At 62.7% G+C, this 46,050-nt stretch carries 43 protein-coding genes; 40 read left to right on the top strand and 3 right to left on the bottom strand.

The genetic code is table 11. The features are described 5' to 3' along the window. Positions 1-431 precede the first annotated feature (431 nt). Genes PQG80_RS26710 through PQG80_RS26730 form a run of 5 tightly spaced genes read left to right on the top strand, consistent with a single transcriptional unit; the run spans position 432 to position 3,092 of the window. The gene (locus PQG80_RS26710; RefSeq protein WP_271754797.1) at positions 432-1,088 is read left to right on the top strand and encodes a TetR/AcrR family transcriptional regulator; all 657 of its coding nucleotides are present in this window, start codon (positions 432-434) and stop codon (positions 1,086-1,088) included. A gap of 25 nt (positions 1,089-1,113) precedes the next feature. Continuing rightward, positions 1,114-1,494 carry a DUF4180 domain-containing protein gene (locus PQG80_RS26715; RefSeq protein ID WP_271754799.1) on the top strand — a complete coding sequence of 127 codons (381 nt, stop codon included), beginning with the start codon at positions 1,114-1,116 and terminating at the stop codon, positions 1,492-1,494. Between the two features lie 14 nt (positions 1,495-1,508). After that, the gene (locus tag PQG80_RS26720; protein WP_271754801.1) at positions 1,509-2,192 is read left to right on the top strand and encodes a formylglycine-generating enzyme family protein; all 684 of its coding nucleotides are present in this window, start codon (positions 1,509-1,511) and stop codon (positions 2,190-2,192) included. A 27-nt stretch (positions 2,193-2,219) separates the two neighbouring features. After that, the gene (locus tag PQG80_RS26725; RefSeq protein ID WP_271754803.1) at positions 2,220-2,645 is read left to right on the top strand and encodes a VOC family protein; all 426 of its coding nucleotides are present in this window, start codon (positions 2,220-2,222) and stop codon (positions 2,643-2,645) included. 51 nt (positions 2,646-2,696) lie between these two features. Next, on the top strand, positions 2,697-3,092 hold the full coding sequence (locus PQG80_RS26730; RefSeq protein ID WP_271754805.1) for an RrF2 family transcriptional regulator: 396 nt from the start codon (positions 2,697-2,699) through the stop codon (positions 3,090-3,092). A 72-nt stretch (positions 3,093-3,164) separates the two neighbouring features. Here PQG80_RS26730 and PQG80_RS26735 read toward each other — a convergent pair whose 3' ends face one another. Both PQG80_RS26735 and PQG80_RS26740 read right to left on the bottom strand, forming a co-directional pair. After that, positions 3,165-6,629 carry a glucuronyl esterase domain-containing protein gene (locus PQG80_RS26735; RefSeq protein ID WP_271754807.1) on the bottom strand — a complete coding sequence of 1,155 codons (3,465 nt, stop codon included), beginning with the start codon at positions 6,627-6,629 and terminating at the stop codon, positions 3,165-3,167. Positions 6,630-6,934: 305 nt separating this feature from the next. Beyond that, positions 6,935-7,072: a hypothetical protein gene (locus PQG80_RS26740; RefSeq protein WP_271754809.1), complete on the bottom strand. Its 138-nt coding sequence runs from the start codon at positions 7,070-7,072 to the stop codon at positions 6,935-6,937. Positions 7,073-7,222: 150 nt separating this feature from the next. Here PQG80_RS26740 and PQG80_RS26745 point away from each other — a divergent pair, with 150 nt between their 5' ends. Further along, entirely contained in the window at positions 7,223-8,257 is a 1,035-nt protein-coding gene (locus PQG80_RS26745) for an ATP-binding cassette domain-containing protein (protein WP_271754811.1), read from the top strand. Then, the gene (locus PQG80_RS26750) at positions 8,254-9,066 is read left to right on the top strand and encodes an ABC transporter permease (protein WP_271754813.1); all 813 of its coding nucleotides are present in this window, start codon (positions 8,254-8,256) and stop codon (positions 9,064-9,066) included. The genes PQG80_RS26745 and PQG80_RS26750 overlap by 4 nt, the downstream gene beginning before the upstream one ends. Before the next feature lie 1,112 nt (positions 9,067-10,178). On the opposite strand, the gene guaD is transcribed toward PQG80_RS26750, so the two are convergent. Continuing rightward, on the bottom strand, positions 10,179-11,546 hold the full coding sequence (guaD, locus tag PQG80_RS26755; protein ID WP_271754815.1) for a guanine deaminase: 1,368 nt from the start codon (positions 11,544-11,546) through the stop codon (positions 10,179-10,181). A 156-nt stretch (positions 11,547-11,702) separates the two neighbouring features. Here guaD and PQG80_RS26760 point away from each other — a divergent pair, with 156 nt between their 5' ends. From PQG80_RS26760 to PQG80_RS26920, 33 genes are all read left to right on the top strand, one after another. Next, positions 11,703-12,239 carry a hypothetical protein gene (locus tag PQG80_RS26760; RefSeq protein WP_271754817.1) on the top strand — a complete coding sequence of 179 codons (537 nt, stop codon included), beginning with the start codon at positions 11,703-11,705 and terminating at the stop codon, positions 12,237-12,239. Positions 12,240-12,355: 116 nt separating this feature from the next. Then, positions 12,356-13,033, top strand: a complete 678-nt coding sequence (locus PQG80_RS26765; protein WP_271754820.1) for an SOS response-associated peptidase — start codon at positions 12,356-12,358, stop codon at positions 13,031-13,033. Between the two features lie 587 nt (positions 13,034-13,620). Beyond that, positions 13,621-14,280 carry a sensor histidine kinase gene (locus PQG80_RS26770; protein WP_271754822.1) on the top strand — a complete coding sequence of 220 codons (660 nt, stop codon included), beginning with the start codon at positions 13,621-13,623 and terminating at the stop codon, positions 14,278-14,280. Between the two features lie 56 nt (positions 14,281-14,336). Next, positions 14,337-15,008 carry a response regulator gene (locus tag PQG80_RS26775; protein ID WP_271754824.1) on the top strand — a complete coding sequence of 224 codons (672 nt, stop codon included), beginning with the start codon at positions 14,337-14,339 and terminating at the stop codon, positions 15,006-15,008. Between the two features lie 210 nt (positions 15,009-15,218). Next, entirely contained in the window at positions 15,219-15,974 is a 756-nt protein-coding gene (locus PQG80_RS26780) for a YveK family protein (protein WP_271754826.1), read from the top strand. Then, a complete protein-coding gene (locus PQG80_RS26785) occupies positions 15,955-16,599 on the top strand; it encodes a CpsD/CapB family tyrosine-protein kinase (protein ID WP_271754828.1) in 645 nt (214 codons plus the stop codon). Before PQG80_RS26780 ends, PQG80_RS26785 begins: the two co-directional genes overlap by 20 nt. A gap of 218 nt (positions 16,600-16,817) precedes the next feature. Then, positions 16,818-17,717, top strand: a complete 900-nt coding sequence (gene galU, locus PQG80_RS26790) for a UTP--glucose-1-phosphate uridylyltransferase GalU (protein ID WP_271754830.1) — start codon at positions 16,818-16,820, stop codon at positions 17,715-17,717. Next, positions 17,701-18,393, top strand: coding sequence for a sugar transferase (locus PQG80_RS26795; protein WP_271754832.1), 693 nt, complete (start codon positions 17,701-17,703; stop codon positions 18,391-18,393). Before galU ends, PQG80_RS26795 begins: the two co-directional genes overlap by 17 nt. Before the next feature lie 12 nt (positions 18,394-18,405). Next, positions 18,406-19,665 (top strand): glycosyltransferase, encoded by a 1,260-nt coding sequence (locus tag PQG80_RS26800; protein ID WP_271754834.1) that lies wholly within the window; start codon positions 18,406-18,408, stop codon positions 19,663-19,665. Positions 19,666-19,721: 56 nt separating this feature from the next. Then, positions 19,722-21,002 carry an O-antigen ligase family protein gene (locus PQG80_RS26805; RefSeq protein ID WP_271754835.1) on the top strand — a complete coding sequence of 427 codons (1,281 nt, stop codon included), beginning with the start codon at positions 19,722-19,724 and terminating at the stop codon, positions 21,000-21,002. Further along, entirely contained in the window at positions 20,999-22,222 is a 1,224-nt protein-coding gene (locus PQG80_RS26810) for a glycosyltransferase family 4 protein (RefSeq protein WP_271754837.1), read from the top strand. Before PQG80_RS26805 ends, PQG80_RS26810 begins: the two co-directional genes overlap by 4 nt. Beyond that, a complete protein-coding gene (locus PQG80_RS26815) occupies positions 22,223-23,278 on the top strand; it encodes a glycosyltransferase (protein WP_271754839.1) in 1,056 nt (351 codons plus the stop codon). After that, entirely contained in the window at positions 23,275-24,159 is an 885-nt protein-coding gene (locus PQG80_RS26820; RefSeq protein ID WP_271754841.1) for a glycosyltransferase, read from the top strand. Before PQG80_RS26815 ends, PQG80_RS26820 begins: the two co-directional genes overlap by 4 nt. After that, the gene (locus PQG80_RS26825; RefSeq protein ID WP_271754843.1) at positions 24,156-25,580 is read left to right on the top strand and encodes a lipopolysaccharide biosynthesis protein; all 1,425 of its coding nucleotides are present in this window, start codon (positions 24,156-24,158) and stop codon (positions 25,578-25,580) included. The genes PQG80_RS26820 and PQG80_RS26825 overlap by 4 nt, the downstream gene beginning before the upstream one ends. A 36-nt stretch (positions 25,581-25,616) precedes the next feature. After that, positions 25,617-26,177 carry an acyltransferase gene (locus tag PQG80_RS26830; protein ID WP_271754845.1) on the top strand — a complete coding sequence of 187 codons (561 nt, stop codon included), beginning with the start codon at positions 25,617-25,619 and terminating at the stop codon, positions 26,175-26,177. A gap of 40 nt (positions 26,178-26,217) precedes the next feature. Then, the gene (locus tag PQG80_RS26835; RefSeq protein ID WP_271754847.1) at positions 26,218-27,198 is read left to right on the top strand and encodes a polysaccharide pyruvyl transferase family protein; all 981 of its coding nucleotides are present in this window, start codon (positions 26,218-26,220) and stop codon (positions 27,196-27,198) included. After that, positions 27,195-28,589: a sugar phosphate nucleotidyltransferase gene (locus tag PQG80_RS26840; RefSeq protein ID WP_271754849.1), complete on the top strand. Its 1,395-nt coding sequence runs from the start codon at positions 27,195-27,197 to the stop codon at positions 28,587-28,589. Before PQG80_RS26835 ends, PQG80_RS26840 begins: the two co-directional genes overlap by 4 nt. Next, the gene (locus PQG80_RS26845) at positions 28,586-29,926 is read left to right on the top strand and encodes a UDP-glucose dehydrogenase family protein (protein WP_271754851.1); all 1,341 of its coding nucleotides are present in this window, start codon (positions 28,586-28,588) and stop codon (positions 29,924-29,926) included. Before PQG80_RS26840 ends, PQG80_RS26845 begins: the two co-directional genes overlap by 4 nt. A gap of 27 nt (positions 29,927-29,953) precedes the next feature. Further along, the gene (locus tag PQG80_RS26850; RefSeq protein WP_271754852.1) at positions 29,954-32,872 is read left to right on the top strand and encodes a chitobiase/beta-hexosaminidase C-terminal domain-containing protein; all 2,919 of its coding nucleotides are present in this window, start codon (positions 29,954-29,956) and stop codon (positions 32,870-32,872) included. Between the two features lie 93 nt (positions 32,873-32,965). Beyond that, positions 32,966-34,243, top strand: a complete 1,278-nt coding sequence (locus tag PQG80_RS26855; protein WP_271754854.1) for a sulfotransferase family protein — start codon at positions 32,966-32,968, stop codon at positions 34,241-34,243. After that, positions 34,240-36,222 carry an asparagine synthase-related protein gene (locus PQG80_RS26860; protein ID WP_271754856.1) on the top strand — a complete coding sequence of 661 codons (1,983 nt, stop codon included), beginning with the start codon at positions 34,240-34,242 and terminating at the stop codon, positions 36,220-36,222. Before PQG80_RS26855 ends, PQG80_RS26860 begins: the two co-directional genes overlap by 4 nt. A gap of 33 nt (positions 36,223-36,255) precedes the next feature. Further along, entirely contained in the window at positions 36,256-36,384 is a 129-nt protein-coding gene (locus tag PQG80_RS26865) for a paeninodin family lasso peptide (RefSeq protein ID WP_110468926.1), read from the top strand. Between the two features lie 220 nt (positions 36,385-36,604). Then, on the top strand, positions 36,605-37,564 hold the full coding sequence (locus tag PQG80_RS26870) for an HPr kinase/phosphorylase (RefSeq protein ID WP_271754859.1): 960 nt from the start codon (positions 36,605-36,607) through the stop codon (positions 37,562-37,564). After that, entirely contained in the window at positions 37,561-37,866 is a 306-nt protein-coding gene (locus tag PQG80_RS26875; protein WP_271754860.1) for a lasso peptide biosynthesis PqqD family chaperone, read from the top strand. The genes PQG80_RS26870 and PQG80_RS26875 overlap by 4 nt, the downstream gene beginning before the upstream one ends. 50 nt (positions 37,867-37,916) lie before the next feature. Beyond that, positions 37,917-38,354: a lasso peptide biosynthesis B2 protein gene (locus PQG80_RS26880; RefSeq protein ID WP_271754862.1), complete on the top strand. Its 438-nt coding sequence runs from the start codon at positions 37,917-37,919 to the stop codon at positions 38,352-38,354. Continuing rightward, a complete protein-coding gene (locus tag PQG80_RS26885) occupies positions 38,332-39,510 on the top strand; it encodes a nucleotidyltransferase domain-containing protein (RefSeq protein WP_271754863.1) in 1,179 nt (392 codons plus the stop codon). Before PQG80_RS26880 ends, PQG80_RS26885 begins: the two co-directional genes overlap by 23 nt. Before the next feature lie 15 nt (positions 39,511-39,525). Beyond that, the gene (locus PQG80_RS26890) at positions 39,526-41,424 is read left to right on the top strand and encodes an ABC transporter ATP-binding protein (RefSeq protein ID WP_271754865.1); all 1,899 of its coding nucleotides are present in this window, start codon (positions 39,526-39,528) and stop codon (positions 41,422-41,424) included. 164 nt (positions 41,425-41,588) lie between these two features. Continuing rightward, positions 41,589-42,197, top strand: a complete 609-nt coding sequence (gene cysC, locus PQG80_RS26895) for an adenylyl-sulfate kinase (protein WP_271754876.1) — start codon at positions 41,589-41,591, stop codon at positions 42,195-42,197. Positions 42,198-42,218: 21 nt separating this feature from the next. Continuing rightward, positions 42,219-42,737 carry a VanZ family protein gene (locus PQG80_RS26900; RefSeq protein ID WP_271754867.1) on the top strand — a complete coding sequence of 173 codons (519 nt, stop codon included), beginning with the start codon at positions 42,219-42,221 and terminating at the stop codon, positions 42,735-42,737. A 166-nt stretch (positions 42,738-42,903) separates the two neighbouring features. After that, complete coding sequence (locus PQG80_RS26905) at positions 42,904-43,473, top strand: hypothetical protein (RefSeq protein ID WP_271754869.1); 570 nt, start codon at positions 42,904-42,906, stop codon at positions 43,471-43,473. Positions 43,474-43,613: 140 nt separating this feature from the next. Then, positions 43,614-43,904, top strand: coding sequence for a hypothetical protein (locus PQG80_RS26910; protein WP_271754871.1), 291 nt, complete (start codon positions 43,614-43,616; stop codon positions 43,902-43,904). Positions 43,905-44,000: 96 nt separating this feature from the next. Next, positions 44,001-44,684 (top strand): tyrosine-type recombinase/integrase, encoded by a 684-nt coding sequence (locus tag PQG80_RS26915; RefSeq protein ID WP_271754873.1) that lies wholly within the window; start codon positions 44,001-44,003, stop codon positions 44,682-44,684. Positions 44,685-45,387: 703 nt separating this feature from the next. Further along, a complete protein-coding gene (locus PQG80_RS26920; protein ID WP_271754874.1) occupies positions 45,388-45,870 on the top strand; it encodes a hypothetical protein in 483 nt (160 codons plus the stop codon). The last annotated feature ends 180 nt before the right edge of the window (positions 45,871-46,050 follow it).

The following is a 46,050-nucleotide window of genomic DNA, read 5'->3' on the forward strand; positions in this document are numbered from 1 at the left end:
CGACAGCACTTGGGCCGCGAGCCGCACCTGGCGCCGGATGTGCTGTCGTACGACAGCACTTGGGCCGCGAGCCGCCACCTGGCGCCGGATGTGATGTCCTACGACGGCACTTGAGCCCGCGGGCCGCCACCTGGCGCCGGAAGTGCTGTCGTACGACAGCACTTGGGCCGCGAGCCGCCACCTGGCGCCGGATGTGATGTCCTACGACAGCACTTGAGCCCGCGGGCCGCCACCTGGCGCCGGATGTGCTGTCGTACGACAGCACTTGAGCCCGCGGGCCGCCACCTGGCGCCGGATGTGCTGTCGTACGACAGCACTTAAACCGCGAGCTACGCCCGGCGTCCAAGGAAGGAATTGACGGCGGCGGGATCCGTGGCGTACAATTTGTTTTATTCCGACTGATCAGTATAAATAAAAACGGAGGCGGTTCAGTGCCAAAGGTCGGAGCGGAGCCCAAACGCCGGGCCGACGTCGTCAACGCGACGCTTACCTGCATCAGCAAGTACGGCATCGACGGCATGACGCTGGACAAGGTCGCCGCGCAGGCGGGCTGCTCGAAGGGCGTCGTTACCTACTACTACAAGAACAAGGACGAGTTGACCGTCGAGGCGTTCAAGTCGTTCATGGCGTATTATGGCGTCAAGATCGAAGCCGAGATCGAGGGCGGCATGCCGGCGGGCGCGATGCTCGAGGTCGCGCTGAAGCATCTGCTGCCGCCGTATGGCGAGGACGCGGGCACGAGCATCAACGTCTCGCAGTTGGACGGCATCGCGGAGATGCGCATCCCGCTCGATGACCAGGCGAGGCTGTTCGTGCAGTTTTTCTCGCGGGCGGCCGTGGATCCCAAGCTCCGGGAGATCATGTCCCTCAGCTACGCGGCGAACCTCGCGGGCATCGCACGGATCTTCGAGCACGGCGACCGGACGGGGGAGCTGACGGCGCCGGATGCGCATGGCGCGGCTTACGGGCTGCTCGCCATGGTCGTGGGCCTGAGCTTCTTCCGGGTGGCGAACGTGGCGCCTGCGGCCGGCGGAGACAACAGATCCATTTGCGAGGACTATGCGAAAAGCTTCATGAAACGGCCATGACCGCGAATAAAGGAGGGCGAAGAAAATGTGGAAAATCGAGAAAGTCGCGGCGGACGGCCGCGAGCCGGTGGCCGTGGTGAGCCTAGGCGAGGGCGGGGAAGTCATCGGGGACGTACAGTCCGCGCTGGATATGATGGCGACCGTGCGGTACGAGACGGATTGCGACCGGATCGCGATCGACAAGACGCTGCTTGACGAGCGTTTCTTCGATCTGAAGACGGGCCTTGCCGGCGAGATCGTGCAGAAGTTCGTCAATTATCACGTGAAGTTCGCGATCGTCGGAGACTTCTCGGGTTACGAGAGCCGGAGTCTGCGGGACTTTATCTACGAATGCAACCAGGGCAGCGATCTGTTCTTCTTGCCGACGGAGCGGCAGGCGGTAGAAAAGCTGGGCGCGACGCGATAGTGCGCAAGGTGGGAATGGATATCGCGTATCCGATGGCCGAGATCCCAGGGGGACGCGTCCATCTCCGGGACGACCGGAAAAAGACGGAATGGACGGTCGAGGTCCGTCCGTTTCTGCTGGCGCCGGTGCCGGTGACGCGCGCGCTGTACGACGCGATCGTGCCGCGGCAGGCCGATGACGCAGCGGAGAGCGGATCGCGGCAATGTCCGGTTACTGAAGTATCCTGGCTGGATGCGATTAGCTTCTGCAATCGGCTGTCGCGCGAGTCGGGATTAACCGAGTGCTACGCCATAGGAGCGGACGGCGAGACGGTCGCTTGGGACGACCGGGCCGGCGGTTACCGTCTGCCGACGGAGGCCGAATGGCAGCATGCATGCCGCGCCGGCACGGAGGGCTACCGGTACGGGGAGCTGGACCTGATCGCTTGGTACAGGGACAATGAGGGAGGCGCCGCGCAGATCGTGGGCGGGAAGCTTCCGAATCCCTGGGGGCTTTACGACATGCTCGGCAACGTGTGGGAATGGTGCTGGGACGTGTACGACGCGCAGGCGTACGGCGCTTACCGGATCTTCCGCGGCGGCAGCTGGGCCGAGGAGGCGAGAGGGTGCGGCGCCACGGTCCGCCGACGCAGCCATCCGACGTTTCGCATCGACGATCTGGGGTTCAGGCTGGCCAGATCGGTCGCGCACGACCATTAGGTTAGCCATGTGAAGGGGGAAGAGACCATGAAGCCGCGCATCACGGTATTGACGCTGGGCGTCGACGATCTGGAGAGATCTTTGGCCTTTTACCGGGACGGACTGGGCCTGCCGACGGAAGGGATCGTCGGGACGGAATTCGAGCACGGCGCGGTCGCTTTCTTTGATCTGCAGGCGGGCCTGAGGCTCGCCATCTGGCGTCGCAGGGATCTCGCGCACGAGGCCAAGGTGGCGCAAGCGCCGCCCAGTCCGACGGAGATGACGATCGGACATAACGTGGGGAGCAAGGAGGAGGTCGATCGGGTCATGGAACAGGCGCGCCTGGCGGGAGCCACCGTCACCGATCCCGCGCACGATACGTTCTGGGGCGGTTATTCGGGTCACTTCATGGATCCCGACGGCCATTTGTGGGAGGTCGTGTGGAATCCGGCCTGGGGCGCCGACTTGCCTTAACGCCGATCCGCGGCTATCATGGGCTTACAAAGTCCATCATCGAGGTGTCCCATGAAGTTTTCGCAGGCGACGGATTACGCGCTCCACGTCATGACCTATCTGATGAGCCACGCGCCGGACAAGCCGGTAGGCGTGCAGACGTTGGCCGACAGGCTGGGCGTGTCCCAGACTTATCTGTCCAAGATGCTAAGCAAGCTGGTGAAGGCGGGGCTCATCGGCTCCGTGTCCGGCGCGAACGGCGGGTACCGGCTCAAGGCGAATTACGATCGCATTTCCTTTCTGGACGTGATCCATGCGATCGAGGGGACGGCTTCGATCTTCGAGTGCGGCCTGAACCACGGCGAGGGATGCGCGATCCAGCAGGTCGTGATGGACGCGGAGCGGCAGATGGAGCAGTACCTGAGCGACAAAAAAATCGCCGATGTCGCGCGGCAGCATACGTCTTGAACGCAAAAAGAGGCCGTGGAGGCCTCTTTTTGTATCGCGCGGCGTATTCGAGCAGCCGCTTGCGGTTGCTTCTTAATTTTTAAGCAAAGCGTAGAACAGCAGGGCGGCGTCGCCCCGGTCGACGATCGCTCTCGGCGTGATCGCGTTCTCATGCAGCGCCGCGCCGGCGCCGACGAAGGCGTCGGTCGCCTCGAGCGCCCAGGCCGGAATGTCGGCATAATCCGGGTACGTCGCGAGCGCGGGCGCCTTGGGATCCTTGGCAGGCAGCTCGCTGCGCAGCGCGTTGTACAGGAACTGGTAGAACTCGGACACGGTCACGGTCCGTCCGCCGCCGAAGGCGGTGCCGGCCGGGTTCGTGCCCTTGGAGATGCCGAGCCGCTTGGCGGCTGCCAGATAGCCGGCCGCATAATCATTGCCGGCGTCCGCGAAGTTGTCCGTCCAGGCCGCGTCCGGCGCGACGTTCAGGATGCGCATGAGGAAGACGAGCGCTTCCTTGCGCGTGAGAGAGACTTCCGGGCTGAACTGTCCGCCCCCGGAACCGTCCGTAATGCCGCGCGCAGCCAGGAATTGTACGGCGTCATACAGCTCGCTAGAGGCCGGCACGTCGGAGAATTTCACCTCTCGATAGGCGATGACCATGTCCGCAGGAAGTACGGTCTTGAAGATCATCCGCTTCGTTCCCGGATCGTAATAACCGCGCAGGATCGTCCCATCGTTCTTTTTCTTCGCGATGACCGCATCCGCATGTCGGTCGTCCGCCAGCATATACGGCACGCTCACCGTGACGGGCTCGTTCGCGGGGATCGCGATCGGCTGACCGTCCGCGGCGGCCAGGGCCAGCGTGACCGAGACATCGCCTTTGTCGTCGGGGGCGGCTGCCGTCAGGCTCAGCGTTACGTCTTTGCCGCCCGCTTGCTTGGCGAGCTCGGCGACGAGGCCCTTGGTGAACGTAACGGAGCCGCCGGGGAGCTCGGCGATGACGGATCCTTTGGATGGGCTGCTCGCGGCAGCGACCAGTACAGTGCCGGGGATCGTCAGCGTCGAGCCGGCGCCTTTAACCGTTGTCGTACCGTCGGCGTTCTCGGTGGCGCTGCCGGAGCCCGTATTCGGCGTCGAAGGCGTGTAAGGCGGATTGACAGGCTCGGAAGCGAACGCGTAGTCCTTCCATGGCGCGATCGTCTCGAATCCGCCGTAATAGCGGTTGTACGCGTTCTCCGCTCTCGCCCCTTCGTCGTCGAACGGATCGTCGTTCAGGAAGTCGGCGGTCTCGGCCGTCATGTCTTTGTCGTAAAAATAGTGGTCCAAATACTCGGCCGTCCGCTGCCGCTGCGGCGTGTCCTCCGAATGTCCGTCTCCGGGTGCCGGCGGCCTGACATTGAACTTCACCAGGTCGTCGGCGTCGTAACCGAGCGCATCGTATACGAACTTCGCCGCCTGCAAGCCGAGCGGATCGCTCTCCGCGCCGTCGCCGTAATCGTTCACCGTATTGTGCAGGACGATGGCTCTCGGCGCCAGGGTCGCGATCAGCTCGTGCTGGTCGAACGGCAGGCGGTCGCCATAACCCCAGGCGCCGTCGAGACGCTCATAGAAGCGGCCCGGCGTGAGGAAGCCGCGGAACAGCTCGATGGTGCGCCCCGGATTGTGACGGATCGTATCGCCCATCATCTCGGTGCCTGCCGCTTTTCCCCAGCTGTATTCATGGCCGATATAAACGTAGCGGTAAGGGGAGGGACCCGTAGCCCCCGCGGCGCTCGGAATGGTGACGTCGATGCGATCGTCGAACACGGCGGATACGAAGGCGTATTTGCCGTTGATGGAATGCCCCGTGACCGCCAGCTTGCCGGGATCGACCAGCGCGCCGACGCCAGCGCCGTACGCGTCTCCCGACGCGGCCAGCAGCTCCAGCGCGTCGATGGCGCGGGAGGCGCCCCATGCCGCGCCCATCTCGTTGCTGATCTCGTTCGTATCGCCGTCCCTGGTGTATGGGAAAAACGTGCGGAACGTGCCGCTTCGCGTCCCCCAAGGATTGTTGCGGTCGTCCGTCGTAACGCTGGTTGGAATGGCAAGCACCGCGTATCCGTCGTCGCCGTACTCGCCGATATACCCGCCGAAGCTCATGACCACCGGCACGGGGCCTTCATGTCCGGAAGCCTGGCGCGCCGCATCGGTAGGCGGATATAAGGTGAAGGTGATCGGAGCGGCGGTCGTCCCGTACGCGATATCCGCGGTGATCGCGAACCCCGCGGGAGAAGGGGCGGGGAACCATCCGAATCCGGGATAGAACGTGCCCGGATTGGCGGGGACCGTCTTCACTTCCTTGATCGTCATCCGGTCCGGCGCCGCCGGCTTGTAGCCGTACTCGTAGAATTGGGCCATGTCCAGAATCTCCTCGCGGCGGCCGCCTGACCCGAACCAGTCGTCTGCGTTCTTGACCTTGGTACCGTCGAAGAACGTCCAGGGATCCGGCAGCGTGAAGAGCGAAGGCAGGTCCTTCGGATCCGGATATCTGGCGTCGGCCCACCGGAGCGCCGCGATCGCGTCCTTCAGACGCTTGGTCACGGAGTTCACCATCGACTGATTGGTCGCACCGACGATTCCCTTGGCCGCGGCGAGCGCGGCGTACAATTCGTTCTCCGATGCCTCGGTCCATACGCCCTTCACCAGCGAGGCGGATTCGACCCAGCGGATCGTGTCTCTGAGCGGCCAGTCGCTGAACTTGAAAGGTGATCTGCCGTCCCAGCCGGCCAGCGTGACCGTGCCCCAGTCGACGGAGTGATCCTGGCTCAGCGCCGCGTAGGCATCGTCCTCATGGCTCCAGAATACGTAGCCGGTCCGCGATGCGCCCTCAGCGGGCGAGTCGCTGATCGCGACCTCGACGCCGAACGAGGTGCCGTTCGCAAGCGCCGCGCCTTCGATCTGCAGCGCCAGCTCGACCCTGTAGCCGTCCGCGGTCTCCGAGGCGGCATAGCTCTTGATCCGGTTCGAATACTCGCGATTCTGCGGGTACGCGTGGACCGAGGAGTGATTGTTGACGCCGGCGTTCAATAGGTACGTCAGATTGCCGTTGGCGCTAATGGTGAACAGCCCGTCGTCATCCTGGAACTTGTCCACCTTGTCGTTCCAGAAGTCGAGTCCGAATACGACGCTGTCCCGGAGCGCGGGATTGTTGGTGGCATTCTGCTGAAGCCCGGTATCCGTCGAGGCGCTTCGGGATTTGGTCGCATCATGCACGTCGACGAGCAGGTAGAGCACCGGACCGTCCCAGACGGCGCGCAGCTCCCCGTAGGTAGCCGACGTCACGGATGCCGTCGCCGTCGCGTTTTTCGCATGCTCGATCCTGGAGGGCTCGGCCGTATGGTAAGCTGCGTCCTGCATGCCGTCGACGGCGATGTTGGCGGACGTAAATGAAGCGCTGAGCGACTTGGACGGCATCGGACCTGCCGGATCCGGCGCGAAGTTAGAGGCCGCGGACGCGGAACCGATCGACCCGAACAGCATGAACGCGGCGATTGCCGCAGCGATTGCCTTTTTACGCATCTCATATCCTCCCTGTAGGCGAAGAGCGCCGCATGCGCGCCTTCGCATGATGACAATACAATTGAATGAAGCGCTTGCACAAAGCCTTTCGAGTCACCACCTGACCATGAGGAGTACTGCGTTTCGCAGCCGGTTGTATGAGCCATCCTGGGTACCTGTGCCATCTCTCGGTTGTCGTATATCCATCATAATCAGGCTGCGCCATGGGTAAAATTTGATTTCTTCGGTACTTCGTTATCAATTTTTACGGATGGCGCCCGAAAGAAAAAACAAAAAAGAGAGGTCCCGGGGACCTCTCTTTTCGATTATTCGTCGTCTTTCTTTTCGTAGGCGATGAGCGTGACGGCATGTCCGCTGGCTGCGGTCAGCTCCTGCTCCATTCGCTTCAGTTCATCCACCTGTTCGTCCTTCAATGCGGCGAACGCGTACTGGGAATCGTCCAAGACCAAGCCTCCTCGCTAGAATGCTGCGCTCCTTATTGTGGGCATTACGCCAGGCGTTTATGAGCGAAGCGCTTCTCTTGCGCCGGTTCATATTCAATTCACAATCCGGCCTTAGTATCCGTAGTAATCAGTCGCACAGGAGGAATGATCATGAACGCGATTAGCAAAGAAAAAGCGGCAAACGGCGGCGAATGGGCGGTCGAGGCGACCGGACTCGTCAAAGCCTTCGGAGCCAACCGCGCGGTGGACGGGGTAAGCCTGAACGTGCGGGCCGGCTCGATCTACGGGGTACTCGGCCCTAACGGCGCGGGCAAGACCACGACGATCCGGATGCTGGCGACGCTGCTCCGTCCGGATGCTGGCTCGGCGCGAATCTTCGGGCACGACGTGACCAAGGAGTCGCAGATCGTCAGGCAGCTAATCGGCGTGACCGGACAGTATGCTTCGGTAGACGAGTCGCTCAGCGCGACGGAGAATCTCATTATCTTTTCCCGGCTGCTCGGCCTGGGGAGAGCGGAGTCGAGGCGCAAGGCGTCGGAGCTGCTGGAGGAATTCGGCCTGACGGAGGCGGCCAAGCGGCCGCTCAAAAACTTCTCGGGCGGCATGCGGCGCCGGCTGGACCTGGCCGCGAGCCTGATCGCGCAGCCGCCGCTCATCTTCCTCGACGAGCCGACGACGGGTCTCGACCCGCGGACGCGCGCCCAGATGTGGGAGACGATCCGCCGCCTGGTGAAGACGGGCTCGACCGTGTTGCTCACGACGCAGTACCTGGACGAGGCGGATCAGCTGGCCGACCGGATCGCGGTCATCGACCGGGGCACCGTGGTAGCTGAGGGGACAGTGGATGAACTGAAGGCTTCGGTCGGCACTTCATCGCTTCACTTGAGAATCCAGGACCAACCGGATATTGGAGAAGCGAGGCGAATCGTCGAGCGGGTGCTCCGGGTTGCGTCGAGCGTCAGCTCGGAGGCTGGGAAGATTACCGCGCCGATGGCGGATGCCGACCGCGTCACCGATCTGCTCGTCGCGCTGCGCGAGTCGGGCATCCGCCTGTCCGAGATCAGCGTGCAGAAGCCGACGCTGGACGAAGTGTTCCTGACGATCACCGGCCATGACGCGCAAGGAGAGGCGGCGCCGGCCGCGCAGGCATCCGATCGCGATCGCAAAGAGGAGGTCATCCGATGAAAAGCACGACCACCGTCCACCCTGGCGCCCGGCTCAAGAATCGCACGAGCTTCGGCCAGTCCGTCCGCCACTCGCTAACCATGGCCTACCGCGGCCTGCTCAAAATCCGCCGTACCCCCGAGCAGCTGTTCGACGTTACGCTGCAGCCGATCATTTTCACCCTGATGTTCACCTATATCTTCGGCGGGGCAATCTCCGGGGACGTGGCCAGCTATCTGCCCGTCATTATCCCCGGCATCCTCGTGCAGACCGTCATCACGACCTCGATCGTGACCGGCGTGCAGCTGCGAGAGGATATGGACAAAGGCGTGTTCGACCGGTTCAAGTCGCTGCCTATCGCCCGGATCGCCCCGCTCGCGGGAGCGCTTCTCGCGGATACGATACGCTACACGATCGCCACCGTGCTCACCTTCGGCATGGGGTACGTCATGGGTTACCGCCCGGACGGCGGGCTTGGCCATGTCGCGATCGCGGCCGTCCTCGTGATCTTCTGCTCCTGGGCGATCAGCTGGATCTTCGCCTTCTTCGGCGTCATCGCGCGCACCGCGTCGAGCGTGCAGGGCATCTCGATGATCGTATTGTTCCCGCTCACGTTTCTCTCCAATGCGTTCGTGCCGACGGATACGATGCCGAATTGGCTGCAGTGGTTCACCGACATCAACCCCATCTCGCACTTGGTCACCGCCGTCCGCGATCTCGCCAACTCGGGCACCGTCGGCTGGGATCTCGGCATCTCGCTAATCGGCGCGGGCGTCATCGTCGCGATCTTCGCGCCGATCACGGTCCGGGCGTACATGCGTCGGACGTAAAGTCGGCGAGGAGATGGCAAGGGCATTGCGATTGATCGGCAGACGGAGACCTGATGCACATTTTACGTGCAACACCGTCGCCGCTGTCGCCGATTGGTCGTGACACGCGGGCACCATGCACATTTTCTGTGCACCATCATTGCCGCTGTCTTCGATTGGTCGTCGTACGCACGCACCATGCACATTTTCTGTGCACCATCATCGCCGCTGTCGCCGATAGGTCGTGACACGCGGGCACCATGCACATTTTCTGTGCACCATCATCGCTGCTGTCGCCGATTGGTCGTCGTACGCACGCACCATGCACATTTTCTGTGCACCATCATTGTCGCTGTCTCCGATTGGTCGTCGCTCTTGTGCACCGGGCATACTGTCTATCGCTTTAGGAAAAAGACCGCCAATTGGCGGTCTTTTGCGTAAGCGCGACAGCGGCGCTTGGGCGTACACTGCGTACTTTATGGATGATAAGAGAAGCCTCAAACGAGACTAAAGGAGAGTTTGTTCCTAACCGAGACTTCTTGCGGCGGTTCCGCCATGAGTGTGGTTGGTTTGTTCTTATCCGAGACTTCTTGCGCGGAACGGCCACGAGTGTCGTTGGTTTGTTCTTAACCGAGACTACCTGCAGGGACTCGTCCGCGAGTAGGGCGGGTTGTTCCTACCCGAGACTACCTGAAGGAGCCCGGCCGCGAGTATGTCTGGGTTTGTTCCTACCCGAGACTACTTGCGGCGGTACGTCCACGAGTATGGCGGGTTTGTTCCTATCCGAGACTTCTTGCGGCGGAACGGCCACGAGTGTCGTTGGTTTGTTCTTAACCGAGACTACCTGCAGGGACTCGACCACGAGTAGGGCGGGTTTGTTCTTATCCGAGACTTCTTGCGGAGGTACGGCCACGCGTATGGATGGCATGTTCCTATCCGAGACTACCTGCAGGGACTCGGCCACGAGTGTAGTTGGTTTGTTCCTATCCGAGACTACCTGCAGGGACTCAGCCACGAGTAAGTTCGGTTTGTTCTTATCCGAGACTACCCACAAGGACTCGGCCACGAGCATGCCAGTTTTGTTCCTATCCGAGTCCGACCTTCGGCTCGCCGGCTCGGGTAAACTTTGCGAATCAAGCGCGGGCATGAACCCGCTCTCCCTGCACCCACACCTCGCGGATGTTCTCGGGGCGGACGAGATACATGATCTTTTGGAAGATCTCGTGCAGCGGTTCGCCCTCGCCGAACACGGGCAGGCGAGCGCCGGCGAGCGCGATGTCGACGATCTGCGCATCCCAGGCGTAGCCCTCCGCCAGGCGGCCGATCGGCAGGCTCAGGGCTTCGCCGCCGCCGGCCGTGGCGAGATAGAACGCCTCGTCGATCGTGATGCGGGAGGCCGGCACGCCGCGCGCGTCCGCGGGGAGGGAGGGGTCCACGCCGTCCTCCAGCATGCGCGACGAGATGACCGCCTGCCGCGCGTTGTCGTACAGGCTCGGCGAATAGCCGCCGGAGACGTCCGAGCCGAGGCCGACTTCCACTCCCTTGTCAATCCAGCGGGCGATCGGAATGACGCTGCCCGCGAAGTAAGCGTTGGAGATCGGGCAGTGGCCGATCGCCGTCCCGGTCTCCGCGAACAGGGCCGCGTCGTCCTCGTCCAGGAAATTGCAGTGCGCCATGACGGACTTGTCGCCGAGCAGCCCGAAGTCCCGTAGCGCGGAGGCGTCGCGCTTGCCCGTCCGCGCCAGCACGTGGCCGTGCGCCCAGTCGCTCTCGCTGCAATGCGACTGGACATGCGTATCGTGCTTCGCGGCCAGCTCGCCCAGACCCTTCAAGACCTCGTCCGTGCAGCTGGGGATGAACCGCGGCGTCACTACCGGGTATACGCCCTGCTTGGCGGTCTTCGCCAGCGCCTTGACGGCGACGATAAAAGCCTCCGTATCGGCCAGCGCTGACGCAGCGTCGGCATCCCGATAGTAGTCGGGATTCTGCGCCGGATCGTCCATGACCACCTTGCCGACCAGGCCGCGCTGCCCCTTTCTCGCGCAGATCTCGGCCAGCAGCAGGCTGGATTCTTTGTGGATTGTGGCAAAGTAGAGGGCGGTCGTCGTGCCGTTGGCGAGCAGCGCGGACACCAGATCCTCGTAAACCTCAGCGGCAAAGTCCGGATCCGCGAACTTCGACTCCAGCGGGAACGTATACGTATGCAGCCAATCGTACAGCGGGATGTCGAGCGCCGTGCCGGACTGCGCCCACTGCGGCGCATGCACGTGCAGATCGACGAAGCCGGGCAGCAGGTACTGTCCCGGCGCCAGACGATGATACTGCGCCGTGCCCGCGTATGCGTCCCGTAAGGACGCGTAGTCCGCGGCATCCGGCGCGATCGCCCTCGCGATGACGCCTTGCTCGTTCAGGCAGAACAGATAGTCCTTCAAGATCTCGATTTCCTTGGGGGAGCGGGCGGTGAACGCCGTCCCTTGAAACACGCGGGCGAATGCTTTCATGGGTGGTCTCCTTGCCATTTCGCATTTGAATTTTTATCATTATAGGGAATCTGAATGGGGAAGTCCATGAATCCGTGCGAAAGTTGTGCGCGGCGACCGATGAAAGACCGCCCGATAGGCCATGCTAGCCAAACCAAGCCGCAAGGAGGATGCGTCATGTCGCCGACAGCCGGGCAGGTGCCCTACGGCTATGAGCCGCCGGTCCAGAGGGAGAAAGGCACGCTGATCTATTACGATACTTTCGAGGAGACGACGGACGAGCAGCTCGACGTGGCCGCCGAGACGGCCAAGGCGCGTGCGTTCGAGCGGTTCGTGCTGTACCCGATCCATGAGGAGACCGCGAAGCGCATGTCCAAGGCACCCGTGAGCGCGTATTACAAGCGGGAGAAGAGGCTGGCGGAGTGGGCGCAGTCGAGAGCCCCGGGGCAGGCCGACCCCGAGATCGACCGCTGGGAAGGCAAGAGAAAGAAGTATACGCCGATGGAGGCCGCGCTGCGCCATTTGACGGAGACGCTGCCGGGTCCGCATTTCGTATATATGACCCCGGATACGGCGAATCTGTTCGCGTCGTACGACGTCTTCGAGACATGGATCGCGAAGATCCGGCTGATTCTGTCCGCCGTGCCGGCGAGTCCGGCGCCTCTGCTCGAGCGGTATCGCAGCCGCTGGAATCTGGCATGGGAGGATGAATAAGCGATTGCCTCCGCCAGCAGCTTCCGGTCCAGCCGGAGGCTTTTTTGCCGTGAGCGTCCCTTGCGCTAAACGCGGGTAAGTAGGATTTATTCCTATTTAAATAGAGGTGCCCCTATGTGCGGCGATACACGATACAAACGACGATCGAGGAATTAATGGCGATGTTCGCCCTGGACCGCGTCGGACACGCGAATCTGACGCCTAACTATAATGTCGCGCCCACGCAGACGGTGCCCGCGATCATCGCGGAGGACGGGGAGCGGGTGCTCGCAGAGTTGAGATGGGGACTGATACCGTTCTGGGCCAAGGACGAGAAGGTCGGATTCAAGATGATCAACGCGAGGGCCGAATCCGTCGCCGCCAAGCCCGCGTACCGCAATCTGATCAAGCGTCGGCGCGCCGTCATCCCGGCGGACGGGTTCTATGAATGGAAGAAGGAGAAGGAAGGCAAGCAGCCCTTCCGGTTCGTGCTTAAATCCGGGGAACCGTTCGGCTTTGCCGGCCTGTGGGACGAGTGGCGCGGCCCCGACGGACCGGTGCGGAGCTGCACGATCATCACGACGACGCCCAACTCGCTCGTCGCGGACATTCACGATCGCATGCCGGTCATGCTGCCCGACGAGGCGGTCGGCCGATGGCTCGATCAGGCCGTAGAGGACGCTGACGAGCTCAAGGGGCTGCTCGTACCGTACGATGCCGACCGGATGCGCAGATACCCCGTCTCCAGGGAGGTGGGATCCGTCCGCAACACGGGCGCGGAGCTCATCCAAGAGGTAGCGCTTAATAGCAAATGACCGGATTGGCGAAAACGGTTGCAAAATGTCAGAAACGAGCCCTTATCCGATGAGGAAAGGGCTCGTTCGCATGCGGCGTTACGAAGCAAAGAATACGCTTACTTTTTCTCATGATTCTCATACGAAGGCCCGTCGCACGGCGTTTTTCGGCGATAAGGCTTGACGCGGCCGATTTCATAAAAGCGCTTTATCATAAATAAAATCCATATAATGGATATAAATGATTTAGATTGCTTAAAGTTACCACGAGCAGAATATGGGTCTTAAGACCTAATATATTGAATTCAAGACAAGGTCCCATGCAAATAATGTCATTTACACAATTTGCCTGTTATCCGCACTAAGGCATACGCCGACCGATAAAAATTGGGCAATCTTGGAACGAAAAATGTCTGAAAGTGTCCCCGGTCATGACCGAAGGCACCCCGATCCTTATCTAACTACCCATTCGATAATCGGTACTCCCGTAGCATGGGCATGTCAATTTCGGCAAGGTATGTTGAAAATGAACCTTTACACGCAGAAACGAGGGACCCTGACGAACAGATTGGAAATTTCTCATCATACAAGGGAAGGCGTTGATTGGAATGGCTATGCAGAGCAAGGTGGAACCGTACGTATTGTTCGAGGAACGCAACCGGATCGCAGAGGAAATCCATGATCGCATTTGCCCCCATTTATTCGGCATAACCTACGCGGTTCATTCCGCCGAGCAGGATTGGAGCGGCATGTCCAGCGAGCAGCATCTGGATCTGCTGCGGGAGATTCAACAGGCCGCGGCCGAAGCGACGCGCGAGCTGCGCAAGACGATCTACGACCTGAGCGCTTCCGAGCATGGGGATGCTTCCTGGCTATGCGGCGTCGAATCGCTGCTGGCCAGTCAGGCCAAGCTCAGCGGCGTGCGCATCCGGTTCAGGCCGCCCGCGCCTGATCGGCGCGTCACCGTACATCATCAGAAGGCGCTGTACCGGATCATCGCGGAGGCGACCGGCAACGCGATCCGCCACGGCAAGTGCAGCGCCGTCGACGTTAGGCTGACGCTGCGGCGCTGTTCGGCCACGCTCAAGATATGGGACAACGGCAAGGGCTTCGATTGCGGCGCGACGCGTCTCGGCAACGACGACTCCGGCCATGGGCTGCGGAATATGAAGACGCTCGCCGCCGCGCTCGGCGGGAGCTTGCAGATCGATAGCGAGGAGGGGCGCGGGACGTGTATCGTCGCGCGGCTGCCGCTGTCCGACGGATAAGAGACGGGACTGAATCGGATTGAACTGACGGAATAAGACAGACGGACGGTGATCATATGAAGATCGTAATCGTGGACGACCACCCGCTCGTACGCAGAGGCTTAAGGGCGGTCCTGTCCGGAGAGGAAGGATTCGAGATCGTGGGAGAGGCGGAGACCGTATTGGGCGCGCTGTCGGTGATCGAGACGGCGAGACCGGATCTCGTCATCCTGGATATCCGTCTCGGCGCGGATTCCGGGTACGACCTCGTACGCTCGCTGCGCGGACTGGGCTGCCGCTACATGATGCTCACTTCATCGGCTTCGGAGGCCGATATCCGCAGGGCGAAGGAGTGCGGGGCCGATGGCTACGTACTCAAGGACGCCGCGCCGGACGAACTGCTGCTCGCCGTCAAGATGATCGGCAGAGGGCGCAAGTACTTTGACCAGAGCCTGCTCGGGACGCTGCTCCGCAAGGAGTCCGACGATCCGCTGGAGAAGCTGACGCCCAAGGAACGCGAAGTGCTGATCGCGCTCGGGGAGGGACTGTCCAACGGCGCCGTGGCCAAAAAGCTGGTCATCAGCGAGTTCACGGTCAAGAAGCACGTGAGCCGAATTTTCCAAAAGCTGAACCTGACCGACCGTACCCAGGCGGCCTTGTTCGCGCAGTCGCAGGGCATCGGAGACTTCTCGCCGCCGGATATCCGGACGGAGAGCGGCTTCGCGCTCCCGAATGGTACCAAAGTATAATATGCATACCTACCGACGCGGCAGGACGATGGCTTCCGAAGAAGAAGCAAAATCATCCTGCCGCGTAATAGTTTTGAAAGTCGACGGCGATTTACAATAAAAGCAGGACGGGGCAAGGGAGGCCAAAACGAAAACGAATATCGGAAAATGAGTCAGAAAATTCTGATATTTATTTCATTTACAAAAGAAATCAGCATCGGAGGAAGCGTTTTGGAAATTCAACGGTATTGGAGCGTAGTCCGAAAAAGGCTCTGGCTAATCGCCTTGATTACGATCGCCATGTGTACGGCGGTCGGCTATTATACCAGTCAACATATGAGACCGACCTATCAAGCCGCCGCCAAGCTAATGGTGTACGAGAGCGAAGCCCCCGGCAATACGACCTCAGCGCCCGACGCCGGCGCCATCAACTCCAACATATTGCTGATCAAAACCTTCAAGCAGCTGATCCTGACGCCCCGAATATTGGACAAGGTCGCAGCGGCCTATCCCGATCTCCATACGACGGCCGGCGAGCTCTCCGCGAAGATCGGCATCTCTTCCGTCAGCGAAACGCAGATTATGACCGTCATCGCGACGGACGGCTCCTACGAACGTGCGGCCGACATGGCCAACGCCGTCACCAAGGTGTTCCAGGAAGAGATCCGCACGCTGATGAACCTGAATAACGTATCCGTCCTCAACTGGGCCGATCCGGAAGCCCCCCGGGGGCCGAGCTCCCCGAGTCCCGCCAAGAACGTCGCCATCGCGTTCGTCCTAAGCATCCTTATCGGCATCGCGCTCTCCTTCCTGCTCGATCACATGGACGACTCCGTCAAGACCGAGCAAGAGGTACGCGCCAAGCTGGGGCTGCCCCTGCTGGCGGACGTGCCGCGGATCAAGCGGCGCGACCTGATCGAGCCCGACGATTCGGAGCGAACGACCATGGGAGCGAGGGGGAAGACGAATGTCACGATGGATGCGTAAGCGGGGATTGATCGCGGCGGATAATCCGAAGTCGGCCGCGGCGGATACGTACCGCAGACTCAAGACCGGCATCGAGTGGTCTGTCCGGGACGAGGGCATGAAGACGATCGCCATCGCCTCGGCCGAGCCGGGAGAGGGCAAGAGCACCACGTCCTCCAACATCGCGGTCGCATATGCCAAGGCGGGACGGCGGGTGCTGCTGCTGGACACGGACCTGCGCAAGCCGGCGCAGCATCAGATCTTCGAGCTGCCGAACGACACGGGCCTTAGCACGGCGCTGGCCGGACGCGGCGGACTGGATCAGGTAGCGCGGCGCACGGCGTACGCCAACCTTCAGGTGGTGTGCGCGGGGCCGACGCCGTCCAATCCGTCCGAGCTGCTCGATTCGGACGCGATGAGCGCGCTGCTCGAGGCGGCGAAGGAGAGATTCGATATCGTCATCGTAGATACGACCTCAATTGCCGCGGCATCCGACGCGATGATCGTCGCCGACAAGTGCGACGGCGCCGTGCTCGTCATCCGCCGCGGCAAGACCAAGCTGGACGCGGTCCAGAAGGCGAAGGATACGCTCTCGTCCGGACGCGTCCGGGTCGTGGGCGCGGTGTTCAACCGCAGAGGACGCTAGGGAACGGCACTTCGATCGAAGAACGCAAGTTCCAAGGAAATGTCTCCTGCTCCTTTATCACCGGAGGCACTCGGCCATGCTGTGGGTCAGCGGACCTTAGACGTTTATCGTCGGGGGTGTGGCGTGAGGACGGGTTCGATGCCCGCTAATCTTTATCTTTCTTAGCAAGCGATTAATAGGCATGACTAAAAAGAGAAATACGGATGGGGTGAGAGCGCATGAAAAAAGTGAGAAAAGCGATTATTCCCGCGGCCGGTCTCGGCACCCGCTTCCTGCCCGCCACCAAGGCGATGCCCAAGGAAATGCTGCCGATCGTCGACAAGCCAACCATACAGTATATCGTAGAAGAAGCGATCGAATCCGGTATCGAAGACATTATCGTCGTGACAGGCAAAGGAAAACGGGCGATCGAGGATCACTTCGACATCGCCTTCGAGCTGGAGCACACGCTGGAAGAAAAGGGCAAGCTCGACATTCTGAGCAAGGTTCGCAAATCGTCCAACGTCGAGATCCACTACATCCGGCAAAAGGAAGCCAAAGGCCTCGGACATGCCGTCTGGTGCGCCCGCAACTTCATCGGCAACGAGCCGTTCGCCGTACTGCTGGGCGACGACATCGTGCAGTCGGAGACGCCGTGCACGCGGCAGCTGATCAGCCAGTACGAGCAGACCGGCAAGTCGGTCATCGGCGTGCAGGCGGTCGGCACCGATCAGACCAACCGTTACGGCATCCTCGACCCGATCGAGCGCCGCGGACGTCTGTACCAGGTGCGCCGTTTTGTAGAGAAGCCGCCGATCGGCCAGGCGCCATCGAATCTGGCGATCATGGGCCGGTACGTGCTGACGCCGGAGATCTTCGAGTTCCTCGGCAGGCACGAGATCGGCGCAGGCGGCGAGATTCAGCTGACCGACGCGATCCAGCAGCTGAACGAGGCGCAGGGCGTTCATGCCTACGACTTTGAAGGGATGCGTTACGACGTCGGCGAGAAGCTCGGCTTCATCATGACGACGATCGATTTTGCGCTGAGGGACGAGGAACTCAGATACCGTCTGATGGACGGGCTCGAGTCGCTCATCCAGCGCGAGAAAGTGGGGGATAGCCATGGCTCTGCGGTATGACATGGATCTGGTCGCCCGTCTGACGGACTTCGAGCGCAAGCGGCTCGCGGCTCAGAACGACGGCAAGCTGGCGATGTATACGTCGGTCAAGCGCGGCATGGACGTCGCAGGCGCCCTGTGCGCCCTGGCGCTGTTCAGCCCGGTCTTCGCGGTCACGGCCGCGCTGATCAAGCTCGAGAGCCCGAAGGCGCCCGTCTTCTTCCAGCAGACGCGCATCGGCAAAAACGGACGCAAGTTCAAAATGTACAAGTTCCGCTCGATGGTGCCGGACGCGGAGCAGAAGCTCGCGGCGCTGCTCGCCAAGAACGAGATCAAAGGCGCGATGTTCAAACTGAAGGACGACCCGCGGATCACCCGGATCGGGCGCTTCATCCGCAAGACGAGCATCGACGAGCTCCCTCAGCTCGTGAACGTGCTCAAAGGCGAGATGTCGCTGGTCGGCCCCCGGCCGCCGCTGCAAAGAGAGGTGGAGGAATACTCGGACTACGACAAGCTTCGGCTCTCCGTAAGCGGAGGCTGCACGGGACTCTGGCAAGTCACCGGCCGCAGCAAGCTCAGCTTCGAGCAGATGGTCGAACTGGACCTGGAATACATTCGCAAACGGAGCATTCGGGGGGATCTGAAGATTATTTTCCGGACCTTCAAGCTGCTGCTTGGGGCCAAAGACGCTTTTTAAGGGTGGCGACAAATGAACAAGATCTTGTTTATTACGAATCGGCTGCCTTTTCCCGGCACGGACGGCCGCAAAAACATGCTGCTGCAGTATGTTCGGCACATGAAAGATATCTACCCGGACGGCGAAATCATAAACCTGTCGTTCGTGGACGACCCCAAATACCTGCCCAAGCGGCCGCCGGAGATCGGCAGGCTCGTCGAGCTGAAGCCGCCGGGCAAGCTGGAAAAGCTGTATAACATCGTCTGGCACTCGCTGATCCGGCGCAAGTGGCCGCTGCAGGTGTCGGTGTACTACAGCCGCAAGACGCACCGTCAGATCCGCGAGTTCGTCCGCGAGGAGGAGCCGGACTTCGTGCTCTACGACATGGTGCGGGTGGCCGAATACCTGTCGCCGGGCCGGGGCCGCAAGGTGCTGAGCTACGACGACCTGCTGTCGCTGCGCTATCGCCGGCAGCTCGACTGGTTCCAGTACATTCCGTCGGTGCTCGGCGGATTCGCGGACAAGCTCCCGGGCGGGCTGAAAAAGTTCGCCGACCTGAAGTTCGTGCAGAAGTGGCTCATCGCGTTCGAGAGCAAGATGCTGGGCAGATACGAAAAGCAAGTGGCCTCCCGTTTCGACCATCTGATCTTCACCTCCCCGGCCGAAGCGCAAAACTTCAGGAAGACGACGCTTCACGAATCCTGCCACGGCGTCCCGATGAAGGTCGAACCGGACCTGCGGATGCAGGCGAAGGGCTCCCGGCTCTACGACAAAAACAAGGTCGTGTTCGTCGGGAAGATGGATATTCCCCACAACAGCTCGGCAGCCGTGTACTTCTGCGAGAAGGTATGGCCCAGAATTAAGCAGAGCAATCCGGCCGCGGTCTTCTACATCGTCGGCAAGAACCCGAACGCGGAGGTGCTGCGCCTGCAGCGCGACCATCCGGGCGTCATCGTCACCGGCGAGGTGGACGACGTCAAGCGGATCGTCGGCGACTCCGCTCTCATGATCGCGCCGCTGCTGTTCGGCACCGGGATCAAGACGAAGATTCTCGAAGCGATGTCCTGGGGCGTGCCCGTCGTCACGAATCAAATCGGAAGCGAAGGACTCGACGCGAATCACGGAGAAGACCTGTTCGTGTGCGAATCGGAGGATGAGATGGTACGGAGCGTGCTGCTGCTGATGGGCGACAGCGAGATCAACGACAGCATATCGGGCAATTCGATCCGGTACGTGAGCCGCAGGTTCAGCGGTTCGGCTACCCGCAAAAACATGGAGCTGATCTTATCCTAGCGCAGAACCGCGATGAGCCGGTCGATCTCGTCCGCGCGGCGGTCGTCGCGCTGTTTTTGTTCTCGCTGGCGGTCATCACTTATGACAGCATGCCTTACTTCGCCTTCTCCGTTTATCGCCCGCTGGCGATGTTCCCCATGTTCGCCGCTTCGCTGCTGCTGTTTTTCACCGACTTCAAGTTCCGCCGGGGAGACGTGCCGCTCCTGCTGTTCGCCGCGTACAGCATCGGCAATTCGCTGATCGCTTCAAGCGGCGGAGACACGGGCGCGAGCCTCAAGCACGCGATTACGCTGCTCTTCGGCATCTCGATGTACCGGGTGTCGCTGTACATCGCCGAGCAGTCGAGATCCGATCCCGCGCTGCGGCGGCAGATCGCCGTGTACCTGCTGATCGGCTTCGTGCCGCCGCTCGCCGCGGGCCTGCTCCAGCTGCTGGACGCCTACTTCGTCCGCAGCGGCTTCTCCGGGATCATCACCGGGCTCTTCTCGGAAAAGGTGTACAAGGGACGCATCCAGATGCTGTCGGGGGAGCCGTCCTGGGGCGGCATCCATCTGCTGAGCGGCGGACTGCTGCTGCTCTATCTGTACAAGGAAGGCTACAAGAAAGTGACGGCCGTGCCGCTGATCGGCTGCGCCGTGCTGCTCGTGCTTTCCTTCTCGGCTTACGCCTACAGCGTGCTTCTGACGGCGCTGCTCGTCTACGTCCTGATCGCGAACAAGTATCGCGGCCGCATGCTGCTCGCGCTCGGCGCGATCGGCCTGATCATCGTCTTCGGCGTTCCTTTTCTGCTCGAGACGCTCAAGGTCAGCGGCTACTTCACGGACCGTTTTCAATTCGATTTTCCGCACCTGCTCCGGGCGGACAATTCCTTTTTCATCCGCGTCATTTTCCCGGCGATCGGCTTCATGGAGTTCTGGCACCATCCGATCTTCGGCGTCGGGGGCGGATTCTATTACCGGGAGTTTGCGGATCTGCTGGTCGGGCATTTCGATTACGGCATGAAGTTCACCGAGGTCGCGAACCTGGTGAACGACCATCCGGAGATGGCCACCTCGCGCAACATGTGGTCCAAGCTGTTCGCCGAGGAAGGGCTGATCGGCGCGCTGCTGTTCATCGGATTCATGGCTGCGGCCTTGCGGAGCTCGCGCCGCCATCCTTACGCCCAGTTCGCGTTCGCGTTATGCGTTTCGCTCGTCATGAATTTCGATTCCTATTCCTTCGTGAACTTCTGGCTGCTGATCGGTTGGATCCGGGGCGGATTTTTTGAAGGAAGGACGGCCGCCCGGACGGCAGAGTGGGATACGCAGAACGATAGGGAGTTGAGACGTACCGCATGAAAATCGTCATCATCAACAGTTTATACGCGCCGCACATGATCGGCGGCGCGGAGATATCGACGCAAATCCTCGCGGAGACATTGTCGTCCGTGGCGGACGTGCACGTGCTGACGCTCGGCGGGCACAAGCGCGCCGAGGGCATCCGCGAGGAGCGGATCGCCGGCGTCACCGTGCACCGCATGCCGCACGGGAGCCTGTACTGGATCGGGGACGCGCGGCGCCGCGGCGTGCTCATGCGCACGGCCCGCAGGCTGACCGACCTGTACAACCCGCGGATGATCGAAGCGGTGCGCGAGCGCCTGGCTGCGATCGGACCGGACCTGATCCACACGCAGAACCTGTCCGGGTTCGGCGCCGGCATCTGGTCGGCGGTCTCGGGGACGGACGTGCCGATCGTGCACACGCTCCGCGATTATTCGCTGCTGTCGCCGGTCAGCTCGCCGATCAAGAACGCGCTGCTGGCCCGTCTGTACGCTTTGACGTCTAGCGGCTACAGCAGGCGGGTGTCGGCGGTCGTCGGCATCTCGTCGCACATTCTGAAGCGCCATACGGACGCGGGGCTGTTCCCCGGCGCCGCGAGGAAGGTCATCCCGAACGCGGTGGAGGGCGGGATTGCGGCGAGCGACAAGGACTTCGACCGGAAGCCGCTGCGCATCGGCTACTTCGGGCGGATCGAGCCGGAGAAGGGCGTGCGCGAGCTGGTCGAGGCGGCGATGTCGCTGCCGCCGGACATCGTCGAGCGCGTCGTGGTCTGCGGCGAAGGAAGCGCCCGGGCGAAGCTGGCCGAGAGCTGCCGGGGCGACGGCCGCTTCGTATTTCCGGGCAAAGTCAAGCCCGCGGAGGCGCGCCGCATGATGGCCGAGGTCGACGTGAACTTCGTCCCCTCGGTGTGGGAGGAGCCGTTCGGCCGGGTCATCATCGAGTCGTACCAGGTCGGCACGCCGGTGTACGCCACCGACGTAGGCGGCATCCCGGACGCGGTGTACGACCCGGAGGAGTTCCTGTTCCCGCCGGGCAGCGCGGCCGCCATCCGGGCCAAGATCCTCTCGTACCACTCGCTGCCCGGCGCCGACAAGCGGCGCATCCAGGCGGCCTGCCTCAAGCACTGCCGGGGCTTCACGCAGGCGGCGCTGCTCGAGCGGCATCTGGCGCTCTACGACGAGACGCTGTCGGGCGGCGAGTACGCGGCGGTCAGGCCCGCGGTCGGGCAGGTGCATTAGATGAGCGAGCCGACCGTGTACATGTGGCCCAAGACGAGCCCGCACAACAAATATACCGAGCTGCTCGCCCGGTCGCTGGAGCGGCGCGGACTGCGCGTCGAGCACTATACCAAGGGCTCGCAGTTCAAGCCGCGCAGAGGCGACATCGTCCATATTCACTGGCCGAGCTACACGTACCATTCCAACTTGTTCGCGGCGAAGGTCGCGAAGTCATTGTTTTTCCTGGCGCTGCTCGGCTGGTACAAGCTGCTGGGCGTCCGCCTCTACTGGACGATCCACAACATCTGGCCGCATGACGGCCGCAACCGCTGGGACGCCTTCGTGCGGAGACGGCTGCTGGGTCTGTGCGACGCGGCGTTCGCGCTGAGCGAGGCCGTGAAGCGCGAGGCGGCCGACACCTTCGGCGTCCCCGAGGACAAGATCGCGGTGACGCCGCACGGCCACTACGAGGGCGCCTACCCGAGCCGCGGCGCCGATATCCGCGCCAGGTTCGGCATCCCGGCGGACAAGTTCCTGTTCCTGTTCGTCGGACGCATCAACCCGTACAAGGGCGTGGAGCGGCTCGTCGCGGCTTACCGGTCGCTGGCCTCCGAGGATGCCGCCCTGCTGATCGCGGGACAGGCTGACGCGGGCTACGATCTCGGCTTCGTCCGCGAGGCGCAGGATGCGCCGGGCGGCGGGACGATCAAGCTGCATCCGAGCTTCGTGGACGACGGCGAGCTCGCGGACTATCTGCTCGCGGCAGACGCGGTCGCGCTGCCCTACAAGCAGATCGCGACGAGCGGGAGCGCGATCCTGGCGCTGACCTTCAAAAAGCCGGTCGTCGCGCCGCGGCTCGGCGCGCTCGGCGAATACGTGTCCGCGGGCTGCGGCGTTCTGTACGATCCCGCGGACGAGGACGGACTGCGCAAGGCGCTACGCGAAGTAATGAACACGGACCGGCGCGAGACGGAGAGACGGATCGACGGCAAGCTCCGGGAGCTGGACTGGGACCGGATCGCAGATCGCATGCTCGCCGTATACGCCGGCCGGATACCGCAAGAGGTGAACGCATGAGAGCAACGGTAGCCATATGCACGCACAACCGGGCCGAGGACCTGCGGGAGGCGCTGCTGAGCCTGCTGCGGCAGCGGCACGATTCGTTCGAGGTGGTCGTGGTGGACAACGGCTCCACCGATACAACGGCCCAGACCGTAATGGAATTCGAGCGGATGGTCAGCTTCCCGGTCCGCTATATTTTCGAGGAGCGGCTCGGCCTCTCCGTCGCCCGCAACCGGGCGATCCGCGAGTCGACGGGCGAGTACGTGCTGTTCCTGGACGACGACGCGGTCGCGTCCGACGATTGGATCGGCGGCATCGTCGCGCTGTTCGATCGGGACGACCGGATCGGCGTCGTGGGCGGCAGGATCGACCCGGCCTGGGAAGGAGGGGCGCCGGCCTGGCTGTCCCCCGAGAACCGCACGCTGTACACGATCCTCGACTACGCGGATCAGATCGTGGAGATGAAGCGCCCCCATATCCCGTTCGGCGCGAACGTGGCGTTCCGCCGCCAGGCGCTGGACATGAACGCGCTGTTCCGCGAGGACCTGGGCCGCGTCGGGAGCAACCTCCTCTCGAGCGAGGAGGCCGAGCTGATCGAGCGCATCCGTGCGAGATACACGGTCTATTACACCCCGCACGCGTCGGTGCTGCACAAGATTCCGCGCAGCCGGATCAGCCGCAAGTGGCTGCTGCGGCGCATTTACTGGCAGGGCGTCAGCAGCGCGGTCAGCTCCAAGAGCAAGCTGCCGCTTTTCGCCAAGTCGATGCTGAAGGTGCCGGTGTTCGTGCTGCTGTCGCTGCCGGTGCTGTACGACAGGCGGCGCGTGTTCCGCAACGTCAGCCGGATCGCTTATAACAACGGGCAGATCAGCGGCGTGCTGGGCACGTACGAATGAGGCGCCTGAGCCGCCTCTGGAGCGGCGGCGGCGTGCTCGCCGCGATCATGAAGACGAGCGCCGCCAACCTGATCATCGTGCTGCTCGGCACCGTCACCTCGATCGTGACGGCGCGCATGTTCGGCGTAGCGGGCAAGGGAGAGTTTTCCGCCATCCTGTTCTGGTCGACCTTGCTGGCCGGCGTGCTGAGCTTCGGGCTGCCGACGTCCCTGATCTTCAACCGGCGGACCCATCCCGCGCACGGTCCGGCGTACGTCAGAGCCGGATTCCTGTTCCAGCTGCCGATCTGCCTGATCGCGGGCACGGTCGCCTGGATCTGCATGCCCGCCTGGCTCGGCAATTACGGCGACCACATCGTAGCCATCGCCCGGTGGTACACGGTGTTCACGCTGCCGCTGCTGCTGGCGGTCAACCTGCTGTCGGCGCTCGCGCAGAGCATGGAGAACTTCGGGCTGTACAACGGCATTAGACTCTACGTGCCGCTGAGCAATCTGGCCGGACTCCTGGCGCTGTGGGCTTGGGGATCCTTAAGCCAATTTTCGTCGGCGTTGATGTTCCTCGTCACGAGCCTATGCGTCGTCTGCTGGGCGCTGTACCGGCTGAGGCGGGAGCTGGCGGTCGGCTGGTTCGGCAAAAAGGAAGAACAGGCGGATCGCGAAAAAGCACCGACGGCCATGAGCGGCGACGCGGCTGCGGCATCGGCCACAACCGGCACGATGTCCGAGAACCGCGGTCCGCTCCGGTCGCTGTTCGGCTACGGAGGCAGAGTGTACGGCGTCGAGCTGCTCGGCACGCTCTACACGCAGTGCGACAAGCTGATCATCCTGTCGCTGCTCGCGCCGAGGGAATTCGGCCTCTACACGGTCGTGTACACGCTGTCCCGCGTGTTCAACATCGTCCAGACGGCCATCTCGGGCGTCGTGTTCCCGAAGGTGACGGGGCTCGCGCCGGAAGAGATCGTCGCCAAGGTCAGCCGGGCGTTCCGGCTTTCCTTTCCGCTCATGCTCGCGGCGCTCGTCCCGGGCATGCTCGTCGGCCGCTGGCTGCTCGGCCTGCTCTACGGCGAGCCGTTCCTGGCGGCGGACACGGCGTTCTACCTGCTGTCCCTGGAATGCGTCGTCGGCGGCGGATCCTGGATTCTGGCCTCCTCCTTCAACGCGATGGGACGCCCCGGCCTGGTCGTCGTGCGGCAGGCGATCGCGCTGGCCCTCACGGTCGGCCTGTGCTTCGCGTTCGCGCCGGCGTACGGGCTGAACGGCATCGCGCTGGCGATGCTGATCGGCGCCTTTAGCCGGATCGTCATCTCGGTCGCGGCGATGAAGATCGTGTTCAAGGCGCCGGTCTCCGGCGTGCTGTTCGACAAGAGCGATTGGCGCTTCCTCGCGGGACGCCTGACCAGGACGGCGCAATCCCAATCCTGATCGAATAACGGAAGAATGGAAGAACGGAAGGACGGCATGGCGAGTATGCAGCTGCGCGGCAGAAGCATGAAGGAATATATAAGGTTCGGCTACCGGGTACTGCGCGGCGCGCTGTTCCGGCGGAAGACCGACGGCTGCGGCCGGCTGCTGCGGGTATGCGGCGCCGTGACGGTGTCCAAGGCGAGGCGGGCCCGGCTCTTGCTGGGCAGCCACGTCATCCTGTACCGGGATATCGGGCTCTTCCTGGACGCCGAGGGCGCCGTCGTCGAGATCGGCGACCATACGTTCCTGAACCGCAGGAGCGAGATCATGTGCAAGCGGCATGTCAAGATCGGCAGCCACTGCGCCATCTCGTGGGACGTGACGATCACGGATACCGACTACCATGCGCTGGAAGGGACGGAGACGACCCGGCCGGTCTCGATCGGGGACCGGGTGTGGATCGGCAGCCGGGCCACGATCCTAAAGGGCGTCACGATCGGCGAAGGCGCCGTCGTCGCCGCGGGGGCGGTCGTCTCGAAGGACGTGCCGCCGCGCGCCCTCGTGGCCGGCGTCCCGGCGCGGATCGTCCGCGAGAACGTGAGCTGGTCCCTATGAGGACAGCTACGCAAGATACAAGCGCGAAGGAGACTAACCGATGAAAATCGCGACCATGCCGGCTCACCCCATGGATGAGCTGAAAAACCGGCTGAGGCTGATATTGAACGTCATTCCGCCCGGCTCGAACATCATTTATATCGACTACCCCGTATACGCCAACGGCGGCGACATGCTGATCATGAAGGGGACGGAAGCCTTCTTCAAGGATAACGGCATCCGCGTCCGGGCGCGGTACAGCACGGTGGACTTCCCGCACGGGCTCGCCGTGCCGAAGGACCACATCCTCGTGCTGCAGGGCGGCGGCAACTTCGGCGATCTGTACCCCGTGCACCAGAAGCTGCGCGAGCGGGTCGTCGCCAGCTATCCGAAGCACCGCGTCGTCATCCTGCCGCAGACGATCTATTACAAGGATCCGCGCGAGCTCGACCGGACGGCGGACATCCTGAACCGTCACGGCGACGTGCATCTCTACGTGCGGGATACATTGTCGCTGGAGCTGGCGCGCGGCAAGTTCGGACGCTGCGGCGTCTACCTGTCGCCGGACATGGCGCATCAGCTGTGGCCGATCCGCGGGAACGCCGAGCCGGAGCGGGAGCTGCTCCGCTTTCTCCGCACCGACGTCGAGAAGACGGCCGGGCAGGAGCGGCTGGCGGAGGACGGCGCGTCCGGCGACGAGATGGACTGGGCGACGCTGTTCAGCCGTACGGAGCAGCGGTCGATCCGCGCGTTCGGCAAAGTGCTGCGCATCTCGGGCGGCAAGCTGCCGATGGGCAAGATCTGGAGCAGGTATACGGATCGGCTCGTGAACAAGACGATCGGCCGGTTCGCGCAGTACCGGACGGTGCAGACCTCGAGACTCCACGGGCACATCCTGTCCTGCCTCATGGACAAGCCCAACGTGCTGATCGACAACGCCTACGGAAAGAATGCCAACTACTACCGCACCTGGACCCAGAGCATCTCATCCGCCAAGCTGCTGTCTGCGCCGGCGGACCAGCAGAACGGAGGGACGGCATGAAGATCGTTCTCTTGTCGGGCGGCTCGGGCAAGCGGCTGTGGCCGCTGTCCAACGACTCCCGCTCCAAGCAGTTCCTGAAGGTGCTGCAGGACCCGCAGGGCCGGCCGGAGTCGATGATCCAGCGCGTATGGCGCCAGCTCGGCGACGCCGGACTGCAGGACCATGCCTACGTGGCGACGGGCAAGTCCCAGGTCGAGATCCTGTACGGCCAGCTCGGCAGCGACGTCCGCCTGATCGCGGAGCCGTCGCGCCGGGACACCTTTCCGGCCATCGCGCTGGCGGCGACGTACCTGTACGCCATGGAGGGCGTGAGCCTCTCCGAGACGGTGGTCGTCATGCCGGTCGACCCGTACGTCGACGGCCGCTTCTTCACGGAGCTCGCGCGGCTCGAGGAGGCGCTGGACGCTTCCGGCGCGGATCTCGCGCTCGTCGGCGTGCAGCCGACCTACCCTTCCGAGAAATACGGCTATATCGTGCTGGGATCGGACGAGGCCGCCGAAGACCGAGGGGGATCGTACCTGACCGTCCGCGGCTTCCGCGAGAAACCGGCCCAGGCGGACGCCGAGGCGATGATCGCGGACGGCGCGCTGTGGAACTGCGGCGTGTTCGCGTTCAAGCTCAACTTCCTCATCAACATCCTGATCGCCCACGAGCTGCCGATCCAGTACGAGGAGATGGCGAAGCGCTACGGCACGCTGCCGCAGATCAGCTTTGACTACGAGGTCGTCGAGAAGGCGAACCGGATCGCGGCGGTCCGCTACGACGGGAGCTGGAAAGATCTCGGCACCTGGAACACGCTTACCGAGGAGATCGAAGCGCCGCTGACCGGCAAAGGCATGATCTCGGCGCAGACGCGGGGCTCCCACGTCATCAACGAGCTGGACGTGCCGATCGCCGTGCTCGGTCTGTCGGACGTCATCGTGGCGGCGAGCCCGGACGGCATCCTCGTGGCGGACAAGGCGCTGAGCCCTATGGTCAAGGACCTGCTGAAGTCCTCGGAGCAGCGCCCGATGTACGAGGAGCGGCGCTGGGGACGGTATCGCGTGCTCGACTACGCGGTCTTCCCGGACGGCCGGGAGGTGCTGACCAAGCGGATCTTCATCGCCGCGGGCCGCAACCTGAGCTATCAATACCACAGCCTGCGGGACGAAGTATGGACCGTGATGGCGGGCAGCGGCACCTTTGTATTAAACGGACGGATGTCGGCGATCGCCGCCGGCGACGTGCTGCGGATCCCCAAGGAGAGCATGCACAGCGTGCGGGCGGAGCTGGACCTCGAGATCATCGAAGTGCAGACGGGGACGCTCCTGATCGAGGAGGATATCGTCCGGCTGGAGCTGGATTGGGGAGAGATCGCGGAACTTTGCGAGACACAGGAGGGCTTCATTTGAAAATCGCGGTAATAGGCACCGGTTACGTCGGGCTCGTGTCGGGCATCTGCTACGCCGAGCTCGGTCACGAGGTCGTGTGCGTCGACAAGGATCCGTACAAGATCGCCACGCTGCAGAGCGGGGGCATCCCGATCTACGAGCCCGGACTCGAGGCGCTGTCGCAAAAGGGCGTCGCGGCCGGACGGCTGCAATATACGCACGATCTGCGGGCAGCGGTCCGCGGCGCCGATCTGGTCGTCATCGCGGTCGGCACGCCGCCGCTGCCGAGCGGCCAGGCGGATCTCTCCTATATCGACGCGGCGGCCGCCGAGATCGCGGACGCGCTCGCGGGCTATGCGATCGTCGCGGTCAAGAGCACCGTGCCCGTCGGCACGAACGAGCGGGTGCGCGATCTGATCCGCGCGCGGACCGCCGTGCCGTTCGACAGCGTGTCGCTGCCCGAGTTCCTGCGCGAAGGCTCGGCCGTGCGCGATACGCTCGAGCCGGACCGGGTCGTCATCGGCGCGGACGCCCCGGCTGCGGCCGAGCGGATCGCCGAGCTGCACCGGCCGCTCACGCGGAACATCATGGTGACGGACATCCGCAGCGCGGAGATGCTCAAGTACGCGTCCAACGCGTTTCTCGCGACCAAGATCTCCTTCATCAACGAGATCGCCAACATCTGCGAGAAGGTCGGCGCGGACGTCACCGAGGTCGCCGCCGGCATGGGCTTCGACCGCAGGATCGGCCCGGCGTTCCTCGGCGCGGGCATCGGCTACGGCGGCTCGTGCTTCCCCAAGGACACGCGGGCGCTCATCCAGATCGCCGGCCACGTTGAGTACGAGTTCAAGCTGCTGCGCTCGGTCGTCGAGGTGAACCAGGACCAGCGCATGCGCATCGTGCGCAAGTTGGAGACGATCTTCGGCGGCGAGCTCCGGGGCAAGACGGTCGCGGTATGGGGGCTGTCGTTCAAGCCCGACACGGACGACGTCCGCGAATCGCCGGCGCTCGAGATCATGCGGCATCTGGTCGACGCCGGCGTGCGAGTGAGGGCCTATGATCCGATCGCGACGCCGGCCTTCCGCAGCCTGTTCGGCGACGGGGGCGTCGTCTGGTGCGACGGGGCGCTCGAAGCCGCGAGCGGCGCGGACGCCCTGTGCCTCCTGACCGAGTGGCAGGAGTTCGCGCGTACCGATCTGCGGCAGCTGCAGGAGACGCTGCGCCAGCCGATCCTGATCGACGGGCGCAACGTGTTCAAGGAAGCGGACCTCGCCGGCACGGCGTTCGTCTACTATTCGATCGGCCGCCCGAGCTTGAACCAGGGCGTCAGAGAGGAGATGCCGATCCTCCCCTTCTAGCGGGAGGTCCGGCAGGAGCTTGTCATCATGAAAAGAAAAACGGCCTGGCTCCTGACCTATGGTCTGCTGATCGTACTGCTGCCCGCGCACTCGCACGGGGACAGTCCGGCCGGCTATGTCATCGAGGTCGACGACCTCGCGGATTGGACGCAGACTTTCTCGCATTCCGGCAAGCTCGCCCTGCGCACCGTCGCCGGCAACGCGGCGGATCCGACCCGCCTCGCGGGCAGCGGAGCGGGGGGCGAATCCCTCGTCTACCGGGCGGAGGAATTGCTCCGGTCGTTCTCGGTCCGCACCTACGGACAGGCGGACGGCAAGACGGACGGACTGAAGTTCCTCGTCTCCGCGGACGGCAAGACGTACCGGAGCGTGACGCCCGACGTGCACGAGACGCCCGGCAAGCCTTCGGCCGTCACGTACGCGTCGAGAGGCTTCCCGGTCGGCACGAGGTATCTGAAGATCGTGTTCGAGGGCGGCGACGCGGCGGCATCGCCCGAGATCGGCGAAGTGGCGCTGAACGGGAGCGCCCGCGCGCCGGCCAGCAAGCCGTCGGGACCGGTGCTCTACGGCAGCATGATCCTGCTGAATCCGGATAAAGCCGGCGATACCGTCTACTACACGACGGACGGCAGCGATCCGCGCACGTCGAAGACGCGCAAGACGTACGGCGCGCCGATCCCGATCGAGCGCGAGACGGTGCTGAAGACGGCGTCCGGCGGGGGCGCGTCCGCGATCGCTGCGGTGTCCACGTATACGTACTCGCCGTACCCGCTCGCCGCGCCGCCGCCCGGGATCGACGATCCGCTGGAGGGTTTCGCGCTGACGGAGACGCGCGCCAACGTATATGCGGCACAGGACAATCCGAACTACTACGGAGGCGACGGGAACCGGGCGGTCCGCGCTACGCTGTCGCCGGGACTGCTCGTCTACCGCGCCGAGTACGACATGACCTCGTTCGCCGTGCGAAGCTACTATTTTGCGGGCCTGCCGCTCGAGAAGCTGAAGTTCTACGTCTCTCCGGACGGCAAGCAGTACAGCGAGGTCGCCGCCGACGCTTATCCCTCGGGCTATCCCGTGAACAACTGGCAGCCTTACGCTTACGAGAACATGGCCCTGCCCAAGGGCACGCGCTATCTCAAGGTCGAGCTGCTCGGCAAGAACAAATCCTGGACGCCGCAGGTGTCCGAGCTCGAGATCAACCTGAACACGGCGTCGGTCACGCTGGCGACGTCCAAGACGTCCGGCGGCATGCAGGCCGCGCTCGACACGGCGACGTCCGGCGCCCGCATCTACTATCGGCTGAACAAGGGCGCCGATTATGTGCCGTATACCGTGCCGATCAAGCTGAAGGGCTACAACCAGCTGGAAGCCTATGCGGTCAGGGACGGTCTCCAGCCGAGTCCGATCCGGAGCTATTCGGTGAATGCCAGCGACGACGTGCAGCTCGACCGGTTCGGCCAGATGGAGGTGGCGAGCTTCGCGGGCAAGGTGACGTCGGAGGCCCAGCTCGCGGCGGACCTGCTGGCGGACGCCGCTTACTACGGCGGCCTGCAGGCGCCGTCCGGCCGCGACGATTACGGCGGAATGGCCGGCAGCAAGGACAAGTACGGCCTCAAGGCGACCGGATTTTTCGCGATCCAGCGGATCAGGGGACGGCCGGTCATGACGACGCCCGCGGGCAACGCGTACTTCAGCCTCGCGGTCAACGGGGTGACGGCCAACGAGACGTATTCCCTCGTCAAGGGACGGGAGACCAAGTACGAGTCCGTGCCGCCTTACGCCGGCGAGTACAAGCCCGCCTATACCGGGACCGACAGCTTCTCTTTTTTCGTGGCCAACAAGTACCGCAAGACCGGCGTCTTCCCGTCCGAGCACGATATCTACATGGAGGCGATCGGCAGGCTGCAAAAGTGGGGCTTCAACGGCATCGGCGGCTTCTCGCCCGAGAAGTACGGCGAAGAAGGATTGTTCCCATACACCCGTATGCTGCCGCTGGAGGGGATCGCCGGGGCCAAGATCGACGGCCTGTCGATCTTCGACATCTACGCGCCTGGCGTGGAGACCAAGCTGGACCAGGCGTTCGCGCAGGCGGTGGCCCCGCACGAGGACGATCCGATGCTCGTCGGCTACTTCGTCGGCAATGAATACGACTTTCACAGGTTCTATCAGGTCGTGCCTAACCTGAAGGCGAGCAAGGCGGCCATCAAGGGCAAGCTGGTCGAGCGGCTCAAGGCGAAGTACGGCACGGTCGCGGCGTTCAACAAGGCGTGGAAAACGAACTTCGTCTCGCTCGACAGCCTGAAAGAGGCCAAGCTGCCGCTGAATACGAAGGAAGCCTGGGCGGATATGAACGCGCTGTTCGCGGACTATCTCGACCGGTTCTACGGTACGGTGTCGCGGTTGTACCGCAAGTACGACGCCAACCACCTGCTGCTCGGCGACCGCTGGACCGTGACGGCCTTCCGCGACGACAAGATCCGCGGCATGCTCGCCGCGGCGGAGGGCAAGTACGCGGACGTGATCAGCCTCAACTACTACTCTTCCAAGATCGAGACGGAATTGCTGAAGGATCTGTACGCCAAATCCGGCAAGCCGATCCTTATGAGCGAATTCGGCTACGGCACGGCGGAGCAGGGACTCGAGCAGCTCATCAAAAACACGGCGGCGAACCAGACGCAGCGCGGCCAGCGGTACCGGAACTACGTGGAGGGCGTCGCGGCGCTGCCGTACGTCGTCGGGGCCAACGTGTTCAACTACGTGGACCAGGCGGGGCTCGGCCGGTACTGGCAGGGACAGTGGGGCGAGCACTACAACTCGGGTCTCGTCAACGTCGCGGACCGTCCGTACAAGGACTACGTCGCCGCGGCCAAGAAGACGAACGACGACATCTACAAGGTCATGTTCGGCGAACGGGCCAAGTTTTTCTTCGATTTCGGCAAGAAGTAGGGCGCCGTAAGGCGAAGGATCGGCAAGAACGAAAGGCCTAGCAAGAAAGAAAGGTCCGCAATACGGTTCCCAGTCGATAAGGAGGCGCCGAGAATGGTCGACGCGCAAGGCAACAATCTGGTATTCCTGCTCTGCACGCCGCGGAGCGGCAGCTCCCTGGCCACGGTCATGCTGCAAAATCACAGCAGGCTGTTCGCCGCGCAGGAGATGTGGTTCCTGATGAGCCTGCTCGACCTGAAGGCGCCCCAGCGGCGGGCCTACGGGGGCGGACCGATCCTCGAGCGGTTCTTCGGCGGCGTGCTGCCGGACGAAGCGTTCGAGAAGGCTTGCCGGGCGTTCGCGGTCGAAGCCTACAACGGCCTGCTGCGAGGCGGCGGGGGTGCGGACATGATCGTCGACAAGTCGCCGAGATACTACTACCTGCTCGAGTTCATCGACGCGCTGTTCCCGCGGTCCCGTCGCATCTGGCTCGTCCGCAATCCGCTGGCGGTGCTCGCCTCGTACAAGAAGCTCGGCGCCTCCCGCGGCGGCGCGGCGGATCTGGCAGGCATGCTGGAGGGCGCCGCGTTCGACATCAAGGCCGCGGATCTCACGATCGGGCTGATGCGCTACATGCGGTACTTCGCGAAGCCCGACCCGCTCGCGTACCGGCTTCGCTATGAGGCGCTCGTCGCCGACCCGCGCGGGGAGCTGGAGGGCGTATGCCGGTTCCTCGGCACGGCTTACGAGGAAGGAATGGAGCGCTACGGCGAGCGCATGGGAACGGCGAAGTCCGAGCTGTACTTCAGCATGGGCGTCGGGGATCCGAACGTCGCGGACCATGCGGCGCCGCACACGGACGCCGTCGACGCCTGGAAGGAGACGCTCACGAAGCGCGAGGCGGAGCTGTACGTCCGCCTGCTCGGGGCCGAGACCTTCGAGGCGCTCGGCTACGGCGAGGCGCTGGCGGAGGTCGAGCGCTGGACGGGCGTCCGCTTCGGGCGGGAGCCGGACGGGGCGATGCTGAAGCTGCGGGAGCGGCAGCTGGCGGAGGCGACCGGTTGCCGCTGGGAGCCGGAATATGCGATGCGCAGCGGGGGCGCTGGCGGAGCAGGCGGCGTTCTAGGCGTCAGCGGCGCTACCGGCGTCAGCGGCGCTCCGAGCGCCAGCGCCGCCCCGGCGGTCGCGGCCGACGATCAGGTGCGCCAGCTGCAGATGACCGTCCGCGCGCTGGAGATGCGCCTCGAATCCGGCATCCGGGAGCAGCGTTATCTCCGCGCGCAGCTCGGGGCGATGAAGCGCAAGGCCGACTGGCTCAAGTCGGCGATCCCCTTCGGCAAGCGGCTGTCCCGGTTCGCGTCGGCCTACATGACCGGCGGAGGCAAGAAGTGAGCGCGCTGGCGGGGATCGTCCGGTTCGACGGCCTGGAAGCTTCGGCGGCGGACGGCGAAGCGATGATGGACGCGATGAACGGGTATGTCGCGGACGACGCGCGAACGTGGCGCGGCGGACCGGCGTTCCTCGGTTGCCGCATCCGCTGGATCACGCCGGAGTCGGTGGGGGAGCGGATGCCGGACGGCGATGCCGGCGGCATGACCGGCGGACTGCGGATCGCCGCGGACGCCATCCTCGACAACCGGGGCGAGCTGTTCGACCGGCTCGAGGTGCCCGCGGGCAGGCGCTCGGCGATGACGGACAGCGAGCTCATCCTGCTCGCCTACCGCAGATGGGGGCGGCTCGCGCCGTCGCATCTGATCGGCGACTTCGCCTTCATGATCTGGGACGCGGACCGCCGGGAGCTGTTCGGCGCGCGGGACCTGTTCGGCAGCCGGTCGCTCTATTATCACATCGGCGCCGGACGGCTCGCCTTCGCCACGACGATGGCGCCGCTGCTGGCGCTGCCGGACACGGGGCGCCGGCTGGACGAGGCGTGGCTCGCCGAGTTCATGGCGATCCCGGAGATGTTCGAGTCCACCGACGCCGGCGCCACGCCTTACCTGGGCGTCCGGCAGGTGCCGGCGGGCCACGCGATCGTCTTCGCGGACGGCCGTGCCCGCCTCGAAGCCTACGGCACGATCGAGCCGGCCGAGCCGCTGCGGCTGAAGTCGGACGGCGAGTACGAGGAAGCGATGCGCGACGTGTTCGGCGAGGCGGTGCGCTGCCGGACGCGCACGCACCGCGAGGTGGCGGCGACGCTGAGCGGCGGACTCGACTCGGGCGCGGTCGCGGGCTTCGCGGCGCAGGCGCTGCGGCAGGAGGGCAAGACGCTGCAGGCTTACAGCAGCGTGCCGGCCAGCGGGTTCGCGGACTGGACGCCTGGCCATGCGGCCGCGGACGAGCGGCCCTTCATCGCCGCGACGGTCCGGCACGTCGGCAACATCGAGGAATCCTACATGGACTTCGACGGCATCAGCCCGTTCACCGAGGTCGACGCGTGGATCGACCTGCTCGAGTCGCCTTATAAATTCTTTGAAAATTCGTATTGGCTGAAGGGCATTCACGAGCGGGCCGGCGAACGGGGAGCGGGCATACTGCTCACCGGCGCGCGGGGCAACTTCACCGTCTCGTGGGGACCGGCCCTCGACTACTACGCGCAGCTGCTGAAGCGCATGAAATGGATGCGGCTGTCGCGGGAACTCCGGATGTTCGGCGCCAACAAGGGCATCGGCAGACGGCGCCTGCTGCAGGCGCTCGGCAAGCTGGCCTATCCGGCGCTGGCGGGCCGCTCGCGGGGCGGCGAGGAGCCGGATCTGCCGGCGATGCTCATCCACCCCGACTTCGCGGCGCGCATGGACGTATTCGCTAGGCTCCGCGGCGGGCAGGGCGGCCGAGGCGGGAGCGGCGCAGGCGGGCGAAGTCAAGGACGCGGCGGTTCTGCGGCCGACCCGTTCGCGCTGCGCAGGGACAAGCTCTCGAGCCTGGCCGCGGCCAACAAGAACGGCGCGACCGCGACCAAGCTGTCCCTGCGGTACGGCGTCTGGGAGCGGGACCCGACCAGCGATCTGCGGGTCGTGCGCTTCTGCCTCGCGGTACCCGTCGAGCAGTACGTGCGGGACGGGATGGACCGCGCGCTGATCCGCCGGGCGACCAAGGCCGTGCTGCCCGACGAGGTGCGGCTCAACCAGCGGGTGCGGGGCGTCCAGGGTGCCGATTGGATCCATCGCTCCGCGCCGATGTGGCCGCGCCTGCTCGACGAGCTGCGCCGGCTGTGCAGCGACTCGGCCGTCGCCGGCTATCTCCACGTCGACCGAATCCGCGCCGCCGCGGAAGGGATCGGGCGGGAGCCGCGGCCCGAGCTCGCTTTTCACCCGGAGATGAGACTCCTGCTGCGCAGCGTGATTCTGTACAGATTCATCAAGCGGCATGCCTGACACGATCCGACGCTTGAAAGGAGGTGAACGCAAATGGCAAAGCAACAATGGCAAACTCCCGAGCTCGAAACGCTGAACGTCAGCGAAACGATGTACGGCAAAGGCATGACCAACATCGACTTCGTTACGACGGAAGACATGGACATCTACACCCCGAGCTGACTCGGAGCTCTAGCGTTGCCCAAGCGTCCTTATACAGTCCCGAACGGGCTGTATAAGGACTTCTTTATTCATGAGTTTGAGTGATACGCGTTACCTTGATCGATCGTTTGAGGAGAATCCGGCCATCGAACCCGCAAGTAAGCACGTAATTCCCTTATTGAAGAAAGCAACCGCGCTAGCGGTCGAAATAAATATTTTAGCGGTAAAGGAGCGACTAACGATGATCGATGCGGCATTGGCAGAACGCACGGCTGCGACGGTGCACCGGGCCTTCGGCCTCGATATCGCGAGCCGGATCCCGCTGCCCGAGCTGCCGTTGACCGGCGGCGGCGCAGCGGCAGGCGCGGCAGATATAACGATCGACGCGGGCGAGCCGGGGCCGCTGCGGGAGGAGCTCGAAGCGACGGGCAGCAATTTCTCGCTGACGCGCGGCCGCGGACGATTCCTGTTCCTCATCCCGGAGACGGCCGTCTATTGCATCGACGAAGGGCGCAGGATCACGGTCGCGCCGCTGCCCGGGGCCGACCCGGAGAAGGTGCGCGTCTACCTGCTCGGCACATGCCTCGGCGCGCTGCTGCTCCTCCGCGGGCTGCTTCCGCTGCACGGCAGCGCGGTCGTCATCGGCGGCCGGGCGTACGCCTTCGTCGGCGACTCGGGCGCCGGCAAGTCGACGCTCGCCGCGGCGCTCGTCGGGATGGGGCATCGCCTCGTCAGCGACGACGTCGTGGCGGTCGCCGCAGGCGAGGGCGGCCGTCCAGTCGTCATGCCGGCCTATCCGCAGCAGAAGCTGTGGCAGGAGAGCCTCGACGGGCTCGGTCTCCAGGGCGCGCAGTACCGTCCCATCTACCGGGAGACGGAGAAGTTCGCCGTCCCGGTGGCGGACCGGTTCGGCGCCGAGCCGGTGCCGCTGGCCGGCGTGTTCGAGCTGGCGCGTTCGGATCGGGACGCGATCGCGATCGGCGAGCTGCCCGCGCTGGAGCGGCTGCGCGTCATGCTGCAGCATACGTACCGGCAAGCGCTGATTCCGAGGCTCGGCCTCGTCGACTGGCATTTCCATGCCGCATCGGACATCGCTTCCCGCATCGCCGTCGGCCGGTTATCGCGGCCTTCGGCAGGATTTACGGCGCGCGGGCTCGCGCAGGCCGTCATTCGTTTCGACCAAGGAGGAGAACAACGATGATGAACGCTAGCTTCACGGACCACGCGGATACAGAGCAGATCGTCGTCAGGGCGGCAGGCAACATGGTGAGCGACATGAACGGCGAGAAGGTCATGTTCAGCACGCAATCGGGCAAATATTACAATCTGGGCCGCATCGGCGGCCGGATCTGGGAGCTCATCGCCGAGCCGGTCGGCATCGGGCAGGTGGTCGACGCGCTCGCCGCCGAGTACGAGGTCGAGCGGGCTACGTGCGAACGGGAGGTCGGCGCGTTCCTCCGGCATATGTATCGGGAGTCGTTGATCGAGGTGCGTCCATCCTGATGCGGGGCTTAAGGGCGTTCTTGGCTTGGCCCGCGGCGCGCAGGCGGTTAATGCTGGAAGCGCTCTTCTACCTGGCATGGGCGCGCATTCTGAAGGCGATCCCGTTCAACCGGCTCGCGCCGGCGCTCGGGCGGCCGATGCGGGAGACGCCGCATGTGCACGACCTGCCCGCGGAGCGCGTCGTGCGCAGCATCTCGGAGGCGGTGCGGGTCATGAGCCGCCATACGTTCTGGGAGAGCCAATGTCTCGTCCAGGCGCTCGCGGCCAAGAAAATGCTCGAGCGCCGCAGCATGGACAGCACGCTGTACCTCGGCACCGCCAAGGACAAGCAGGGCAACCTCATCGCGCACGCCTGGCTCCGCAGCGGTCCGGTCTATCTGACGGGCGCCGGGGAGCGGCGATTGTTCACGACGGTGGCGGTATTCGGCACGGACTATTCGACTGAGAAGATTGAAGGTGCGAAGCATGAACCCAACCTACGAGCTTGATATGACCGCTTTTCCCTGGGAGCTGACCGCGATGCTCGAGGCGCTGCGGAGCGAAGCGGCGCCGGAGGAGGCGCCGGAAGCGCGGCAGGACGCTCCGCTGCCGAACATCGATTGGAATCAATTCGTGAAGCTGGTCCGCCATCATCGCGTCTATCCGCAGATCCGCGCGGACTCGGACGGCGCCGGCTTGATTCCGTCCGATGTCCTGCAAGCGCTGAGCGGGGACTATCGGCAGAATACGTGGCGTATGCTCCGGCTCAGCGGCGAGCTGGACCGCGTGAGCAGGTCGCTGGCGGATCGCGGCGTTCGTTCGCTGACGCTGAAGGGACCGGCGCTGGCCCGGCAGCTGTACGGGGACATCTCGCTGCGGACGTCCAAGGATCTCGATATTCTGATCCCCGTCGGCGATCTGGAGAAGGCAGAGGGCCTGCTCCAAGAGCTCGGCTACCGGGCGGACGGCCCGATCCCGCGCGGTCTGGGCGATTGGAAGTGGAAAATCCATCACGTCTCCTTCACGAATCCCGCGACGGGCATCCAGGTGGAGGTGCACTGGCGGCTGAACGGCGACATCGGCAAGGAGCCGTCGTTCGAGGCGCTCTGGCGCGACCGGCAAGCCTGCGCGCTCTCGGAAGGCCTCTATATGCCGGGAGACGCGCACCTGTTCATGTATCTGGTGACGCACGGCGCGCGCCACGGCTGGTTCAGGCTCCGCTGGCTCGCCGATATCGACCGGATGATGCGGCGCAGCCTGGATTGGGGCGCGATCGTCCCGCTGCTGCGGCGCTACCATGCGCTGGACCAGGCGAGCCAGGCGATCGTGCTGTCCTCGGCGCTGCTGCATACGCCGGTCCCGGCGTCCATGCGCAGGATCCTCGAGCGCGGCCGCGGGCGAGTATTGGCGGACCGCGCGCTCGGCTTCATCCGAGACGCCGTCGTGCTGACCACGGACCCGAGCGCGGGAGAGGTGTCGAAGGCGTACAAGCGATACTTGTTCGAGCTGAAGACGACGCGGCAAAAGTGGCGCTACGCGATCAGCCGGCTCTACCCGAGCTTCAGGGACGCGAAGGCGCTGCCGCTGCCGCGGCCCCTGTACTTTCTTTATTTTCCGCTGCGCCCGTTCGTATGGCTGTGGAGACAGGTTCGTCAGCAAACGTGAGAGCGAGGGACCCGGATGTCGGAACTTAGGTACTATCTGAACAGGCTGCGCGGCTATGCGGGCATGCGGCTGTACGCGCAGCTCATCGCGATGGTCGCGCTCGGACTGTTCGACGGCATCGGCATCTACATGCTCGTGCCGATGCTCGGCGTGCTCGGCCTCCTGGGCGCCGATGCGGGCGCCGGCAGCATCCCGCTCGCTGGGGAATGGCTCGAGGCGCTGCGCGGCCTGCCGGCGGACTATGCGCTGCCCGTTCTGCTCGCGGCGTTCGTGCTGATCATGACCGTGCAGGCGCTGCTCCAGCGCGAGCAGAGCATCCGCAGCGCTCGGCTGCAGCAGGGATTCGTGCGTCACCTGAGGCTGAGCCTCTACGAGGGCCTGATGCGCTCGAACTGGATTTTTTTCGTCAGGCGGCGCCGGTCCGACTTCCACCATCTGCTCACCTCGGAGCTCGCGCGGGTCAGCCAGGCGACTTATCTGATGCTGCAGCTCGTATCCTCGCTGATCTTCACGGTCATCCAGATCGGCATCGCCTTCTGGCTGTCGGCCAAGCTAACGGCGGTGGTGCTCGTCTGCGGCGCGGCGATCGCGCTCGTCATGCGGCGCCGGATCCGGCGGGCCAAGGATGTCGGCAACCGGACCAGCGAGCTGTCCATGCATTACTTCGCGGGCATCAACGACCATTTTAACGGGATCAAGGATATCAAGAGTAACCGGCTTGAAGCGTCCTACCTCGACTGGTTCCGAAGGCTGACCGGGCGGATGGAAGCCAACTTCGGCGAGTTCGCCCGGCTGCAGGCGACGACGGCGAGCCTGTACAAGATCGCGTCCGCGGCGCTGATCGCGCTGTTCGCGTATCTGGCGATCGAGACGCTCCATGTAGGCGCGGCCCAACTGCTGCTCATCGTGGTCCTATTCGCGCGGCTATGGCCCCGGTTCACCGCGATCCAGTCCGGCGCGGAACAGATTGGCTCCTCGATCCCCGCGCTGCGCAGCCTGCGGCAGCTGGAGCGCGATTGCGCGCAAGCTCGCGAGTCTGGCGATGGAGACGATGCGGCTGCTGCGACGATGGCAGCGACGACGGCAGCAGCGCCGTTGGCGGTCGCGCCGTGGGCGGCCGCGCCATCGGTAGAGCGAGCCGAGGAATCGGATGGCCTCCAGGTAGAGTCCGGCATCGAGTGCAGGCATGTGTACTTCCGTTATGGCGACGAAGACGAGGGCGCCTATGCGCTGCGCGACGTGTGCCTCAAGATCCCGGCAGGCAAGATGACGGCGATCGTGGGGAAGTCCGGCGCGGGCAAGAGCACGCTCGTCGATCTGCTCATGGGACTGCTCGAGCCGGAGCGCGGGACGGTGCTCATCGACGGCGAGCCGGCGCTGCGGGAACGGCGTCTCGCGCTGCGGCATGCGGTGAGCTATGTCGCGCAGGACCCGTTCCTGTTCCATGACAGCATCCGCCACAATCTGCTGGCGGTCCGTCCGGACGCGGACGAGGAGGCGCTGTGGACCGCGCTGCGATTCTCCGCATCGGAGGACTTCGTGCGTCGATTGCCCGAGGGGCTGGACACCGTGGTCGGTGACCGCGGGATCCGCCTGTCGGGCGGAGAGCGGCAGCGGCTCGTGCTGGCCCGGGCGATCCTCCGCAAGCCGTCGATCCTCGTGCTGGACGAGGCGACGAGCGCGCTCGACGCGGACAACGAGGCGCGCATCCAGGAGGCGATCGACCGGCTGAAGGGGAAGATGACGATCATCGTCATCGCGCACCGGTTGTCGACGATCCGCGGCGCGGATCAAGTCATTGTCATGGAGCAGGGCGAGGCGATCGTGCGGGATGGCGATAGCCGGACTGCCTGGCAGGATCAAGAGCGGACAGACATGGATACGGAAAAGACGGCTGGCGCAGGCGTCCGTTGAGTAGGGGAGCCGTGCCTGGACCGATCATAGGAGGAATTCCAATGAACCTACACGAAGCGATGGGATCGGACGGTATGGCAGGTCGAGCAGTAGGACAGACGGGCGGAACACGGGCGGCAGGTGCCGTAGAAGCGCAGCGAGGCGCGAACACCGCGGCAGCCGTGATGTGGCAGCGTTCGGGTATCGGGCGCGCGGATCGGGAGCGGCGGCACGGCCATGCGAGCCGCGTGCTCTGGTTCACGGGGCTGCCCGGCTCGGGCAAATCCACGCTCGCATTTGCGCTGGAGCGAGAGCTGCACGAGCGCGGCGTCAGCTGCGTCGTGCTGGATGGGGACAATATGCGGCACGGACTGTGCCGCGAGCTTGGCTTCTCGGAGGCAGACAGGCGGGAGAACATCCGCAGAGTCGGCGAGGTCGCCAAGCTGTTCATGGAGAACGGGACGGTCGTGCTCGCCGCGCTCGTGTCGCCAGGCGCCGAGGACCGGCGGATGGTGAGAGAGATGTTCGAGGCGGAGGACTTCGCGGAGGTGTACGTGAACTGTCCGCTGGAAGAGTGCGAACGAAGGGATCCCAAGGGCATGTACAAAAAGGCTAGAAGCGGCCTCATTCCCAGCTTCACGGGCATCGGCGCTCCGTACGACGTGCCCGAACAGCCCGAGCTGACGGTCGATACGCATAGCAGGACGGAGACCGATTCCGTCGCCGACTTGATCGGTTATCTCGAAGCCAGCGGCGTTCTCGTCGGCAGACCGGGCGAAGCCTGGGTGATCTAAGTTTGAAAGGAGAGGAACGCTATGTCCGACAAAAAGAGCTGGCCGCGCCGCGTTTCGCTCATTCTCCTCTGCTGCGTCGTCATTGCCATTTTCAAACTATCCTCGCAGCCGTACAGCGCCCAGACGATCCAGCCGCTGCTGAATCGCACCCTATCCTTCGAGAAGGCGGAGCGGGTGCTGCCGGGCGTGGACATCCGGTACGACGGCAAGGAATACCGCCGCGACGTCAACCCGTACGGCATGATCGAGTTTCTGTTCCGCAAGGGCGCCCACCTGTTCGTGTACGGCGTGCTCGCGGCCGTGACCGCGCTCGCGCTGCGGCTGTTCCGCCTTCGTCCGGCGCCGGCCGCCGCGATATCGCTCGCGATCGTCGGGCTCGTCGCGGTCCTCGACGAGTGGAATCAGCGCTATTCGGCGGCACGCACGCCGACCTATCAGGACGTGCTCGTGGACCTGACCGGCGGCGCGTTAAGCCTCGCCCTCTGCTTCGGCGTCGCCGCGGTGTATCGGCGGCTCTGGAGCGACCGACGCGCATCCTAACGCATCTAATTGCAATGTCCCCTTATTAACATGAGCGATCCGCGATGCGCGGGTCGCTCTTTTTTGCGTTGTTCGGCCCATACGCCAACTTGAATTCGCCAGTTTCCTTAAAATGTTAAATATGATATAACGAGAGTAGCCTTTGTATGGGCTGAAGGAGGCAACCATGAAGCGATACGTCTCCATATTGCTGCTTTTAAGTTTTGCAGCCGTCGGACTCTTCTCCTTTCCGCCTGCCAAGGCATACGCCTGCAGCTGCGTCGCAAGAGATACCCAAGAGAAACTAGCTAACGCCGCAGCCGTCTTCGTCGGCGAAGTCGTCCACAAGGGCTTCCCCAGCTTCTTCCGATCCGGCCAAACGAGAGCCTATACCTTTGAGGTCAAGCAAGCTTGGAAGGGTGTCTCGACCAAACGCGTCACGATTCAAGCGCTCGACGGAGGCTCCGATTCATGCGGCACATCGTTCCATCGCAATCAATCCTACATCGTATTCGCTTACTATGATAAGAACCAGAAGCTGCAGACGAACCTATGCAGCGGCAATCTAAAGGCAACTACAGAAGAGTCCATCGCGATCCTGGGAAAGGCCTCGATGGAAGGCGACGATCTAAAAGGCGGCGCCCATGGCTTAGGCACGCCGTCGTTCAATCGCTTCCTATATATATCCGCATTATTACTCGTTGCCGCGGCTACCATAATGACCTGGAAAACGTATCGGCGAAAACGCCGGTCTTAATAAAGCGATCAGTTGTTTATCCAACTGATGCTATGGTATGTTTATACAAAAAACGTCCGCCGAAAGCATCGGGGACCGAGAAGTCGCATTTGACTTCTCGGTCCCTTTTTGCATGCTCGCAGGCACAAAAGGGAGATATCATGGATATCCATCTATCCAAGTATGACGAGGGGACGCTGGCTCTTCGATTCGACTACGACCGCGACACGATCGATCTCATCAAGACCCTGCCAGGCAGAAGGTGGGTGCCCGAGGCCATTGCGTGGACAGTGCCATATACGCTCGCGATGGCAGAACGGCTACTGCATGCTTTTCCGGATCGTTTGAACATCGAAGCAGGCTTGCGGGAGGAATGTTATCTATTTAAAACCAGCCAAAACGCGAGGAATCGCGCGCACGATCGATTGCTGCGTCAGCAGCTGCAGCTATGAGGATACAGCGTCAAGTCGATTCAGGCCTATTGCGGCCACGTCGGGCGATACCTGGATGCTTGCGCCGACCAGCTGCTGCTTAATCACGAAGGGCGTTTGAAGAAATATACGCTTGATCTGCTGGAGCTTAAGCGATCCCACGCTTATGTGAATCAAGCGATCAGCGCCATCAAATTTTACGAACAGCGCGTACTTCAAATGGAGAGCTCTGCACCCTACGTGAGACCCAGAAAAGAAAACAAACTTCCGAACGTACTCTCCTTAAGCGAAGTTAAACGGCTGCTTGGCGCGTTAACCAATCTTAAGCATCAGGCCTTATTGTTCATCACCTATTCCTCGGGCTTGCGCGTCGGCGAAGTCGTTCGAATACGGTTACAGGACTTTGATTACGAACGCCGAACATTATTAGTCAAGCAAGGAAAAGGCAGGAAAGATCGCCTGACCGTCCTGTCCGATAGCGCGCTCGAGATCGTCAAGCGATATATCCGGAAGGAAGCGTCCGACGCTTGGCTCTTTCCCGGCCAAAAGGGAGCCGGTCATCTCACCGAGCGATCCGCCCAAAAGGTATTCGAGCAGGCGCTAGCCGTCTCTGGCATCAAGAAAAAGGTAAGCATCCACGCGCTGCGCCATTCGTTCGCCACGCATCTGTTGGAAGGAGGCATTGACCTTCGCTATATTCAGGAGCTCCTCGGGCACCAAAGCTCTCGCACCACCGAACGCTACACCCACGTCAGCGTGAAGGATATCAGACGGATCAAGAGTCCGCTGGATATGGAGTAAGGGATTGGTTGGCGTACACAGATACACTGAATGGATGGTATTCATGAACTACGCAAATACATCAGAAAGAATTGTTTTATTGAAGTTCGTAGATAAGACGTTAGATGAAACCAGTGTGAAGCTTATCTAGAAAATGTCTTACCAATGAATAAGTAAAAATCCTCTTAGGGGGACAATAATGACATTAACACAACTATCCAACTATTTATTTTTAGGATCACTCGGGCTACTAATTATAACTCTACTTTTTAAAGGACTCGGGAATAGAGGGATGTCTGGTTTTATTGCAGATCCAAATTCAGGATCAGCGACAGATCTCCAATTAAATCATGACCATGAAAAAGTAATTAAAGAACAAGATAGTTTAATGAAATCGATTTTTAAATCATATTTGGTTTGGATTTCAATAATTGGAATAATAATATCAATAGTAATAACGATATAAATAAAAAATGGAATGATGAATGTATGTGTATCAGGATGACACTGGCTTCATCTAACAATGTATTCACGCTTCGGAACCTGCGGCCCCTTGGTCCGCCAGATGAATTTCGCGGGAGCAGATTCAGGCGGACACACCTGCGAGGCTAACTGCGCTGGCGCGCAGCCGGACCTTCGGTCCTTAAGCCTCTCGGCGTCGTGAATATGGGAACGTTAGGCGAAATTATTGTAAGACATGTCCATAAAAAAGTAGGAGACGTATATGGATGTTACACTTGATAGAATTAAGTTAGCCATTCAAAAAAATGGACAAGTTTCAGAAGTGCTTAGTAATAAAAATTATAAGTATCAAATAAGAAAAAAAGATGCAATTTACATATTAAAAAATGAAGCTAATGAATTTACTGTTGTTTATTTGAAGAAGGGATGCTTTGGTTGGGGAGTCAGAATGAAATTTGACCTAAACGGAATAAATTTTGACATAGTGCCGTCGGAGAAGATTACCAATCTATTGCTAAGTTTTGATACCAATACTCTAGTAATCAGTCGATGTGACATGGATGACTTTGATAAATTGCATGTGAATGGTCAGGAAACCATGAGGTTTGAAATAGCTGAATGTAACAAAGCCTTTAACTTTTTTATTGAAGATAAGAAAAAAGATAAAGTGGTCGAGGGATTTAATACATTTGGTCAAAAAACCTATATAAATAAACTTGAAATACAGAGTATTGAATTGGGTTAATGCTCTGGAGACAATAACTTCGCCTAACAATGTATTCACGCATCGGGCCGTCTTCGCCGACACTCGGTCCGCTAGATGGAATTCGCGGGAGCAGATTCAGGCGGACACACCTGCGAGGCTAACTGCGCTGGCGCGCAGCCGGACCTTCGGTCCTTAAGCCTCTCGGCGTCGTGAATATGG

Source organism: Cohnella rhizoplanae, from assembly GCF_948329515.1.
Classification (GTDB): Bacteria; Bacillota; Bacilli; order Paenibacillales; family Paenibacillaceae; genus Cohnella; species Cohnella rhizoplanae.

What these genes read in the sequence shown, in the direction of transcription:
- PQG80_RS26715 (WP_271754799.1), top strand. Translation starts at nt 1,114, where the DNA reads ATGTGGAAAATCGAGAAAGTCGCGGCGGACGGCCGCGAGCCGGTGGCC.
- PQG80_RS26720 (WP_271754801.1), top strand. Translation starts at nt 1,509, where the DNA reads ATGGATATCGCGTATCCGATGGCCGAGATCCCAGGGGGACGCGTCCAT.
- PQG80_RS26725 (WP_271754803.1), top strand. Translation starts at nt 2,220, where the DNA reads ATGAAGCCGCGCATCACGGTATTGACGCTGGGCGTCGACGATCTGGAG.
- PQG80_RS26730 (WP_271754805.1), top strand. Translation starts at nt 2,697, where the DNA reads ATGAAGTTTTCGCAGGCGACGGATTACGCGCTCCACGTCATGACCTAT.
- PQG80_RS26735 (WP_271754807.1), bottom strand. Translation starts at nt 6,629, where the DNA reads ATGCGTAAAAAGGCAATCGCTGCGGCAATCGCCGCGTTCATGCTGTTC.
- PQG80_RS26745 (WP_271754811.1), top strand. Translation starts at nt 7,223, where the DNA reads ATGAACGCGATTAGCAAAGAAAAAGCGGCAAACGGCGGCGAATGGGCG.
- PQG80_RS26750 (WP_271754813.1), top strand. Translation starts at nt 8,254, where the DNA reads ATGAAAAGCACGACCACCGTCCACCCTGGCGCCCGGCTCAAGAATCGC.
- guaD (WP_271754815.1), bottom strand. Translation starts at nt 11,546, where the DNA reads ATGAAAGCATTCGCCCGCGTGTTTCAAGGGACGGCGTTCACCGCCCGC.
- PQG80_RS26760 (WP_271754817.1), top strand. Translation starts at nt 11,703, where the DNA reads ATGTCGCCGACAGCCGGGCAGGTGCCCTACGGCTATGAGCCGCCGGTC.
- PQG80_RS26770 (WP_271754822.1), top strand. Translation starts at nt 13,621, where the DNA reads ATGGCTATGCAGAGCAAGGTGGAACCGTACGTATTGTTCGAGGAACGC.
- PQG80_RS26775 (WP_271754824.1), top strand. Translation starts at nt 14,337, where the DNA reads ATGAAGATCGTAATCGTGGACGACCACCCGCTCGTACGCAGAGGCTTA.
- PQG80_RS26785 (WP_271754828.1), top strand. Translation starts at nt 15,955, where the DNA reads ATGTCACGATGGATGCGTAAGCGGGGATTGATCGCGGCGGATAATCCG.
- galU (WP_271754830.1), top strand. Translation starts at nt 16,818, where the DNA reads ATGAAAAAAGTGAGAAAAGCGATTATTCCCGCGGCCGGTCTCGGCACC.
- PQG80_RS26795 (WP_271754832.1), top strand. Translation starts at nt 17,701, where the DNA reads ATGGCTCTGCGGTATGACATGGATCTGGTCGCCCGTCTGACGGACTTC.
- PQG80_RS26800 (WP_271754834.1), top strand. Translation starts at nt 18,406, where the DNA reads ATGAACAAGATCTTGTTTATTACGAATCGGCTGCCTTTTCCCGGCACG.
- PQG80_RS26810 (WP_271754837.1), top strand. Translation starts at nt 20,999, where the DNA reads ATGAAAATCGTCATCATCAACAGTTTATACGCGCCGCACATGATCGGC.
- PQG80_RS26815 (WP_271754839.1), top strand. Translation starts at nt 22,223, where the DNA reads ATGAGCGAGCCGACCGTGTACATGTGGCCCAAGACGAGCCCGCACAAC.
- PQG80_RS26820 (WP_271754841.1), top strand. Translation starts at nt 23,275, where the DNA reads ATGAGAGCAACGGTAGCCATATGCACGCACAACCGGGCCGAGGACCTG.
- PQG80_RS26825 (WP_271754843.1), top strand. Translation starts at nt 24,156, where the DNA reads ATGAGGCGCCTGAGCCGCCTCTGGAGCGGCGGCGGCGTGCTCGCCGCG.
- PQG80_RS26830 (WP_271754845.1), top strand. Translation starts at nt 25,617, where the DNA reads ATGGCGAGTATGCAGCTGCGCGGCAGAAGCATGAAGGAATATATAAGG.
- PQG80_RS26835 (WP_271754847.1), top strand. Translation starts at nt 26,218, where the DNA reads ATGAAAATCGCGACCATGCCGGCTCACCCCATGGATGAGCTGAAAAAC.
- PQG80_RS26840 (WP_271754849.1), top strand. Translation starts at nt 27,195, where the DNA reads ATGAAGATCGTTCTCTTGTCGGGCGGCTCGGGCAAGCGGCTGTGGCCG.
- PQG80_RS26850 (WP_271754852.1), top strand. Translation starts at nt 29,954, where the DNA reads ATGAAAAGAAAAACGGCCTGGCTCCTGACCTATGGTCTGCTGATCGTA.
- PQG80_RS26855 (WP_271754854.1), top strand. Translation starts at nt 32,966, where the DNA reads ATGGTCGACGCGCAAGGCAACAATCTGGTATTCCTGCTCTGCACGCCG.
- PQG80_RS26865 (WP_110468926.1), top strand. Translation starts at nt 36,256, where the DNA reads ATGGCAAAGCAACAATGGCAAACTCCCGAGCTCGAAACGCTGAACGTC.
- PQG80_RS26870 (WP_271754859.1), top strand. Translation starts at nt 36,605, where the DNA reads ATGATCGATGCGGCATTGGCAGAACGCACGGCTGCGACGGTGCACCGG.
- PQG80_RS26875 (WP_271754860.1), top strand. Translation starts at nt 37,561, where the DNA reads ATGATGAACGCTAGCTTCACGGACCACGCGGATACAGAGCAGATCGTC.
- PQG80_RS26880 (WP_271754862.1), top strand. Translation starts at nt 37,917, where the DNA reads ATGCTGGAAGCGCTCTTCTACCTGGCATGGGCGCGCATTCTGAAGGCG.
- PQG80_RS26885 (WP_271754863.1), top strand. Translation starts at nt 38,332, where the DNA reads ATGAACCCAACCTACGAGCTTGATATGACCGCTTTTCCCTGGGAGCTG.
- PQG80_RS26890 (WP_271754865.1), top strand. Translation starts at nt 39,526, where the DNA reads ATGTCGGAACTTAGGTACTATCTGAACAGGCTGCGCGGCTATGCGGGC.
- cysC (WP_271754876.1), top strand. Translation starts at nt 41,589, where the DNA reads ATGTGGCAGCGTTCGGGTATCGGGCGCGCGGATCGGGAGCGGCGGCAC.
- PQG80_RS26900 (WP_271754867.1), top strand. Translation starts at nt 42,219, where the DNA reads ATGTCCGACAAAAAGAGCTGGCCGCGCCGCGTTTCGCTCATTCTCCTC.
- PQG80_RS26905 (WP_271754869.1), top strand. Translation starts at nt 42,904, where the DNA reads ATGAAGCGATACGTCTCCATATTGCTGCTTTTAAGTTTTGCAGCCGTC.
- PQG80_RS26910 (WP_271754871.1), top strand. Translation starts at nt 43,614, where the DNA reads ATGGATATCCATCTATCCAAGTATGACGAGGGGACGCTGGCTCTTCGA.
- PQG80_RS26920 (WP_271754874.1), top strand. Translation starts at nt 45,388, where the DNA reads ATGGATGTTACACTTGATAGAATTAAGTTAGCCATTCAAAAAAATGGA.